This is a genomic window from Hymenobacter lapidiphilus (assembly GCF_003417065.2).
Lineage (GTDB): Bacteria > Bacteroidota > Bacteroidia > Cytophagales > Hymenobacteraceae > Hymenobacter.
In genome coordinates, this window is record NZ_QVLT01000015.1 from 57,534 (window position 1) to 106,316 (window position 48,783).

Sequence of the window (48,783 nt, forward strand, 5' to 3'; positions counted from 1 at the left end):
GTAATCGAGCCCGGCGGCAGATTTCTTTCTCCTAGTTGACATGAAGACTTACCCCACTATGCCTACTACCGCGCCACTTTCCGTCTCCGAAGACCAGCAGGTACTGCTGTTTCTGGACGATAACCCCGTGCCGTTTGCCCGCTACGCCCCGCCGGTTAAAATCGACCTCGACACGACCCGGCTCGTCGATGGGCCGCACTCGCTACGCGTGGTGGCCCGCTCGTCCAGCGGCGTAGAGGGTATTCAGAATATCGCCTTCATCGTGCGCAACGGCCCGGCCATCACGGTGCTGGGCCTGCAAAACGACGATATTGTTTCGGATGTGGTGCCGCTGACCGTGACGGCTTACGGCAGCGAGCGGACCGACTCGTTCGTGATAAAAGCGTCGGAAACACCGCAGATTATCCCGGCCTGGGTATGGGCGACTCTGCTGGCTTTTGTGGGCTGGGGGGCGTATTACCTCATCACCTCCCTGGTTATGCCGGTGCCCGCTACTTAAGACTTTCTCCCCCCCCCATCCAATTCCTCCCTATCATGAAAACTACCTCAATCGACGCCACTCCCCAACGGCCGGAAGGCCAGCGCCTGCTGGACGCCCCGATGGTCGTGCTGGACCTGCCCGCCCTGCTCACGCAAATCCGACAGGAGCCCATCTGGCAGGAAAGTGACCGAAACTCCATCACGGCCTACAAGACTGATGGCCTGCGCATTGTCCTCCTGGCGTTGCGCGCCGGCGCCGAGCTGAAAACGCACACTGCCCCGGGCATTATCAGCGTGCAGGTGCTGGAGGGCCACATCACCTTCACGGCCGGGCCGCAAGTGGCCGAGCTGGCTTCCGGGCAGCTGCTGACACTGCACGCGGGTATTCCGCACAGCGTCGTCGCGGTAACGGAAGCGGTGTTTTTGCTAACTCTGGCAGTCAGCAAACCATAGCGGGCGTTTGCCCATTGCTGGCTGATGGGCAAGCTGGCCGGGTATCGCCCCTGGTTGGGCGGCGGGCTATTCCGGCACTGGCGCGGCCAGCGTACGCCGCAACAGCGCGTAGCCTAGCCCGCTGGCGCAAACGGAGGCTATCAGCACCGCGAGCTTGGCCGTGTCGGTATCGGGCGAGTCGGGGCCCAGGGCCAGCATCGTTACGAAGATGGACATGGTAAACCCGATGCCGGCCAGAATGCCCACGCCCCATATCTGCTGCCAGCTTACGCCGGGCGGCAGTGTGGCCCAGCCCAGGCGTACCGCAACCCAGCTCAGAAGCCCCACGCCCAGAGGCTTGCCCACCACCAGCCCCGCCAAAATGCCCAGCCCCAGCGGCGAGAGCAGCCCTTGCACGGCCGCCGGGGCAATTACCAAGCTGCTGTTGGCGAAGGCGAATAGCGGAATAACCACGAAGACTACCAAGGTGTGCAGCCGGCCCTCCAGGCGTTGGGCCGGGGAGCTACCGCGGCGGCCCAGGGTCTCTATTTCGGTACTGATTTCGTGCGGGTCGGCGTCCTCCTGCTGCGTTTCGCTTTGCAGCCGGCCCAGCTGCTGGTTCAGCCAGCTCAGCATAGCGGGGCGGAGTTCGGCGGTCCGGAAAGGCACGGCCGCCGCCAGCAGCACGCCGGCCAGCGTGGCATGCACGCCCGATTCGAGCATGAAGTAGGTGAGCACCAGGCCCAGCGGTAGGTAGGCCCACAGGCTGCGCAGGCCCAGGTAGTTGAAGGCCAGCAGCAGGGCCCAGGTGCCGAGGGCCAGGCCCAGGTAGTTGAGGTACAGGGTTTTGGTGTAGAAGCCGGCAATGAGCGCGACTACCCCCAAATCATCGATAATAGCCAGGGCCGTGAGAAACACCTTGAGGCTGAGTGGTACGCGCGGCCCCAGCAATTGCAGCACGGCCAGCGCAAAGGCAATGTCGGTGGCCATTGGGATGCCCCAGCCGCCGGCCGTGGGCGTGCCGTAGTTGAAGAGTGTGAAGAGCAGGGCCGGCATCAGCATACCGCCCAGGGCCCCGGCAATGGGCAGCGCCGCCTGGCGCAACGAGGTCAGCTCGCCCCCCAGCACCTCGCGCTTGATTTCCAGGCCCACCATCAGAAAAAACAGGGTCATCAGCCCGTCATTTATCCAGTGGAGCAGCGAGAGCTCGATTACGAGATTATGGACGCTGATGCGCAGGTATTCGTCCCAGATGGCCGGGAAGTAGCGGGCCGGGCCCCAACTGCTATTGGCCAGCACCAGGGCCAGCACGGTACTGGCCAGCAGCAGCATGCCGCCCGCCGCCTCGTGGCGGAAGAGTTGCGCAAATGGCCGCCCCAGCGGGCGTAAGATTCGGGTTACAGGCATAGGGTCGCAAGGTAACAAACCATAGTGGGCCACCCGCTAGCATGGCCGCGGCACTTGACGCAGCAGCCGGACTCAGGCGGTGCGGCCTGCAATTCAGGAGGCACTTAAGGCCTGCACCGCCGGTTGTGCCTTCCCGGTCGCCAGCCCACGCCGCCGGATGATGAGCTTCCGGATTTCCACTGCCCAGAACACTACACTGGCCACGGCCGCGGCAACGCCCAGCTCGGCTACAGTAAGCGGCTGGGTACTGAACAGCTCGTTGCAGAAGGGGACGTAGATGATGGTCAGGTGCAGGCCCACGGTGAGCAGCACGGCCCCCAGCATGGGTTTGTTGGAGAGCAGGCCGAGGCTAAAAATGGATTCGCGGCCCGAGCGAATAGCCAGCGCCAGTCCTAGCTGACTGAAGCAGAGCACGGTAAAGGCCATCGTTTGCCAGTGCGGCAGGCCCCGCCCGATGGCCCAGGCCTGCACGCCAATGGTGAGGCCGCCCACCAGCAGCCCCACGGCCAGGATAAACCAGCCCAGCCCGTCGGCAAAAATGGTCTGGCGCGGGTCGATGGGCGGGCGCTGCATTGTGCTCTTCTCCGACGGCTCGTAGGCCAGCGCCAGGCCGGGCAGGCCGTCGGTTATCAGGTTGATCCAGAGAATATGGATGGCCAGCAACGGCACGGGCAGGCCAAAAAACGGGGCGCAAAACAGGGCCGTTATTTCCCCCACGCTGCCCGCCAGCAGGTAGCGGATAAACTTGAGGATGTTGTCGTAGATGCGCCGCCCATGCCGCACGGCCTCCACAATGGTAGCAAAGTTGTCGTCGAGCAGAATCATGGCCGCCGCTTCCTTGGCCACTTCGGTGCCATTGATGCCCATGGCAATACCGATATCGGCGTTTTTGAGGGCCGGCGCATCGTTCACGCCGTCGCCCGTCATGGCCACGAACTGGTGCCGGGCCTGCAGGGCACTGATGATGCGCAGCTTTTGGGCAGGGTCGACGCGGGCGTACACCCGCACTTTTTCCACTACCGCCGCGAAGGCCGCCTCGTCGAGCGCCGTCAGTTCGGGGCCGGTCAGCACCAGCTCTTCCTCGGAGGAAATGATACCCAGCTTTTCAGCAATGGCCTTGGCCGTGAGCTTGTGGTCGCCGGTAATCATGACGGGGATGATGCCGGCCGTTTTGCATTCGGCCACGGCCTGGCGGGCCTCTTCGCGGGGCGGGTCCATCAGGCTGGCGAAGCCCAGAAAGATAAGGTCGGTTTCGACGGTGGCCGGGGTGAGGTCGGCGGGCAGTTCGGGGAGCAATTTGGCCCCGTAGGCCAGCACCCGGTAGCCCTGCGCGGCCTGCGCATCCACGCGTCGGCGCAGGTCGGCAATGCCGGCCTGCTGGCTTGTGGCAAGCTGCTTATAGAGCGAGCCGGCGGCCCCTTTGGTGAGCACCAGCACGCCGTCCGGGGTTTGGTGCAGCGTGGTCATGCACTTGCGCTCCGAGTCGAAAGGCAGCTCGGCCAGGCGCGGAAACTGCGTTTCCAGCCCGGAGCGGGCATAGTCTTTGTCGGCCGCGTAGCGGGCCAGGGCCACTTCGGTCGAGTCGCCCAGCCAGTTGTTTTCGGGGTCGCGGGTGGCGTCGGTATTCAGGGCCAGGGCCGTGAGCAGGGCGTTGCAGCCCTCCAGGCCGGGCAGTGCCACGGCGGGCACTTCGTAGAGGTCCTCCACCGTCATCTGGTTGAGCGTGAGCGTGCCGGTTTTATCGGTGCAGATGTAGGTGACCGAGCCCAGCGTTTCCACGGCCGGCAGCTTGCGGATGAGGGCGTGGCTTTGCATGAGCCGCCCCGCCCCCAGCGCCAGCGACACGGTAACCAGCGCCGGCAGGGCCTCGGGAAGCGCCGCAATAGCCAGCGAAATAGCCACCAGCAGCAAGTCCTCCCAAGGCTCGCCCCGCAGCCAGCCCACCGCAAAAAACAGCGCCCCCACCACCAGCGCGGCCACCGACAGGCGCTTGCCCAACGTACCCAGCCGCTTTTGCAACGGCGTCACCACTTCGGCCGTCTGGATGAGGGCGGCAATCTTGCCCAACTCGGTGCGCATGCCCGTCGCTACCACGTAGGCGGTGGCCCGGCCATTGGTGACGGAGGTACCCTTGTAGCCCAGGTTGACCCGGTCGCCGAGGGAATAGTCGCCGGGTGGCAGCGCCTCCACGGTTTTCTCCACGTTATTGGACTCGCCAGTCAGCGACGACTCGTCCACCTTGAGGGTGAAGGTTTCCAGAAAGCGCACATCAGCCGGAATCACGTTGCCGGCTTCGAGCAGCACCACGTCGCCGGGCACCAGCCCGGCGGTGAGCACCTGTTGCGGCTGGCCGTCGCGGAGCACCTGCGCGTGGCTGGCGGCCATTTTTTGCAGGGCCTCTATCGCCTTGTCGGCCCGGTATTCCTGCACAAACCCGATGACCGCGTTTAGCCCCACAATAGCCAGAATAACGTAGGCCGACTTAGCCTCACCAATGAGAACCGACACGCCGGCGGCGGCCAGCAGCACCAGAATCATCACGTCGGCCAGCTGGTGCAGCAGCAACTGCCAGACGGTTTTCTGCTGGGAGCCGGACAGTTGGTTAGGGCCATGCTCGGCCAGGCGCTGCCCGGCCGTGGCCGCGTCGAGCCCGACCGGCGAGGTAGTCAGAGCGGCGGCCACATCGGCCACGGGGGGAAGGTGATAATCCATAGAATAAAGTAGTTGCGCGCTTTTGCTTGGAGTAGGCGGCCATCGGAAAAGTCATGCTGAGCATGTGGCGAATTGAGCCAGGGTCGTAACGTAGGCGAAGCATCTCTCCCGCTTCGTTGAAGAAGCATTGCAACGAAGCGGGAGAGATGCTTCGGCAAGCTCAGCATGACCGCCCTTATGCCTCTCCCCTACCTGCCCACTGCCAGTCCCGGATTTCGGGCATATCCTGGCCGTAACGGTAGATGTACTGCTTGTGGGCCACGAGTTTATCCTGGAGCAGCTGCTTGAGGTGGGCGCCGCGGTTGCCGAGTCGGGGCACCCGGTCGAGCACGTCCATCACCAGGTGGAAGCGGTCCAGCTCGTTGAGCACGGTCATGTCGAAGGCCGTCGTGATGGTGCCTTCCTCCTTGTAGCCGCGCACGTGCATGTGGGGGTTGTTGGCGCGGTTGTAGGTGAGGCGATGCACCAGCCAAGGGTAGCCGTGGAAAGCAAAAACCACCGGCTTGTTGCGCGTAAACAGCGCGTCGTAGTCGGCATCGCTCAGTCCGTGGGGGTGCTCAGTATTGCGCTGCAGGCGCAGCAAATCCACCACGTTCACCACCCGAATTTTCAGCTCCGGCAGGTGCTCGCGCAGGATGGAAACAGCGGCCAGCGTTTCGAGCGTGGGCACGTCGCCGCAGCAGGCCATCACGGCATCGGGCTCCTGGCCGGCGTCGGAGCTGGCCCAGGGCCAGATGCCGATGCCCTGGGTGCAGTGCCTGATGGCCGCGTCCATGCTCAGCCACTGCGGGGCGGGGTGCTTGGCGGCCACAATCACGTTCACGTAGTGGCGGCTGCGCAGGCAGTGGTCCATCACCGAGAGCAGGCAGTTGGCATCCGGCGGCAGATACACGCGCACAACGCTGGCTTTCTTGTTGACGACGTGGTCGATAAAGCCGGGGTCCTGGTGCGTGAAGCCGTTGTGGTCCTGCCGCCACACGGTGCTCGTGAGCAGGTAGTTGAGCGAGGCAATATTGCGCCGCCACGGAATTTCGAGCGTCGTTTTCAACCACTTGGCGTGCTGGTTGAACATCGAATCGACGATGTGAATGAACGCCTCGTAGCTATTGAAGAGCCCGTGCCGGCCGGTGAGCAGGTAGCCTTCCAGCCAGCCCTCGCACTGGTGTTCGCTCAGCATTTCCACCACGCTGCCCGAAGTTGCCAGAAATTCGTCGTGCGGGGCGGTGGCGGCGTCCCACTGCCGGTTGGTGGCCTCAAACACTGCCCCTAATTTGTTGGACAGCGTCTCGTCGGGCCCGAAAATCCGAAAGTTGCGGGGCTCCGAATTGCGCGCCACTACATCGCGCAAAAACTTCCCCACCGTGCCCGTGTCGCTGGCCTCCACGGTGCCGGGCGATGGTACGTCCACGGCGTAATCGGCAAAGTCGGGCAGCAGCAGGGGCCGCAACAGCAGGCCGCCATTGGCATGGGGGTTGGCGCCCATCCGCCGGTTGCCCCGCGGAGCTAACTCGGCCAGCTCGGGTAGTAGGCGGCCCGCGGCATCGAACAGCTCTTCGGGCCTATAGCTTCTGAGCCAATCTTCCAGCTGCGCCAAATGCGCGGCCGGGGCGTCGGCCGACACGGCCAGCGGCACCTGGTGGGCGCGGAACGTCCCTTCGTTGGCTAGGCCGTCCACTTCCTTCGGGCCGGTCCAGCCCTTGGGCGAGCGGAGCACCAGCAGCGGCCAGCGCGGCCGGGTGGGGTCGGTCTGGATTCGGGCGTTGTGCTGGATGGCCAGGATGTTTTCCACCGCCGCATCGAGGGCCGCCGCCATGGCCTGGTGCATCAGCGCGGGCTCGTGGCCTTCCACATAGTAGGGCGTCCAGCCGTAGCCGCGCAGCAGCTGGTCAAGCTCTTCGGGCGTGATGCGGGCCAGCACCGTGGGGTTGGAAATCTTGTAGCCGTTGAGGTGCAGAATGGGCAGCACCGCACCGTCGGTGGCGGGGTCGAGGAACTTGTTGGCGTGCCAGGCGGTAGCCAGCGGGCCGGTTTCGGCCTCCCCGTCGCCAATCACGCAGGCCACCAGCAGGTCGGGGTTATCGAACACGGCCCCGAACGCGTGGCTCAGCGAGTAGCCCAGCTCACCGCCCTCGTGGATGGAGCCCGGCGTCTGGGGGCCCGCGTGGCTGGAAATGCCGCCCGGAAACGAGAACTGCCGAAACAGCCGCCGTAGTCCCTCTTCATCCTGACTAATGGCAGGGTAAACTTCGCTGTAAGTGCCTTCCAGGTAAGTGCCGGCCACCACCGCCGGGCCGCCGTGGCCGGGGCCGCACACGTAGAACATGTCCAGGTCGTACTTGCCAATTACCCGGTTGAGGTGGGTGTAGATGAAGTTCTGGCCCGGCGTGGTGCCCCAATGCCCGAGCAGCAGCGGCTTGATGTGCGCCAGCGTCAACGGCTCGCGCAGCAACGGGTTGTCATACAAATACATCTGCCCCACCGCTATGTAGTTGGCCGCCCGCCAGTAGGCATCAATCAGGCGGAGGTCTTCCGGCGCAAGTAGAGTATCGAAGGCCGGGGCCGGGGTCGGCGCGAGGTCGGTGGTCGTTACCATGAGACAGTAGGCTTAGTAGAGAAAGGGCCCAGCGACCCGCCAGGCTGGGCTGGCTAAAGCAGCAGTATCCGGGCGTGGCAGGCATTGCACTCCGCCTTGGAGGGGTGCGTGGAATGGCGCGCCACAATGGCCCCTTCCATGGCCTGGTGCAATGCGGCCAGCAGCCGGCGCCGCTCGTCATCGGGCGTGTTTTCCAGCACCTGCTCGAAGGCCGTCCGGTACACGTGCGCCATAAAGCTGGAGCCGTACGTGACAAACAGCCGGTCGTGCCGGGCGGCAAACGCTGCTTTTTCCGTGGTCGAAATCGATAGCGACAGGGCCTGCCACTGCTTCGCGTTATCGTCCAGGCTTTGTTGCAGGTCGTCGTTCATCAAGTCAGAATAAATAGTGCGTTGCGGACTGCCGGGCCGCTTTAGGCAATAGTCGGGATCACCAGCACGGGCACCGTGCTGTGCAGCAGCACCTCGGCCGTTACGCTGTTATGGAACAGCTTGCCCCAGAAACTGCGGGGCCGCGCCAGCAGCACCACCAGGTCCGTATCGCGGGCCTGGGCCAGCTGCAGAATTCCGTCGGCGGGGCGGGCGGCCACCGTGCGGCGGAAGCGCAGGGGGGCCGGCAAGTCAATTTCCACCCCCGTGCGCCGCACCGAATTCAACACCTCCTCCTCCGAAACAGCGGCCGCAGAATCCGGCGCGACGTGGAGCACCGTCAGCTCCACGCCCAGCATGCGCACCAGCTGGCGAATGGCGCCGGCGTGCAGGCCCAGGGTGAAATCTTCCCCATCGACGGCCAGCAGCACACGCCGGGGCACCGCATTGCTGGCTACCGTGTGCGGTACAATCAGCATGGGGTAGGGAGCAGTACGCAGGATATCGAGCGCGGTGGTTTGCACCAACTGGTCGGGCGTGCCCGAGTAATCGGGGCGGCCCAGCACCACCAGCAGCGGGTGGTGCCGGCTCACGGCATCGGCCACGGCAAAGGCCACCCGGCCATGCCCGATTTCGACCACCACCGGCACGGCTAGGTCATCGGCCACCCGGCTCAAAGCCAGCGCCGTGGCTTCCTTGCTCAGGTTCGACAGCTCGCCGGTGAACATTTCGGGGTCGAGCAGTGAGTCGCGGCGCACGTGCAGCAGCACCAGCCGGGCCCCGAGGGGGCCGGCCAGGTTGGTGGCGTAGGCGAGGGCCTGGTCGGCGGCCCGGAAGAAATCGGTAAGAATCAGCAGGGAAGGCGTCATAAGGCAGGACTTAAAGCAGGGACAATAGCACGGACAAAGAAAGGGCTGACGAGCAGCAAATGGCATGAGCAATGTCAAGCGCGGCGCATGACTTTTATCAGCGAACCGGCAAGGCAGGCGGCGTACTCTTGTATCGTCCTTCGCTCGCTTTTGCCTGGAGCTCTTCCGGCGCTTTCCCGCTGCCTACCTTGCCAGCCCCGCCCGTTGCGCCCGGCAAAGCCCGGTGGGCACCCCACTTTCTCAACGACTTACCATGACCGTTACCGTATTCAGCGCTTATCCTTTTGAGCGCCCCTACCTCAATGCCGCGGCGCAGGACCGCTACACTTTCAATTTTGTGGATGCGGCCCTGACGCTGGATACCGCCGACCAGGCCGCGGGCAGCACTGCCGTGGCCCTTTTCGTGAACGACGACGCCTCGGCGCCGGTGCTCGAAAAACTGGGCGCGCTGGGCGTGCGCTACCTGCTGATGCGCGCCGCCGGCCATGACAACGTGGACCTGCCCGCCGCCCACCGGTTGGGCCTGCGCGTGGCCACCGTGCCGCACTACTCGCCCTTCGCCATTGCCGAGCACACGCTGGCCCTCATGCTGGCCCTCAACCGCCACCTGCGCCAGGCCGACGCCCAGGTGCGGCGCGGAGACTTCCGGCTCGATAATCTCGTGGGCTTCGACCTGCACGGCAGAACGGTGGGCATCATCGGCTGCGGTACCATCGGCGGCACGCTGGCGGGCCTGCTGCAAGGCTTCGGCTGCCGCCTGCTGGGCTACGACATTCAGCCCGATGCGGAGCTGACCCGCCGCTACGGCCTGGAGTACGTGCCATTGGACGAGCTGTGCGCGCAGGCCGACGTCATCTCGCTGCACGCCCCGCTTACGCCCGCCACCCGGCACATCCTCAACGCGGCGCAGCTGGCAAAAATGAAGCGTGGCGTGATGCTCATCAACACCGGCCGGGGCGCGCTTCTGGACACCGAAGCGGCCCTGGCGGCCCTCGAATCGGGTCAGCTGGGCTACCTGGGGCTCGACGTGTACGAGCACGAAAAGGGCCTGTTTTTCAACGACCATTCCCAGCAGCCGCTTCAGGATGAATTGCTGGTGCGGCTGCTGGCCCAACCCAACGTGCTGGTAACGGGCCACCAGGGCTTCCTGACCCACGACGCGCTGACCAACATTGCCTCCACGTGCTTCGAAACCCTGGGATGCTGGCTCGCCGGGCAGCCCACGCCCAACGAGTTGCTGCCAGCCCCGCACCCGGAGGTAGCCACCTGATACATTCCGGACTTTAGTTGCTGATCGGCAGCATGAAGCAGAACGTGCTGCCGGTGCCCAGCTCGCTTTCCACCCACAGCCGGCCGCCCTGGGTGGCAATGAACTCGCGGGCGATGCTCAGGCCCAGGCCCGAGCCGCCGCGGTAGCCGCTGGGGTCGGGCAGCTGGGCAAAGCGCTGGAAAATGCGCTCATGGTGCTCGGCGGCAATTCCCGGGCCGTGGTCCTGCACGCTCACCTGCACCTGCTGGCCTATGGCTTCGGCGCGCACCGTCATTGTTTCGCCCGTCGGCGAGTAGCGAATGGCATTGGCCAGCAGGTTGATGAGCACCCAGGTCGTCTTTTCCACATCGGCGCGAACAGGGTATAGATGAAAGGGCAGCTGCAAGTCAAGCCGGATTTGCTTGTCGGTGAGCTGGGCCTGCACGGTGGCCGTGGCGTAGCGGACCACGTCGGCCAGGTTGGTGGGCCGCAGGTCGAGATGAATGCCGGCTCCTGCGTCGAGGCGCGACACGTCGAGCAGCTCGCCCACCATGCGCTGCAGGCGCTGGGTTTCCTGCCGGATGCTGCCGTTATGCGTTGGCGCTCTTCCGCCGGCAGGCGCTCGTCCTGCAGCAGCCGCAGGTTGATGTTCATGCTGGAAAGCGGCGTTTTCAGCTCGTGCGACACGGTGGCCAGGAAGTTCGACTTCACCTGGTCGAGCCGCTTGAAGTCCGACACGTTGCGCAGCGTCAGTATCTGGCCCGCAAACTCTTTCTGGTTCAAGGCTTCATTGAAGGACAGCAAATCCTGCACGTCGAGTTGGAAGTAGGCTTCCTCGCCATGTTGGGTGATGTGCAGTAGTGGAATTTCGCCCCCAGTGCTGCCAGCCTGCTCCAAAGGCTGCAGCATGGTGCGCACCAGGTCGTTTTCACGGGCCACCTCGGCAGCGGGGCGGCCCAGCAACTGGTCGGCCTCCAGGCCCAGCAGCTCGCAGGCCACCGGGTTTGCCAGCAGAATCACGCGGTGCTGGTCGAGCAGCAACAGACCTTCATCGAGCCCATTCACGATGCTGGCGGCCCGGTTGCGCTCGGTTACCAGCTGGGCAATGGTCGAGTTGCGGTACTCGTTGAGCTGCCCCAACAGCCGGTTGAACGCCTGGGCAACCTGCCCAAACTCATCGTGGCTCTCCACTGGAATCGTGGCCGAAAAATCCTGATTCGTAGCGTGCCCAATGCTGACGGCCAGCCGCTGCAGCGGGGCCACGGCCGCCGCCGGCACCTGCACGACGAAGCTGAGCGCCGTCAGCACACTCAGCCCAATAACGGCCAGCAGGTAGTAACCGGCGCGGGTGGCCGTGGCGGTGGCCCGGTCGTTGTTGGCTTGCAGGGTGGTGATGTTCAGCTGCACCATGCGGTGGGTTTGCCCGCGCAGTTGCCGCACTACTGCCCCGCGTCCGCCCGCGCCCACCGCGTCGGTCAGCCGCTCATAACGGGCCAAATTCGCCGTAAGACTATCCACCATTTCCTGCTCGCCGGGCTCCGTGATGTTGCCGGCCTCGCGGGTGAGGCTTTCGCGGAAGCGGGCCAGCTCGTCGGCATCGTCGGGTCGCTGTTCCAGCCCGTCGAGGGCCCGCAGCATCTGCTGGCCCAACTGCACGCTATAGAAGTTGTCCTTCAGAATACTTTTGGCGCTTTGGTCGAGCTGGCGTACCGTGTAGAAGGCGTAGCCGCCCAGGGCCAGCAGCAGGGCCAGTAGCGCCAGAAACCCTAGGGTGATTTTGGTTTTGAAGGTCATAATTGTAAGGTTCGGGGGCGCGATTATATTTCACGCAGTGTCTCGCAGTGGACGACGCAGTGTTTCGGGGTGGTCGTTCACTGCGAGACACTGCGCCGCCCACTGCGAGACACTGCGTGACACTGCGTGAAATAACGTCCATTTATTCCGCGCAGGTCTCAGTACGTCACCAGAAACATATCTACGCCCAGGTCGTGCTCTAACTTAGCCACGGCGCGGATGAGGTCCTGGGTGATGCCGCGGCGGCTCAGGCGCTGCCAGGCGGTTTTGTCGCCGGTGATGCCGCACATGAGCAGGGTCGCTTCCTTCTCACGGACCATGCTGATGACGGAAGCCACCACATCGTCGCTCTTTACGCGCAGAATCTGGCCGCCCAGCTCGGTTACCAGCTGCAGGTTGCGCAGCAGGTGGCGCTGGGTGGCCAGGTTGATGCGGCCGGCGGTTTCGCGGCTGGTTTGCACGTAGAGCACGTACCAGGTGGCAATACCCAGCTGCTGAGCCAGCCGCGAGGCCTTGCGGATAATTTGCCGGGCGGCCGGGTCGTTGGTATTGATGCAGGCCAGCAGCCGGTCGGCGTTGCGGCGGGGGGCGGGCACGGGGGCGGCCCCGCCGGCTTCGGTTTCCACCTGCTGGCCCAGCAGCTGGGCAACTTCGCGCACCGCCAGCCGCCGCAGCTGCAGCAGGTTGTCGGCCCGGAAGAAGTTATTGAGCGCCACCGGCACCTTGGCCGGGTCGTAGATTTTGCCTTCTTCGAGCCGGCCGCGCAACTCACCCACGGTCAAGTCCACGTTCACCACCTCGTCGGCGTCGCGCAGCACCTGGTCGGGCACCCGCTCGGTTACGTCGGTGCCGGTTATTTTGAGCACCTGGTCGTGCAGGCTTTCCAGGTGCTGCACGTTCAGGGCCGTGAGCACCGAAATTCCCGCTTTCAGCAACTCCTCCACGTCCTGCCAGCGCTTCTCGTTTTTCGAGCCGGGCACGTTGGAGTGGGCCAGCTCATCGACCACCACCACGGCGGGCCGGCGCTGAATGATGGCGCCGAGGTCCATTTCCTCCAGCGCCCGGCCCTTATAGAACAGCGTTTTACGGGGCACTTCGGGCAGGTCGCGCATCTGGGCCACGGTTTCGAGGCGGCCGTGGGTTTCGACATAGCCCAGCACCACGTTCACGCCCTGGCGGCGCAGCTCGTGCGCTTCCTGCAGCAGCCGATAGGTTTTGCCCACCCCGGCCGCCAGCCCCAGATACACCTTCAGCCGCCCGCGCCGCCGCTGCTGCACCAGGCGCAGAAACCGCTCCGCCGATTCGTCGCGCTCATCCATGTTTTTGTTTTGAGCAGTTAGCGGTTAGCGGTTAGCGGTTAGCGAAAAAGAACGTCATGCTGGGCGAAGTCGAAGCATCTCTACCGCAATGCTAATCCTATCGATTGCAACGAAGCGGTAGAGATGCTTCGACTTCGCTCAGCATGACGTTCTTTTCTTTCGTTCAAATAGCTCAGAAAGACAGGGCGATGCTGCTCGTCAGGTTGCCGTAGGTGTCCGAAGTGCGGTTGTCGCGCTGCTCGAAAATGGGCCGTTTGGCGTCCATCACCCGACCTTCGACCCGGAACACCACGTTGGCGGTGGGGGCGTAATCGAGGTTGAGCGAGGCGGCTTTTATTTTGAAGTCAGTGTCGGCGGGCAGTGGGGAAATCGTGCGGATAATGACGCCACGCTCGGCGTTGTAGTACTCGGCGCGGGCCGTGGCCGACCACTTGGGGGCCAGCTGGTAGCGCACGAAAGCGGCACCCGTGTGCCAGGTGTCGGCCTTGTCGCCGCGCCGCTCGCTTTCCTGCTTGCCCACGTCGAACACCAGCGCCAGGCTCAGGCGGTCGGTGGCGGCGTAGCTCGCGTAGAAATTGTGGAAGTAGCGGCGGCGGCGCACCGAGTCCTGGGGCTGCTCGTTGCCGTAGAAGCCGCTGGAGTTGATGAGCAGCCTGGCGGTGGGCCGCCACTGAATCTGGGTACCGAGGGCCTTGCCCTGGTTGTTATCCTGCAGGTTCTGCCAGCCGTTGAGCGCCAGAGCGGTCAGCGTCAACTGCGGGGCCACCTCGTAGGTGAAGCGCGCGCCGGCCTCGTAGTAGGGCGAGTTTTCGGCCATCAGCGAGCGGGTCAGCGTCCAGTTATCCTTGCTCAGGGCCGACTCGAAGCCGATGTGCGAGGCGAAAACACCCACGTCGAGCCAGGCTTTCTCGAAGGGCCGGAAGCCGGCGTAACCCTCGTAGATGTGCTTGAATACCTGGTCTTCGGCCGCGTAGTTGGCCGACACGTAGGAGCCGGCGTGCAGGCCGATAGCCCCGCGCACCTGGCCGTTATCGTAGCGCAGCCCCACCACGCCCTGGTTGATGGTGAACTCGTTCTGGCGGTTGTGCGAGTAGAGAAAGCCGGGGCGGCTTTGGGTGTTGTTGTTTTTGAAATCGTAACCGTAATAGCCATCCACAAAGCCATAAAAGGTCAGCGGATTGGCAGTGGCTACCGAATCAGTAGCGGCAGTCTGGGCCGTAGCCCCGCCGGCGGCTAATAAGGCCAGGCTCAGCGTAAGAAGTTTTTTCATTGATGAAGTAAGTTGAGAGTTCAGCGGCCAACTGCAATAATGGCACGTTGTAAGGGCGGGGCTAAGCCCCGCCCTTACCGGTTTCGCACCAACAGCTATTTTCTGGAGAGAGAATCCAGCGCCAAATTGAGCTGGAGCACGTTTACTTTTGAAGGGCCGAGCATAACGAAGATAGGCTCCTGCACGTGGGCGGCTACCAGGGCCTTTACGCGGGCGGCGGGCAGACCGCGCAGCCGGGCCACGCGCTCCACCTGGGCATACGCGCCGGCTGGCGAGAGGTGCGGGTCGAGGCCCGAACCGCTGGCCGTTACCAGCTCCACCGGTACCTGGCCCGATTTCACGTTGGGGTTTTGCTGCAGGAAGGCGGCCACGCGAGTATTCACTTCGGCTAGGTACTGCGGGTTGGTTGGCCCTTTGTTGGAGCCGCCCGAGCCGTCGGCGCGGTAATCCACGGCCGAGGGCCGGGTATTAAAGTACTCGGGCCGGTCGAATTTCTGACCCACATTATCGAAGCCGACTACCCGACCCTGGTGCGACACCTGCACGCCCTGGCCCTGACCGGGAGCCAACTGAGCCGCGCCCCACACGATGGCCGGATACACGACGCAGCAGAGCACCAGCAGGGCCAGCGTCAAACGAAAAGCGGAAACAAGATTGTTTTTCATGGTTTTAGAAGTGCGCGGCGCAAGGCCGCAGAAAGCAGTTGGGCAGTATGTTGGTAGGCTATCTGCCAATTCCGGCCCGTTTGTCATTACAAGCACCACCCGTAGTTTACCAAGCTGATAATCAGCAGTAAAATAGTACTTAAGCCGTTCGCTTGATTGGCGCAGATTGCCGGAACCGGGTCAGAATGACCTGCTGAGTTGGTCAGAACGGCTTGGTAAGAAGCTACACGAACAGCCCCACTACCAGGTCAATCAGCTTGATGCCGATGAAGGGCGCGATGACGCCGCCGAGGCCGTAGATGAGCAGGTTGCGGCGCAGCAGGGCCGAGGCGCCAACGGGCTTGTAAGCCACGCCGCGCAACGCCAGCGGCACCAGGGCCGGAATCAGCAGCGCGTTGAAAATCACGGCTGAGAGAATAGCCGACTGGGGCGACTTCAGGCCCATGACGTTGAGCGCGCCGAGGGCCGGAATGGCCACCATGAACAGCGCCGGCACGATGGCGAAGTACTTGGCCACGTCGTTGGCGATGCTGAACGTGGTCAGCGTGCCGCGAGTCATGAGCAGCTGCTTGCCGATTTCCACTGTCTCGATGAGCTTGGTGGGGTCGTTGTCGAGGTCGACCATGTTGCCGGCTTCCTTGGCGGCCTGGGTGCCCGAGTTCATGGCTACCCCTACGTCGGCCTGGGCCAGGGCGGGCGCATCGTTGGTGCCGTCGCCCATCATGGCCACCAGCTTGCCCAGCTGCTGCTCGGCGCGGATGTACTGCATCTTGTCCTCGGGCTTAGCCTCGGCAATGAAGTCATCGACGCCGGCTTTTTCGGCAATAAACTTGGCCGTGAGCGGGTTGTCGCCGGTTACCATCACCGTTTTGATGCCCATGCGGCGCAGGCGCTCAAACCGCTCCTGGATGCCGGGCTTGATGATATCCTGGAGTTCAACTACGCCCAGTACCTCGTCGTTCTGGCTCAGTACCAGCGGGGTGCCGCCGTTGCTGGCCACTGCGGCCACGCGGGTGGCTACCTCAGCCGGATACGGCCGGCCAGCCGCTTCGCTCAGGCGGCGAATGGCGTCGGCCGCGCCCTTGCGCAGACTGGTGCCGTCGGCCAGCGTCACGCCGCTGCTCCGGGTTTCAGCCGTGAACTTGATGAGCTCAGCGCCATCCAAACGGCTTTTCAGCTGGGCGGGGTCAATCTTGTTGTCGCGGGCTAGTTCCACAATGCTCTTGCCTTCGGGCGTTTCATCCGTCAGCGAGCTTAGGGTAACCGATTCCACGAATTGCGTCATTGCCACGCCGGGCGCGGGCCAGAAGTGGGTGGCTTTGCGGTTACCGATGGTGATGGTGCCGGTTTTATCCAGCAGCAGCACGTCGATGTCGCCGGCCGTTTCCATGGCTTTGCCGCTCTTGGTGATGACGTTGGCCCGCAGCGCGCGGTCCATGCCGGCAATACCGATGGCCGACAGCAATCCGCCAATCGTGGTCGGAATCAGACACACGAACAGGGCAATAAACGAGGCCACCGCAATGGGCGTGTTGGCGTAGGCCGCGAAGGGCTGGAGCGTAATGCAGACGATGATGAACACCAGCGTAAAGCCGGCCAGCAGAATGGTGAGGGCAATTTCGTTGGGCGTTTTCTGCCGCGAAGCACCTTCTACCAGCGCAATCATCTTGTCGAGAAACGACTCGCCCGGCTCGGTGGTCACCACTACTTTGATGCGGTCGGACAGCACCTTGGTGCCACCCGTTACGCTCGACTTATCGCCGCCGGCTTCCCGGATTACCGGGGCCGATTCGCCCGTAATGGCCGACTCGTCGATGGTAGCCAAACCCTCCACGATTTCGCCATCGGTAGGAATGATTTCGCCAGCATCCACCAGAAAAAACTGGCCTTTGCGGAGCTGTGAAGATGACACCAGGCGCTCGGTGCCGCGCTCGTCCACCACGCGGGCGGGGGTTTCTTCGCGGGTTTTGCGCAGGCTTTCGGCCTGGGCCTTACCCCGCGCCTCGGCAATGGCCTCGGCGAAATTGGCGAACAGCAGCGTGAGCAGCAACACCAGAAACACGGTGAAGTTGTAGCCGAAGCTGCCCTGAGTAGGGTCGGGCTGCACGAGTAGCCCCAGCGTCACGAGCAGCATTACCACGGTGCCCAGTTCCACGGTAAACATCACCGGGTTACGCACCATCACCCGCGGGTCGAGTTTCACGAAAGCCTGCTTAATGGCCTCCGAAACCAGCGCGGATTGAAAGAGAGATTGATTTTTCATTTGTGCTTAGTGCTTAGATTTTGGTACTCGTTCGGTACGGCTTAGCCGTCAGGCTTAGGTTGCAGGTTGATGTGCTGGAAATTGCGCGCAGTATTCACCATTTTCCAGCACATCGACCTAAGCACTAACAACTAAGCACCAAGCTCTAATAGAGGCTGAAATGCTCGGCTAGCGGACCTAGGGCCAGGGCGGGGAAGAAGGCCAGGGCGGCAATAATCCAGATGACGAAGAAGACCATCAGGCCGAACGTGGCCGTATCGACGCGCAGGGTGCCGGCGCTTTCAGGAGTGTACTTTTTGCTGGCCAATATGCCGGCAATGGCCACCGGGCCGATGATGGGCAGGTAGCGGCTTAGCAACAGCACCACGCCGGTGCTGATGTTCCACCAGGGCGTGTTGTCGCCCAGGCCCTCGAAGCCCGAGCCATTGTTGGCGGCCGCCGAGGTGTACTCGTAGAGCATCTCCGAGAAGCCGTGGTAGCCGGGGTTGGCCAGCCAGCCGGCGTATTCGGTGGGGTTGCTGACGAGGAGGTGAGCCGCCATGGCCGTGCCGGCCAGAATCATCAGCGGATGCAACAGGGCCACGATAATGGCAATTTTCATCTCGCGGGCCTCAATCTTCTTGCCCAGGAATTCGGGGGTCCGGCCCACCATCAGCCCCGAGATAAACACGGCAATGATGACGAACACGAAGAAGTTGAGGAAGCCCACCCCCACACCGCCATAAAAGGCGTTGGTCATCATGCCCAGCATCTCACTCATGCCCGAAATCGGCATGTGCGAGTCGTGCATCGAGTTGACCGAGCCGCAGGAAATGATGGTATTGGTGATGCCCCAGTAGGCCGAAGCGGCCGTGCCCAGGCGAATCTCCTTGCCTTCCATCGCGCCCAAATTCATATCGGCGCCCATCTGGGCGATGGCCGGGTTGCCCTGCATCTCATAGTAGACGGTGGGAGCCAGCAGCATCAGGAAACCGGCCGTCATCACCCCGAACACCGTGTAGGAAAGCCGGCGGCGGCGCAGGTAGTGGCCGAGGGCAAACACCAGGGCAATTGGAATCAAAACCAGCGCAATGTTCTCGACCATGTTGGTGAGATAGGTCGGATTTTCGAGCGGGTGGGCCGAGTTGGCGCCGAAGAAACCGCCCCCGTTGGTGCCCAGCTCCTTGATGGCAATCATGGCGGCGGCCGGGCCGCGGCTCACGGCCGTCGTGTCGCCCTGCATTGTAATCAGCGCCTGCTTGCCGGCAAACGTCATCGGCGTGCCCTGGAAGACCAGAATCAAACCCACTATCAACGAAAGCGGCAGCAGCACCCGTGTGATGCTCCGCACGAAATACACGTAGAAGTTGCCCAGCTTGTCAGTAGTCCGGTTGCGCAGGGCGTTGAACACCACCACGCAAGCGACCATACCCGTAGCCGCCGTCACAAATTGCAGGAACATGATGCCCACCATTTGCGAGAGGTAGGTCAGGCCGCTTTCGCCCGAGTAGTGCTGCAGGTTGCAGTTCACCAGAAACGAAATGGCGGTGTTAAACGCCAGGTCGGGCGACATGGAAGGGTTGCCGTCGGGGTTGAGCGGCAGCACGCCTTGGGTACACAGGATGAGCATGGCAAAGAGGAACCACACTAAGTTGATGGTGAGCAGGGCCACCATATGCTGCTGCCAGGTCATGCCCCGGCCGGCATCGATGCCGCCGATGCGGAACAGCAGCCGCTCTAGAGGCGCCAGGAAGTCGGACCAGCTTTTGTCGCCGCGGTACACGGTGGCCAGGTAGCGGCCCAGCGGGATGGCCAGCAGCACTGTTACGCCAAAAATGACGGCAATGCCAATAAGTTCAGAGGACATAGTAGGTATGAGTTGTCAGTTACGAGTTGTCAGTTTTCGGTAGAAAGCGTGTTGCGCACTGGCAACTGAAAACTGGCCGCTGCATTAGAATTTCTCCGGCTTTAGCAGCACGTAGCAGAGGTAGCCAAAAGTGGCCAGCCCAAGGAGTAGTAAGGCAATCATCATGGCTTGGGAGCGGGATTAGATGTTGTCGAAAAAGTCGACCGATTTGTAGAAAAGCCAGAAGCCGGCAAGGCCAGTGGCCGTCAGCAGCGGAATAAGCAGGGCAGCGGACATAAGGGCTTTGGTTGATTGGTGTGCCGGCCCGCTTGCCAATCCCGGCCCGGTTTCGGGTGGATGGATTTTACTTGGCGCTATCCTACTGTCAGTCAGACCCAAATTTTATTGTTCCGCTCTACGAGTTGAGCTCAAACGCAAAAAACCGAGTTATTCTGACCCGGTGTGGTGGTCAGAATAACCCGGTTTGGGGTAGCGTGAAAGTCCCAGGAATGAAGCCTTGGGCTATTCACATGAAGTGCAAAAACGGCGTAGGGTGCGGGGCTTGTCCCCGCCCGCCGTTGAACAGAACCTGATATGGTCGTTCAAAGGCGGGCGGGGACAAGCCCCGCACCCTACGTTGCGACCAATGTAGTGGAGTAGGTTGGGCGCTACGTAGCCCACTGTTTTAACCCTGGGTTGCCTGGAACGCTGGCAGATTATAGGCCGTACTCCTGGATTTTCCGGTACAGCGTTTTCGTCCCAATTCCCAACTGCCGCGCGGCTTCCATCTTGTTGCCGCTGGTTTCGTTCAGCACCCGGGCAATCTGCTGCTTTTCCATCGTGCGCAGCGTGCGGTCGTCAGCTACGGTGGGGTCGGGCTGGAAGTGATGGAACTCGGTGGGCAGGTCGTCGGTGGTCAGCTGCTCGCCGTCGGCCAGGATAACGGCCCGTTCGAGCACGTTGCGCAGCTCGCGCACGTTGCCCCGCCAGTCGTGGCGGCGCAGCTGCTCCAGCACCTCGGGTTCCAGGCCCCGCAGCCGAGGATTCAGCTTGGCAGAAAAGAACTTGAGGAAGAACTCGGCCAGGATGGGCACGTCGGCGCGCCGCTCGTTGAGGCCCGGCACCGGCACCGTAAACACGGCCAGCCGGTAGTACAAATCGGGCCGGAAGTTGCCGGCAGCGGCTTCCTGCTGCAGGTTGCGGTTGGTGGCCGCCACTAGCCGCACGTCCACGGTAGTCGGCCGGGTGTCGCCGAGCTTGGTGAACTGCCGGGTCTCCAGCACCCGCAGGAACTTGGCCTGCACGCTCAGTTCCAGCTCCCCGATTTCGTCCAGAAACAGCGTGCCGCCATTGGCCGCTTCCAGCAGGCCCTTCTTATCGGCCAGCGCCCCGGTAAAGGCCCCTTTCTTGTAGCCAAACAGTTCCGATTCGAGCAAGTCGCGGGGGAAAGCCGAGCAGTTGAGGGCCACGAAAGGCTTACCGCGCCGGGCGCTGGCTTGGTGAATGGCCTGGGCAAATAGCTCCTTGCCGGCCCCGGTGGGACCTTCGAGCAGCACAGTGCTGTCGGTGGGCGCGGCGCGACGGGCCAGCCGCTGGGCCTCCAGCAGCGCCGCCGACGAGCCAATCATGCTCTCAAACGTGTACTGCGCGCCCACCTGCTGCTCCAGCTCGGCCACCCGCCGCCGCAGCCGCGCCTTCTCCACCGCCCGGTCCACCACCACCACCAGCTGGTCGTCAGAATCGCCCTTGGTCAGGTAGTCGAACGCGCCCTCCTTCATGGCCCGCACACTGTCGGGAATGGTGCCGTAGGCCGTTAGCAGGATGATTTCAGCCAATGGAGCCTTGGCCCGGTAGCGCGGCAGCAGGTCGAGGCCATAGCCGTCGGGCAGCTTCACATCACTCAGCACCACCAGCACCTCGTCGGCGTGCTGGGCCAGGTCTTCGAGGCCCCGGCGGGCGTCGGGAGCCTGCCGCACGGTGTAGCCTTCCAGCTCCAGCATCCGGGTAATAGCCTGGCGCAGGGGCGCTTCGTCGTCGATGATGAGCAGAGTTCCTTCGGGCATGAGGCAGGGTGCGGTTTGGCGTGGCCGGAGTAGGACCAGTCGGGGTTTGCGCGGGCCTACTCGTTGGCCTACGGAAACCATTTCAGGCCTCAGCCTCCATCACCACGGCCGGAAAGCTACTCAGTTTACCTGTCATTCAAGGGGCTGGCACTTCTTGCATTCTACCGGCCCGACCTGATGGCCTAGGCCATTTAGGGTCAGAAGCTGATGACATCAAAGCCGTTTGCAAACTCCTTAAAAGCCATCGAAACGCCCTTCTTCCCGCTTTGCAGGAGTTGCGCAACGAGGCGACAGAGATGCTTCGGCCAGCTCAGTATGAGCGCTAATTGACTTTCAATCAAGCTTCCGAAACTCAATCACCCACATCCAGGCATTGTGCTTCCAGGCCAGTGGGTAGAAGCTGGTGAGCAAATGGGCAAAAGCCGTAACGGGTTCATCGTACCAGCGGAAACCGCCGGCCGGGTCGGGCTCCACCCCACCCCAACGGGCGGCCCCGGCGGCCGACCCGGCTTCCGGATTGAGCAGGCGAATCCCCTCAGCCCGCGCGCCATCCGCCGTAATGGACCGCACCCGCTCTACTCTTATGGCCACTACCAGTAACCGCAAATCGGGCGCTTCTGCTACCCGCACCGGCTCCTCCCCTACACCGCCAAAAGGATATGCCTGAACCGGCAGGCGACGCCCCGTCGCTATTTCCTCGAAATGCGCTCCGGTAGCGTCGAGGCCGCAGAAGCGGTAACTGTCGGGCTGCTCAAGCAGCTCGCTTGTGCCTGCAAAGCGGCGGCGGGTAACGGTTTTGTGCCCGCTCAGGACGGCCTCCAGCAGAGGCGCACTAAAGGAAATAGTGGTGTCCATCGTCAGTACCCTCGGGCTTAGTTTGTACGAATAGCACGTATTGCAGCGGTCGGATGGCTACCCAAAAATCCGGCGCCCTACAGGCCGGCCAGTTGGCTCAGAAGGACGAGGACGCCCAGGGCCAGATAGATACCGAAGCGCTGGAGCTGCTGTTTGGGTTGATGATGTGCACACATGCCCGCCCAACACCAGCCCAGGGCCTTCTGGTTCGTGGCAGGCGGTAGCCAGAGCCTAAATGTTGGCTCAGAACTTCATGCGCTGAATGCGCACCGCGTTGAGAATGGCGAGCAGGGCCACGCCCACATCGGCAAACACCGCCTCCCACATGGTGGCCAGGCCACCCGCGCCCAGCGCCAGCACCACGCCCTTCACCAGGAAGGCCAGCCAGATATTCTGCCAGACAACGGTGTGGGTGGCGCGGGCAATGCGGCGGGCGGTGGCAATCTTGCTCGGGTGGTCGGTTTGGATAACCACGTCGGCCGTTTCGATGGTGGCATCCGAGCCCAGGCCGCCCATGGCAATGCCCACGTCGGCCAGGGCTACCACCGGGGCATCGTTCACGCCGTCGCCCACGAAGGCTAGCTTGCGGCCGGCATCCAGGTACTGCTGCACATAGCGGGCCTTGTCTTCGGGCAGCAGGCCGCCGTGGGCCTCCGTGATGCCCAACTCGGCGGCTACGCGCTGCACGATGCTGTCTTTGTCGCCCGAAAGCATGACGAGCTTGGTAATGCCGTCGGCGCGTAGCTCGCGCACGGCGCGGGCGGCGTCGGGCTTGGGGGCGTCGGCCACGGTGAGGTAGCCGGCGTACTGCCCGTCGAGGGCCACCACCACGATGCTGTCCACCACCGCGTCTACTTCGGCCGGGTAAGCGACGTCAAACTCACTGAGCAGGCGGGTGTTGCCGGCCAGCACCGTGCGGCCGGCCACGCGGCCACGCAGGCCGTGGCCGGCAATTTCTTCCACGCTTTCCACGGCGGCCGTGTCGGTGGCGGTTGGGGCCGCGTGCTGCACCACGGCTTTGGCAATGGGGTGGGTTGATTTGGTTTCGAGGGCGCCGACCAGCCGCAGCAGCTCGGCTGCGGTGGTGCCGGGGGCGGTTACCACTTCGCGCACGGCAAATACGCCCTCGGTGAGCGTGCCGGTTTTGTCCATCACCACAGTGTCAATCTCGCGCAGCACATCCAGAAAGTTGGAGCCCTTGAACAGGATACCGTTTTTGGAGGCCGCCCCGATGCCGCCGAAGTAGCCCAGCGGAATGCTGATAACCAGCGCGCAGGGGCAGGAAATCACCAGAAATACCAGCGCCCGGTACAGCCAGTCGCGGAACACGTAGTCATCGACCACAACTATTGGCACCAGCACCAGCAGCACGGCCAGCGCTACCACAATGGGCGTGTAGATACGGGCGAAGCGGGTGATGAACTGCTGGGTTTTGGCCTTGCGCTCCACCGCGTCCTGCACCATGGCCAGAATGCGGCTGAGCTTGGTGTCGGCAAAGGCGGCCGTCACGCGCACGCGGGCCAGCGTGTCGAGGTTGATCATGCCAGCCAGCACCATGTCGCCCGGCTGCTTGGTTTGGGGGGCCGATTCGCCGGTGAGGGCGGCCGTGTTGAAGGAGGCCGCAGTGCCTTCCAGCGTACCATCAAGGGCTACCTTTTCGCCGGGCCGCACTTCCATCAGGTCAGCCAACTGCACCTGCTTGGGGTCGATGACGAGGCTTTGGCCAGCGCGGACCACGGTTACTTCGGTGGCCTGGATTTCGAGCAGCGCCCGGATGCTGCGCTTGGCCCGGTTCACAGCCGCATCCTGAAACAGCTCACCCACGGTGTAAAACAGCATCACGGCCACGCCCTCCGGGTATTCTCCAATGGCAAAGGCGCCGAGGGTGGCCAGGCTCATGAGCAGAAACTCGTTGAACACGTTGCCCGTGGGCAAGCTGACGGCAGCCGCCCGCAGCACCTTCCAGCCCACCAGCAGAAACGCCACCCCGTACCACAGCGGCCGCACCAATCCCACAAAAAACGGCACATCGAAGTAATCCAGCGCAAGGCCAGCCAGCAGCAGCGCCAGGCTCACGGCCGGCCACAGGTAGGGCCGCTCACTGGCCGGGCCGTGGTCGTGGCCGTCGAGGTCGTCGTGCGAGTGGCCCGCGTGCTCGTCGGCCGATTCGTTGTGGTGGTCGACCGTGTCGGTGGGCGGGTGATCCTGGCCGCGGGGGGCGGTGGCGGCTTTGGGCGTGAGCTGCTGTCGGTTGAGGGCCCCGACGTTGGCCAGGTCTACCTGCTTGGCGGTATTGAGCTCTTCGTCGGTGTTATCGGAGTACGGATCGGGCATCAGGAATGGGAAACTGAGACGGCAGCGGATCCGGCCGGCAGTAGCCGCACCTGCTGCCATCCAAAACGGCAAACCACGGGTGGGGTTGCCAGGTGGCAACAGCAGCCAGGCTCTCAGGCGGTGGGCGTTCCGGCAAGCGGCCACCAGATTTCCTCTTTTGGATTTATTGGCGGATCGACTTCTAATTAGGATAATACCGACAGGAAACTTACCTTTCCTCATGCTCCGTTCTCTGCTGTGGACTTTTCTACTAACAAGCCTGCTGCTATTGCCGGTAGCCGGACAAGCCCAGAGTCCGCAGACCCTCCCGCTGCAGCTGGCCCTGGCCCGCGCAACCACCGATACGGCCCGGGTGCTGCTGCTGGCCGATTTAGCCGCCACCTTCCGCTACTCGTACTTCGACTCGGTGAGCTTCTACGCCCAACAGGGTTTGCGCCTGGCCCGCCGGCTGGGCTATGCCAAGGGCGAAGGCCGCTGCCTGTCGCGGCTGGCCATTCTGCCCGGCGAGCGGGGAAACCTGCCGCAGGCGCTGCGCCTAAACCTGGCCGCCCTGCGTCTCAACGAGGAAAGCCGCGACCTGGAAGGCACTGCCCGCACGCTTAACCAGACCGGGCTGCTCTATTTCGCCCTCGACGACTACCGCCCGTCGCTGCGGTACTCATTCCGGGCGCTGGACAGCTACCAGCGGGCCGGCACCACCGATACGTCGCAGCTCATCAGCGTAATTGCCAACCTGGGCGCCAGCTACGAAGGGCTACGCCGCTACGATTCGGCCGCTTTTTACCTAAACAAGGCCTGGCAGCTGACGGCCCGGCACCGCCCCCGGACCTGGAGCTGCTGGGGCAACCCCGCCCCCTACGTACTGCGCGAGCTGGGCCTGCTGCAACTGGCCCTGGGCTACCCGCAGGCCGCCCTGGCCTACTACCAGCGCAGCGCCCGGGCTGCCGAGCCCGAAAACGACCTGCGCAGTGTCAGTCGGGCGTTCCAGTACATGGCCGAGCTACATAAGCAGCAGGGCCGGCCCGATTCCAGCATCTGGTATGCCCGGCGGGCCCTGGCGCTGGCCGCCAACCTGCCTTACGTAGTAGGCGTGGTGCGCAACAGCGCCCTGCTGATGGCGGCCTACGAAGCCCGCCAGCAGCCCGACAGCGCCCTGTACTACACCCACGTACTCCTCGCCGCCCAGGACAGCCTCTTCAACCCGCGGCGCATCAAGCAGCTCGATGCCATTGCCTTTAATGAGCACACCCGGCTGCTGGAGCTGGAGGCCGAACGCGGCAAGCTGCTGGCCCGCATACGCACTGGCGCCCTGCTGGCCGGGGCCGGGCTGCTGCTATTGGCGCTGCTGCTTCTCTGGCACCGCCATCGTCGGCAGCGGGATGCCACCCGCCGCCTCGAAGTGCTGCACAGCCAGCTTGGCCAGCAGGCCCGCGAGCTGACCACCCAACGCGACGACTTGGTGAGGACGCTGAAAGAGCTTAAGATAACCCAGGGCCAGCTGGTACTACGCGAGAAAATGGCGTCGTTGGGCGAGCTGATGGCTGGTATTGCCCACGAAATACAGCGCCCCGTTAGCCTGCTCCGACGCTACGCAGCAGCCAGCACCGAGCTCTGCGACGAGATGCGCCAGTACCTCACCCAGCTGTGGCTGCCGCCCAGCCAGCAGGCACTGGCCGATAAGCTGCTCGACGCGCTGCACCAGAACCAGACCCATATTGTGCAGTATGGCCAGCGGGCCGAGTCGGTGGTGCGCGGTATGCTGGAGTACTCGCAGGGCGGTGGCGGGGCCCGCCAGCTCACCGACCTCAACGCCCTGGCCGAAGAGTACCTGCGGCTGGTGTACCACGACATGCGGGCCAAGAACCGCCACTTCAGTACCGCCCTGCTACTCCACCCCGACCCCACGCTGGAGCGCATAATGGTGGTGCGCCAGGACCTGGGCCGGGCGCTGGTGGGCGTGTACAGTGCCGCCCTGCAGGCCGTGGCCCAACGCCAGCGCCAGCCCGACGAAGACTACGTGCCCCAGATAGAGCTGACCACCCGCCGCACGGCGGCCAGCGTCGAAATAAGGGTGCGCGACAACGGCGAGGGACTGTCTCCCGAAACGCTGGTCACGGTGTTCCAGCGCTTCCCGGCCGGGGCCGAAACCGGCCTGAGCCTGGCCCTGAGCCACGACCTGATTACCCGCGGCCACGGCGGCACGCTCAGCGTCAGCAGCCAGCCCGGCCGCGGCACCGAGTACTGCATTGTGCTGCCCCTGCCCCAGAACGCCCAGAACGGGTAGGGTGCGGGGCTTGTCCCCGCCCGCCGTTGAACGATTCAAACTGCGCCGTTCAACGGCGGGCGGGGACAAGCCCCGCACCCTACCCGTTCTGGGGCAACCCGGTTGCGCTTACCCGACTGCTCCGGCCTACCGAATCCTACAGGCAGAATCCCCGGCCCCCCTGCTTAGCTTTGGGCACAGCCGGCCCCGCCTACCTTTTCTGGTCCGTGCTCTTCTCATGCCCGATTCTGCCGCCCCATCCTACGCCGAAGTCCTTGAAAACCAGGAACTCGCTGCTCCTATTGACATAGATGCCCCGCCCGTCGAAAACCAAGTGAGCCCCCGCCAGCTGCGCCTGGCCCAGAATCAGGAAAACGCCGCCGAGAAGTTCCCGATGGTGGGGCTGGGCGGCTCGGCCGGCTCTTTGCAGGCCTTCGAAGCCATTTCCCGGGCCCTGCCGCCTACCCCCGGCATGGCCTTCGTGGTGGTGATGCACCTGGCGCCCGACCAGCCCAGCGAGCTGCCGGCCGTGCTGCAGCGCTTCACGCCCATGCCCGTGCACGAAGCCACCGATGGCCTGAAAGTGCGGCTCAACCACGTGTATGTTATCCCGCCCGACCGCGACATGAGCATGCTGCACGGCACGCTGCTGCTGTTTCAGCCCATCCAGGCCCGCGGCCGCCGCCTGCCCATCGACTTCTTCTTCCAGAGCCTGGCCAAGGATGCGCGCGAGCGGGCCATCTGCATCATCTGCTCGGGCATGGGTTCCGATGGCACCGTGGGGCTGAAGATGGTGATGGAAAACTTCGGCATGGTGATGGTGCAGAGCCCCGAAACGGCCGAATACGACTCGATGCCCCGCTCGGCCATTGCCACCGAGTTCGTCGATTACGTGCTGCCCGCCGACCAGCTGCCGGCCAAGCTGCTCGAATACATACACAAGCCCCTGTTTGCCCGCCCCCGCCGCGAGCAGGCCGAATCGGACTCGCAGCCGGCCCACGCCCTGCAGAAAATCTTTATCCTGATCCGGGCCCAGACCGGCCACGATTTCAGCTTCTACAAGCGCAACACCGTGTTTCGGCGCATCGAGCGGCGCATGAACGCCCACCAGATGCACGGGTTCACGCAGTACGTGCGCTACCTGCAGGAAAACCCGACCGAGGTGGAAGCCCTGTTTCGGGAGCTGCTGATTGGCGTTACGAAGTTTTTCCGCGACCCCGACGCCTATAAGGCCCTGCAGCGGCACTTGCTGCCGCTGCTGCGTGGCAAACCCACCGACAGCACGGTGCGGGTGTGGGCCCCCGGCTGCTCGACCGGCGAGGAAACTTACTCGCTGGCCATGCTGCTGCTCGAAAGCCTCGATGCCATCGACCCGGCCCGCTACCTCAAACTCCAGCTATTCGCCACCGACATCAACCCGGCGGCCATCGACTTTGCCCGCGCCGGCCTCTACCCGCCCAACATTACGGCCGACGTGAGCCCGGAGCGGCTGCAACGCTTTTTTGTGCGCCAGCCCGACGGTAGCTACCAGATAACCAAGGAGGTGCGCGACGTGGTGATTTTTGCGGTGCACAGCCTGACCAAGGATACGCCCTTCACTAAGCTCGATTTGCTGTGCTGCCGCAACCTGCTGATTTACCTGTCGGCCGAGCTGCAGAAAAACCTGCTGCCCATTTTCCATTACGCGCTCAACCCCAGCTCGCTGCTGTTTCTGGGGCCCAGCGAAAACCTGACCGGCTACCAGGAGCTGTTTATTCCGCTTGATATGAAGTGGAAGATTTCGCGGCGCAACGACGCCTCGCCGTCCATTCCCCGGCTCGTCAACTTCCCCTTCTCCCTCTCCCAGCACTCGGCCACAGCGGCGGGCAATGCTACTACTATGAGTACTTCTTCGCCCCGCAAAAGCGGGCCCTTCGCGCAGCTGCTGGCCGAAACCACCCGCCAGCAGCAGCTGGTGCTTTCGGCCATCCTCACCACCCAGGAAGAGGAGCGCCGCCGCATTGCCGAAGCCCTGCACAACGGCGTGGGCCAGCTGCTCTACGCCACCCGCCTACACCTCACCCAGCTCCCCGATTCGGAGGCCCTGCGCGCCGGCCAGCAGCTGCTACAGGAATCCATCCGGGCCACCCGCACTATCTCGTTCGAGCTCACGCCGCGCATTCTGGAAGATTTCGGCCTGCCCACCGCCCTGCGCGAGCTGGCCGACCGCGTGCCCGTGAGTCTGCTGCGCCTCCGCCTCTCGCTCGACGGCCTCGACGATTCGGCGCAACCCCTGCCCCCGCCGGTGCAGATGGCCGTTTACCGCATTGTGCAGGAGCTGCTCAGCAACGTGATGAAGCACGCCCAGGCCCGCGAGGTAACGCTACTCGTGGCCCGCCAGCCCGGGCAGCTGCGCATCCGCATCGCCGACGACGGCGTGGGTTTTGTGGCCGCGCCGGTACCCGCCAGCGGTGACATCGGGCTGGCCGGCATCCGCAACCGCGTCGAGCTGCTGGGCGGGGCGTTGGGTATTACCTCGGCCCCGCATCAGGGCACTACCATCGCAATCGAGCTGCCACTAGCCGTAAAATAGGGAGGTGGTGAAATGAGGAGCTTGAGGTTTCGAGAAACCTGATTGCGCCACTTGCGCCGCCAGAACTCCAAAACGTCAAACGCGCCATTTCACCACCTCCCTATTTTACCCTATTCGCCCCGGGCCAACAGCACCACGCCGCCCACAATGGCCAGCAGCCCCAGTGCCTGGGGCCACGCCAGCGTTTCGCGGGCCACCAGTACGCCCAGCAGAGCCGTGAGCAGCACCGAGCCGCCCACAATAATGGGCGTACCAACTGAGGCGGGCACGCCCCGCTCGAACACCACGAAGGTCAGGATTTCGGCCAGCCCCACGCCCAAGCCCGCCAGCGCGGCCAGCCCCAGGCCTTTATTTGTAACGCCCAGCGGGGCGCCTTTCAGGTGCAGGCTCAGCAGCCAGATGCCGCCCAGTGCGGCGGCTACCAGCTGCAGCACCACGGCTCCGGCCGCTGCCGCAATGTGGCCCGCCGCCAGCTTAATGAAGAAGTTGTAGCCGGCCAGGCACAGCGCCGCCAGCAGCGCCAGCCCCAGCCAGCCGCCCGCCACGCTAGGCGCCGGGCTTATCGAGACGCTTGAGCAGCTGCCGCTGCAAACCCTCCCAGTTCTCAAACTCGTCGCTGTCTTCCCAAAACTCCCGCAACTCCGACTCGGGCCCGAGAATAGTGCGCACGGCCTCCTGGGCGGGCTTGCGCAGAGGCTCCACGTGGCTCAAGTTGAGGCCCGGAACAACGCCCAGCAGATCGTTGGGGAAATTGCGGGCGGGCTTGCCCAGAATGGCGGCCACGATTTCGGCCGCCGCCAGCCCCTCGCTGGCCACATCGGCGTCGAGGTACTCGCCATCGGCCTCCTGCACGGCGGCCAGGGCCTGCTCGAGTACGCCGGCCGAGGGTTCGGCCTTGAAATCTTCGGCAAAGTCGGCGGCCGTGTCGTTGTCGAAGTTATAGTAGCCCCAGGCTCCCATGGTGTAGTGGTCTTTGTGGTTTGGTAATGAAGCTGTCTAGAAAGTCACCAGAACGTCATGCCTCATCTGGCGTCTGCCTGTCGAAGCATGACGTTCGCATAACTATCAACGCGACTTTCTAAACAGCTTCGATAGCGGAATGCCGCGCAAAAAAGGAAATTATTGGCACATACGGCCCGGCCGGAACGGCCGGACTCCTAAACGCCGGCCGCTCTTCGCAGCGCCCTGCTACTTCAGCTTTTCCTTGAGCAGCTCAATCTCAATGGCCGGCGCAATCTTCTCGTAGAGAATGTTGTAGGCCGCCGTGGTGATGGGCATGGAAACCTGGAGCTTGCGGTTGATTTCGTAGATGCTTTTGACGGCGTAGTAGCCCTCGGCAATCATGTTCATTTCCAGCTGGGCCGATTTCACCGAGTAGCCCCGGCCCACCATGTGGCCGAAGGTGCGGTTGCGCGAGAACTGCGAGTAGGCCGTCACCAGCAAATCGCCCAGGTAGGCCGAGCCCGACAGGTCGCGGGGCTCGGGGTTGAGGGCGTGGGCGAAGCGGCGCATTTCCTGCACCGCGTTGCTCACCAGCACGGCCAGGAAGTTGTCGCCGTAGCCCAGGCCGTGGGCAATGCCGCCAGTAAGGGCAATGATGTTCTTCATCACGGCGCAGTACTCGATGCCGTCGAGGTCGGTGGCGGGGTTGGCCTTCACGTAGCGGTTGCGCAGCAAGCGGCAGAAGTCCTCGGCCAGCTCGGCATCGGGCGAGCCGATGGTTAGGTAGCTCTGCTTTTCGAGGGCCACTTCTTCGGCGTGGCAGGGACCGGCCACTACGCCCAGCCGGGTGTGGGGCAGCCGGAACCGCTCGGCCACGTAATCGGTCACGAGCACGTTTTTGCCCGGAATCATGCCCTTGATAGCCGAAATCACCCGCTTACCCTTCAGCGCGTCGCGGTCGAGCTTGTCGAGGGCGCTCTGCACAAAGGCGGCGGGCACGGCCAGCACCAGCCAGTCGGCGGCCTCCACGGCCTCCTTCAGATCGGTGGTGGGCAGCACGCGGTCCAGGTCGAGGGCCACCGACGAGAGGTAGCGCGGGTTGTGGCGGGTGCGCAGCAGGTGCTGCACGTCGTCTTTACCGCGCATCCACCAATGCACGTGGCTGCCGTTTTCCGACAGGATTTTGGTGAGTGCAGTGGCCCAGGAGCCGCCGCCAAGCATGGCTATTTTTTCCAATGCGAGAATCGGTGAGTGAGTGAATGAGTGACTCGGCAACTAGGCGAGTTGATAATCCGGTGAACAAAGAACGTCATTCAGAGCGAAGCGAAGAATCGCGCGTGAAGTCGTTAGGTTACCCTAACGACTTCACGCGCGATTCTTCGCTTCGCTCTGAATGACGTTCTTCGCAGCTCGTTCACCAGGTCAACTATTCTGGCATCCGCTTACTCCGCTGGTGCCTCCTCCTTCAGGGCTTCCTTATTGAGGGTTTTAGCGTCCTTGATAACGACAACATCCCCCTCTTTCAGGGTTTTGGACACGGCCCGGAACGGCCCGCTCACTACCTGGTCGCCGGCCTGAATGCCGCTCAGAATTTCAATGTTCTGGAAGTCGCTGATACCGGTTTTTACGGGCGTCATTACGGCTTTACCGTTGCGAATCAGGAACACCACTTCCTGGGGAGCGGCCTGAAGGCCGGTGGAAACTGCGGCGGTTTTCGCCCCCGCGCTGGCGGCACCGTCTTTGGCAGCGGGAGCCCCGGCCGTCTGGGTGCTGTCGGTGCGGGTGGTTACGGCGGCCAGCGGCACGCTCAGCACGTTGCTTTTGCGGTTGGTGATGATGTCGACCGAGGCCGTCATGCCGGGGCGGAAGGGCACTACCCGGCGGCCGGGCTTGGCCTGCAGCAGGTTCTCATAAGAGGCCGGCAGCAACCGGATTTTCACCTCGAACTCGGTTACGGCCTCGGCCGTCAGCGCGTCTTTGGCCGTGTTGGCAATGCTGGTCACCACGCCCCTGAACCGCTGGTCCTGGCTGGCGTAGCTGTCCACTTCCACATCGGCCGAGTCGCCGAGCGTCACGTTGATGATGTCGTTTTCGTTGACGCTCACCCGCACCTCCATTTCGCGCAGGTTGGCGATGCGCATGATTTCGGTACCGGCCATCTGGCTGGTGCCTACCACCCGCTCGCCCTTCTTCACGTTGAGCTTGCTGACGGTGCCGTTTACGGGCGAGTAGATAGTCGTTTTGTCGAGGTTGCGGCGGGCTTCCTCCAGGCCAGCCTGCGCCGAGCGCACGCTGCTCTGGGCCCCACGGATGCCCTGGCGGGCCGAGTTAATTTCCTCCTGCGAGGCGTCGTAGGCGGCCTTGCTGGCCTCGTAGTCGGCCTGCGAAATCACCTTCTGCTTGTAAAGCGAGGCGTTGCGGCGGTAAGTCAGCTCGGTCTGGCGGGCGCTGGCAATGAGCTGCTGCAGACGGGCGCGGGTCTGGGCCACGTTGGCCTGCTGGGTGCCCACTACGGCGTTCTGCTGGCTCACCATGGCCTGGTAGTTATCGGGCCGGATGCGCAGCAGCAGCTGGCCTTTCTTCACCGAGTCGCCTTCCTCCACATACAGCTCCGTGATTTCACCCGACACGTCGGGCGAAATTTTCACTTCCGTTTCGGGCTGCACCTTGCCCGAGGCACTCACCTTCTCCACAATGGTGGTGGGCGCGGCCGAGGCCGCCAGCACCTCGGTGCCCGCCGGCTGGCCAATCCAGCCCTGCTTTTTGGCCACGAAGTAGCCGGCAAACGCCACCACCAGCAAGGCCAACAGGATATACAGGGTACGGTTGTTTTTCATCAGGTAGGTCTTAGGAAGTAGGTGCTTAGGGCTTAGAACTAGGGATAGGGGCTCAGGAACTTAGGGTCTGGAACTAGTTCCGATAATAAGAGCACGTTAACAATACGTCATCTTAAAACCTCAGACCTAATCCCTCAGACCTACTAAGCCCTACAACGAAATCGGCCGGCCCTGGTAGAAATCGAGGACTTTACGGCGGAACACGAAGCTGTACTTGGCCTGAATCATGCTCGACTCGGCGGCCGTGAGGTTGTTTTTGGCAATGTTGAACTCAGTGCCGTTGAGCAGGCCGTTGTTGAAGCGGATTTCGGCGTTGCGGTACGAGAGCGTGAGGGCTTCCACCTGCCGGCGCGAGGCCAGGTACTGGCGCTGGGCAGCCAGCGCATCGGCGTACGACTGCTCGATGGTTTGGCGCAGGGCCAGCCGGGCCTGCTCGGAGCGCACCTCGGCCAGCTGCTGGTTAACCTTGGCCCGCTGCACGTTGGTGCGGGCGTTCAGGCCATTAAGAATCGGAATCTGCAGGTTGAATTGCAGCGACTTACCTAAGTTATTATCCAGCTGGGTACCAAACGACACGTTTTCCGAGGTGCGGCGAAATATCGGCTGGAAAGGTGTGAGGGCCACAAACGGGGCCGGCGTGCTAGAAGGCTGGCCGGTTACGGGGTCAATCGGGAAAATCGGGAAAATGGCCCGCGCCGAATCGAGCTGGGTGGTGGGCAGCGTATAGAGCGAGGAGTAGCCGGTGAAGATGCTGGCTCCGAACGTCAGGCGCGGGTAGTAGGCCCCGCGGGCAAGCTCTACGTTGCGCAGGCTGCTTTGCACGCGCAGGTCGGCGGCCTTTATCTCGGGCTGGCGAGCCTGGGCCGTCGCAAACACCTCACCCGGCGTCACATCGGCCAACGCCTGCTCGGTGGGGTCGGCCAGCTCGGGCGTTTCAATGGTGAGCGAGTTACTGGCGGCCTCGCTGAGGTTGAGCAGCTGGGCCAGCTGGATTTTGGCAATGGCCAGCTGGTTCTGGGCCGTGATGACGTTGAACTGGTCGGTCGCGAACTGGGCCTGGCTGTCGAGCAGGTTGCTTTCGGCCACCGCTCCGGCCTTCAGCAGCTTGCGGCTTTGATCGACCTGCAGCTGGGTGCTGGCCTCGCGCACCTCGTTGGTGCGCACCAGCTCCTGGGCCAGCAGCATCTGCAGATACGCCGAAGCCACGTTGAGCGACAAGTCGTTGCGGGCCTTTTCCACGTCGCTCAGCGCCGCCTCGTAGTCTAGGATGTTGCGCCGAACCGTGTTGCGCAGCTGGAAGCCCGAAAAGAGCGTGACCTGCGAGGCGGCCGAAAAGTTGTTGGTGCGCGTGGTCTGGTTCTGGAACACGTTGGTCAGCGGGTTGATGCTGGTGCCGTAGTTCCAGTTCTGGCTGCCGTTGAGGTTGACCGAGGGCAGCAGCGCGGCGCGGCTTTGCAGCAGGGCCACGTCGATGTTCTGCGCCTGCAGCTGGCTCTGGCGCACATTCAGGTTGTTGGCAAGGGCATACTCCACGGCGGCCGGCAGGCTCCAGGGCCCGGTGGGCGAGGCGGCTTGCAGCGCACCGGCCGGAGGCTGCACCGGCGTAGTCTGGGCCTGGGCCGCCAGCGGGGCCACAGCGGCGGCACTCAGCAGCAACCAGTAGTAACGCTTCATAAGTACAAACAATAATAGAAGGAAGAAGGCAAAAGGCGCGGCCCGAAGCCGTTGGGTCAAAGATATTGATTGCCCGCTATACTAGCCAAACAATCAACCAACACCCCGTAGCGGGCGGCCAATACCCTATTGTTAGCTAAGAACAGAAGCTATCAGCTTACCCCCTAATCGAGGGCCTGAATGTCGATAACGCGGTGTACCCAGCGCAGCTGGCGCAGGTAGTCGAGGGTGCTGGGGCGCAGGTCGGAATCCATTTCGATGAACTGGCGGGCCGTTTCGTGCTTGCCCCGCCGCGAGACGGACATGGTGGCAATGTTGCAGTCGTCGCGCGAGATGACGGAAGCAATGAAGGCAATGGAGCCCACTTCGTCGTCGGCATCGATGATGAGCGTATGCAGCGAGGCCGAGAAGTCGGCCGGGAAGCCGTCGACCTCCACAATGCGGATGACGCCGCCGCCCCGGCTCTGGCCCACTACCTCCACGGCCCCGCCCGTGCGCTCGTCGCGCAGCTGCAGCCGGATGGTGTTGGGGTGCATGGTCGAGGCGTTGCCCACGCCCTGGAACGTGTAGCTCAGCCCGGCTTCCTTGGCATGGTCGAAGGCCTCACGGATGCGCACGTCGTCGGTGTTCATGCCCAGCAGCCCGGCCACGATGGCGCGGTCGGAGCCGTGGCCCTCGTAGGTGCGGGCAAACGAGTTATAGAACGTGATGACGGCGTGCGTGGGGCTGCTGCCCAGAATGCGGATGGCGGCCCGCGCAATGCGCACTACGCCCGCCGTATGCGAAGAGCTGGGCCCGATCATCACCGGCCCAATCATATCAAAAATGCTCGATTTCTCTGCCATGGGGTAAAAGTAGCTAGAAGCTAGGAGTTAGAAGCTAGGAGCCAGAGGTTGGTTGAAGGGCCTACTAGCTCCTAACTTCTAGCTTCTCCCAAAGACCTACCTTTGTGCCTGCCTATGGAAACTCCTGCCCCCGCCCCTACCGACTTCCCGCCCGCCGTGCTGGAGCAACTGCAACGCCTGCAGCAGCGCTACGCCGCCGACGACCAGGACCTGGCCGCCTACCTCGAAGGCTACTACCACACCCGCTACCTCGGCTACTGGGACTACATTCAGCTCGAAACCCTGCTGAGCCTGCAGCGCCCGCGCACGGCCATTCCCGACGAGCAGATTTTCATCATCTACCACCAGATTACGGAGCTGTATTTCAAGCTCTGCCTCTGCGAGTACGAGCAGCTCGGCAACCTGCAGGTGCCCACCGTTGAGGAGGTGGTTTTGCGCGTGGGCCGCATCAACCGCTACTTCGAGAACCTGATCGACTCGTTCGACGTGATGGTCGATGGCATGGATAAGCAGCAGTTTCTGGAGTTCCGGCTGGCGCTGATGCCGGCCTCGGGCTTCCAGAGCGCACAGTACCGCATGATTGAGCTGGCCAGCACCGCCTTAAGCAACCTCGTGCCCGAGGAGCGCCGCCGCCTATTGGGCGAGGCCGCCGCCCACGACGAGCTGCTGGGCTGCATCTACTGGAAATCGGGCGCTACGGTGGTCGAAACCGGTGCCAAGGCGCTTACCCTCACCGAGTTTGAGAAGAAGTACACCGCCCAGCTCAGCGACTTTGCCCGCCAGTACGCCCAGCGCAACCTCTGGGCCGTGGTGCAGCGCCTGCCCGAAGGCCCGGAGGGCCGCCAGCACCCGCGCCTGTTGCGCCAATTGCGCCAGCTCGATGTGAACGTGAACGTGAACTGGCCCCTGATGCACTACAAATCGGCCGTACGCTACCTCGAACGCAACCCCGACGCTATTGCGGCCACCGGCGGCACCAACTGGCAGCAGTACCTGCCTCCCAAGTTCCAGCGCCGCATCTTCTACCCCCAACTCTGGACCGAAACGGAACTGGCTGACTGGGGCAAAGCCTGGGTCGAAAGCGTGCTGGGCGGCGAGTAGTGAGGATACGGCAGGGATGCAGTGGCGACTCCGTTATACTGCTATCTTTCGCAGGACTTATTCCACGCATTTCCTAGCTCTATGTGGACTTTCAACTCACTGCGTATTCAGCTGCTTTTGGTATTGCTGACCCTGCTGACTGCCGGAGCCGTACAGGGCCAGTCACCGGTTCCAGACATACTTGACTTTGGCTCTATCAATGAACTGCCTATGTATGAGGGGCAACCTAAGACGTTGAAACAGCTGGCCGCCGACCAAGCCTTTGTGGCCGATGTGGAGCAACGTAGTCCGACTGTTACCGCAGCCGCACAGTCATATGTAAACTTTGGCTGGCACTATCTGCAAATGGGCCACGAGCCTTCGGCCATCAAGCGCTTCAACCAAGCTTGGCTGCTAGATTCTACCCTGGCCGAGGTGTATTACGGTTTCAGTGCCTGGGCGCAGCAAAAAGGTCAGCCGGCGCAGTCCGAGCGGTTTCGGCTACTAGGCCAGCGCTACGATGCGCCCGGCACGCCCGGTTTAGTGAGCTACTACCTCAGCCTGGCTTACAATCAGCGCCGCCGTGGTAACTACCCGGCTGCCATGGCCACCGCCGAGCAGGCCCTGACCGTGGCTCCTGACAATCCGATGGTAAATAGCCGCCTAGGCTTCTGGCTGATGGAGCAGGACACCGCCCGCGCCGCCCGTTACCTCGCCCGCGCCGTGCAGCTTAATCCCCAAGATTCAGTTTCCTGGCTCAATCGGGGCTGGCTGCGCTATAAGCAGCAGCGCTACGCCGCCGCCGTAGCGGATTATTCGGCCGCCATCAGCGTCAATCCCCATTACATCGGGGCCTACGCCAACCGGGCAGTAGCCAATGCCGATGCCGGGAATTACACGGCCGCCATAGCCGATACGGAGCAGTGCCTGCAACTGGCTCCCGCCCGCGACCGGGGGCAGTTCTACCGGTCTATTGGGCTGCTTAAGCTCCGTTTAAACGACAAGACCGGGGCCTGCGCCGCTTTCAGCCAAGCCCTGCAGTGGGGCCTGGCGCCCACCGACGAAAAGGAACTCAAAAAGCAGCAAAAGGAAAATTGCCGCTAACCAAGCTGGAGCCCAGAAGCTACTCTACTTTAAACGTGGCTTGGGTGTTTTCCCAGCCCAGGCTCACCTCGCCTGAGTTTTTGGCCGTGATGGTGAACTGCTCCAGGCGCTGGCTCAGTGCCGAAGCCGGGGCGGGCACGCGCAGCGTGTCGCGCGTGGCTTCGTACTCGTAGGCCCCCCACTGGTTGGGCTGGCTGTTGAAGATAACAGTCCACTCCTTCTCCTGCGGAATGGTGAACAGGGCGTACTTGCCGGCCGGCAGCGGACGGCCCTGCACCCGCACGGCCTTATCGACGGTGAAGGTGGTGGCCTCGTTGGCACCCGTGCGCCATACCTGGCCGTAGGGCACCAGCCCACCCATTACTTTGCGCTCATGGGCCGAGGGGCGGCTGTAGCGGATAGTGAACGTGGCCCCACTGGGCACGGTGGCCGACACGGTGGCGGCGGGGCTGGGCCGGTCAGTTTTTTCGGCAGTAGCCGGCGAGTCCGGCTCCGAGCAGGAGGTCAGGTTAAAAGCGAGTCCCAGCAGCGGGAGCAGCAAAGGAGCCAGAAAAATCCGCCCGGAAGGCGTACAGATGGCGGGCATAAGAGAGCGGTCGGGTGAAGCACGAAATTGCCGGCACCAGCGGCCGGCAATATTCTTTGCAGCAATAAGTATACCCTAAGTTTATTGATTGGTTGCTCGGGGCAACTACCGGCCGGTATTGGCCAGCAGATTTCAGCCTACCTTCGCCCCCTTCTTTGTCTGTTTATCAGCTCAGATAAGTGGCTGGTGGCCGCGCTTTCGGGCGGGGCCTTAAAAGGGAACCGGGTGCAACTCCCGGACAGACGCGCTACTGTGAGGGCCGGCCGCTTCGGCGCCGCCACCGCCTCCCCCACGTTGCCCATTGCTCGTTTCGGCGGGCGAGAAGGGCGGGGAGGCAGGCCCGAGTCAGGAGACCTGCCCGCCGCTTATGATGATGAGGCGACTCCGCGACCTGGGTGCCTTGTTGAAAACTGCGGCGGGCCAACGGCTCGTTCATAACCGGCGGCCGTTCCGCCGGCTCCGGCATGGCCGGCCACGCAGTATTCAGCAGGGAAACCGGGTAGCAGGCGCGCACCGAAAAACGGGCCGGGAAGGACTTTTTGCACCACCCTTTCTTCCCCCTCCTGCTTATGCTGACGCTAGCCGAAAAAATCAGCCGCGCCGAAACCCGCATCTTTAAAGCGGTTTTCCCCAACACCACCAACCACTACGACACCCTGTTCGGGGGCACCACGCTGCACATGATGGACGAGGTAGCCTTCATCACGGCCACGCGGTTTTCGCGCCTGAAAATGGTGACGGTTTCCTCCGACAAAGTCGATTTCACCCACCCCATTCCCGGCGGCACGCTGGTCGAGCTGATTGGCCGGGTCGAGCACGTGGGCCGCACCAGCCTGAAGGTGCGGGTGGAATTATTTGTGGAGCAGATGTACTCCGAAGACCGTCACCGGGCCGTGTCGGGCCTTTTTACCTTCGTGGCCATTGATGAGGACAAGCGCCCGGTAGTTATTCTGCCGCCTGAATTGCAGCCCGAGCCGGTAGCGTAGGCCGGCCGCGGGCGCGTATCTTTGCGGGCGTAAAAGGATAACTCCCTTTCCCCTGCCTTATGCCCTCTACCCTTCCTTCCGCCGCTCAGGAAATTGAGCTGCTGCTGCCGCCCGAACAGGCCTACGACGAGCTGGCCCGCTACGAGGCCCTGCTGGCTGCCGCCGGCCTGCGCCCCGGCCAGGCCGATTTCGTGCACCTACGCAAACGCTCGGTCGATGCCCGGGGCCGCCAGCCACTGGTGCGCCTGCGGGCCGACATCTACCGCCAGCGTCCGCCCGCCGAGTTGTTCGGTCCCTGGTTCAGCTACCCCAACGTGAGCCAGGCGCAACGCACGGTGCTGATTGTGGGCGCCGGGCCGGCGGGGCTGTTCGCGGCGCTGCGGGCCATTGAGCTGGGCATCCGGCCGATTGTGGTGGAGCGCGGCAAGGACGTGCGCACCCGCCGCCGCGACCTGGCCGCCATCAACAAGGAGCACCTCGTCAACCCCGACAGCAACTATTGCTTCGGCGAGGGCGGGGCCGGTACCTATTCGGATGGCAAGCTCTACACCCGGGCCACCAAGCGCGGCGACGTGCAGCGCATTCTGCGGCTGCTGGTGCAGCACGGTGCTACGCCCGATATTCTGATCGATGCCCACCCCCATATCGGTACCAACAAGCTGCCCGCCGTGGTGGCCGCCCTGCGCGACTCGGTGCGGGAAGCGGGCGGGCAGGTGCTGTTTGAAACGCGGGTCGATGACCTCATCATCACCGATAACCGCCTGCGCGGCGTGGTAACGGCCACTGGCGAAGAACTCACGGCTGACGCTGTTATTCTGGCCACCGGCCACTCGGCCCGCGACATTTACGAGCTACTGCACCGCCGGGGCGTGCTCATTGAGGCCAAGCCCTTCGCGCTGGGCGTGCGCGTCGAGCACCCTCAGCAGCTCATCGACCAGGCCCAATACCGCCGCCCCGACCGTGGCCCGCTGCCGGCCGCTTCGTACGCGCTGGTGCACCAGACCCAGGTTGATAACGAGCAGCGGGGCGTGTTTTCGTTCTGCATGTGTCCGGGCGGCTTTATTGTGCCCGCCGCCACGGCCCCCGGCGAGGTGGTGGTGAACGGCATGAGCCCCAGCCGCCGCGACTCGCGCTTCGCCAACTCCGGCATCGTGGCCGCCGTCGAGCTGCGCGATATGGATGTGCGCCAGTACGGCCCATTGGCCGGCCTGCACCTGCAGCAGCAGTTAGAGCAGCGCGCCTGCCAGCTGGCCGGCAACTCCCAGCGCGCCCCGGCCCAGCTGCTGGGTGACTTTCTGAAGAAGAAAGTCTCGGCCCAGCTGCTGGAAACCAGCTATCAGCCCGGCCTCGTGTCGGTGCCGATGGATGAGGTGCTGGGCGCGAACCTGGCTGACCGGTTGCGACAGGGCTTCGCCAACTTCGGGCGCAAAATCCCGGGCTACGCCACCAACATGGCCCAGATTGTAGGCGTGGAAAGCCGCACCTCCTCGCCCGTCCGCATCCCCCGCGACCGGGATACGCTGGAGCACCCGGTGGTGCGCGGCCTGTTTCCGTGCGGCGAAGGCGCGGGCTACGCCGGCGGCATCGTATCGGCCGCCATGGACGGCGAACGGTGCGCGGAGGCGGTACGGGCCGTTGTGGGGGCCTAGCATCCTCCCAACTCGCTGGCATGCCGCTGACCAGCCTTTCTATCCTCGATACAATCCCTGTAACGCGCTTTTCTGATGCTTCGCCTGCTCCGTACTGATTCCGACAACCCTGATTTCCTGCGGCTGGTCGGGCTGCTCGATGCGGACCTAGCCGTACGCGACGGTGCCGAACACGCTTTCTACGCCCAGCTCAACCACGCCGCCATGGCCCACCTGCGCCACGCCGTGGTGGCCTACCAGCAAAACGAGCCGGTGGCGTGCGGGGCATTCAAGGAATTTGCGCCCGATTTAGTGGAAATCAAGCGCGTGTTTGTGCAGCCGGCGTTTCGCGGCTTGGGCGCGGCGCGGGCGGTACTGATGGAGCTGGAGCAGTGGGCGGGCGAGCTGGCGTACGCGGGCTACGTGCTCGAAACCGGCCAAAACCAGCCCGAGGCCATCCGGCTCTACGAAAGCAGCGGCTACCGGCGCACCCCCAATTTCGGGCCGTACGCGGGGGTAGCCAACAGCGTGTGCATGCGCAAAAGCGCGGGCGAATCGGTGTAGCCTGGCTACGCTAGTGTAATCAGTTTAAAAACGACCGTTTTCCTAAACGGACCTTCTAATTTTGTGAGCACCCGTTACACTCACCCCTTGCCATGAGCGGCCCCTTTACCATTCGGCGCGATGACGAAGCGTTGGACAAGCTTATTCACTCGGACCAGCTGCAACCGCTGCTCAGCAACGCGAAGTGGGTGAAGCTCTTGGGCCTCTTGGTGCAGATTTGGCCGTCTGTCCACGCCTGCCGTGTCAAGCTCATCTGGGAAGCGGCCAACGTTGACAGAACGTTGCTGTTCGACGAGGATACGAGTTACGCGTTCGACTACTACGCCAACGCCATGGAAAGCATGGTTAGCGGCCGGCCCCGGTTGGGGGGCTGGGTGGCGTACAAAGAAATCGAATGGGTGGATTTTCCTCGTTTTCCAGCGGGCGGGGAGCCGCAGGACCTTGGGCAATTGCAGCAGCAACTCGCGCAGCTTGGTCAGTTTAGGGTGGAGGAATCAGCGGATAACTTACGCCTCTATGCTTATCTGCGGCCCTAGTGCCCTTTGGACCAATTATTCGCTCCTTTGGGTAAACTCCTCGCAACTGCCCGTCACCAAGAGCTGATAGCCCATTGCAGAGCCGGTCGAGTTTACGAAACCCGTCTAAGAATCAACGTTTACGAAACGCGCCAAGGGGATGAGTTTCGTAAACTCGCAACCAAGTGCTTTCCGGGCCTGGGCAAACAGAATTTTGGGGACAATGGGGAAATACCAATATACCCGCCCTCTTCTGGGAATTATCGCTTAACGTAATACAATTTCTCAGACCCATCCTGGAATCGGGGTATTTTTCGGTCCGGCCAGACGTTGTACCCAGCGTGGTACTTTCCTTGATAAGTGTCCCTTAGCTACCTTTCGCGCTATTTATAAGTATCAGTGGCACCAGCTCACCGCCCACGCCCTGGTAGCTACCCTTGCTTCTCATGTGGACTTCTTCCCGCACGCGCTTACGCCGCCTGGAGGCGAGTTGGCAACAGCCGGCTTCGCGCTCTTCCCACTTTCCCTGGGTGGCCCGCTACTACGACCATGTGCAGCACGAGCCCGCGTACTACCGCCTGCCTGACCAAACCTGGGAGGATCTGAACGGCGACCTGCTCTTTGAACTGCTCGATGCCACGGTGAGCCGGGTGGGCCAGCAGTGCCTGTACCACCGCCTGCGCAGCCCGCTCGCCGACGAGTCCGCCTTGCACGCGTTTGATGCTGCCGCAACTCTGCTGGCGCAGCAACCCGTGGCCCGCGGCCTGCGGACCCAGCAGCAGCGCTCCTTCGTACCCCGCACTATCGATTACGACTTGGCTGTGCGCGCCGCCCCCAACCGCCTGCTCGGTCAGCCGGCCCCCACTGCCCCTCACCGGGTGTGGGTGGGCGACATTACCTACCTGCCTCGTCAAGGGGGCGGCTGGCTCTACTTGGCGGTGTGGCTGAACCGCTGCTCGCGCAAAATCGTCGGCTGGGACGTGCGCGAGGCAATGCCCGAGGATTTGGTCAGCGAGGCCCTGCGCCAGGCCTTGGTCGTGCGCCAGTCCCCAGTCGGGCTCGTCATTCATTCTGAGGTGGTCTAGTCTCGGCGCACAGAAACAGGACGTATATTTCCTGAGTCATGAGCGTAAAAAGCAGCAAGTCCACGCCGGATAAACGGCGCAAATACGATGAGTCCTTCAAGGCGGAGGCCCTGCGTCTAGCCTCCGAGAGCCGCAGCACGCAGGCGGCCGCCCAGCAGTTGGGCATCAGTCCCAAGCTGCTCTACCGCTGGCCACAAGCCCGCCTTGTGGCCGAGGTAGGCAGCGTCGAGGTCGCCCGCGACCCGGAAGTGCGCCAGCTGCGCGCCCAGCTCAAGCGGGCCGAGCATGAGCTCGAGATTTAAAAAAAAGCCTTGGTCATCTTTGGCCAGCCGACCCGGTGAGTACCTATCGCCACATTGCCCAGCGCCGGTCGCATGTACCCGTGCGCCAACTTTGTCAGGTGCTACGCGTGTCGGCTAGCGCGTACTACGCGTGGCAGCGAGCCCAGGTGCCGGCCCCTGAGCCCGCCTGGCAAGTAGCGGTGCGCAAGGAGTTTAGGTGGCATTCGGCGCGCTACGGCACCCGTCGCCTGCGGGCCGAGTTGCACGCGCAAGGCTACCTGGTGGGCTGCTGGCGCATCCGCCGGGCGTTGGCCGCTGCCGGCCTGCGGGCCCAACAGCCGCGCTCCTTCGTGCCGCGCACCACCGACTCCGACCCGAACGTGCGCGCCGCGCCGAATCGCTTGCTGGCCCAACCCGCGCCCACGGCGCCCAACCAAGTGTGGGTAGGCGATATCACGTACCTGCCCAAACAGGGCGGCGGCTGGCTCTACCTAGCCACGTGGCTGGACCGCTACTCACGCAAAATCGTGGGCTGGGACGTGCGCGAGTCCATGCCCGAAGACTTGGTCAGCGAAGCGTTGCGCCGCGCCCTGGCCGTGCGCCAGCCAGTAGCTGGGCTCGTAGTACATTCCGACCAAGGCAGCCAGTACTCCGCGACCAATTTTAAGCTCTTACTGACGCGTCACCAGGCCCTGCAGAACATGAGTCGGCGCGGTAACTGCTACGATAACGCCCATGCTGAATCGTTTTGGAGCCGATTAAAAACCGAGTTGCTCAATGGCGGCAGCTTTCACAATTTGAGTGAAGCACGCCTGGAAATCAGTCATTACATCGCCTATTACAACGCCGAGCGGCGACATTCTGCCCTCGGCTACCTCGCCCCCAACCACTTCGAAACCCAATTCCAAGCCACGTCCCAACTCTGTGCGGCTTAGCTAGACCACCTCACCAGCAGGTGGTCTAAATTAATGAGCATCGTGACCAACATAATCAGGTAGGCGGTTTGCCACATCAAGGGGAAAAACACCAGCGCCAATACGGCCGGAAACGCAAAGTGCAGGCTATAATGCACCAGCTTTTGGGCGCTTAATAATTTGGGAGCGGAAGGCTGGTGTACCTCACGCGGAGGCATCAGCTGGGCCGAGCTGTTCGCGGTATCGGTAGTCGCTGCTTTAGGCTACCTTCTATCCAATTGAGTCGCCTGCTCCTTTTTCACCAAGGGCTTGTAATTCAGCGTGTCTACGGTCCGGAGCCGCACCTGCGCCTTTGCCCGCCTCCGCGAGGTGGTGGGCAATTCGTGGGCAGTGCGGGCCGTCGCCGTGTCGAAGTGCTGTACCGGCCGCGCAGGGCAGGAATAGGTAGCAGCTGCAAACCGGGGGACTATAGCGGAGGAACGGCAACCGGCCAGTAGCAGCACGAGGCTGGCAGCGATACAGCTGATGAGGCGGAAAACAGGCAAAGGAAGCATAGGGGCTCATGACAACGGGCCGCAAAATTGCGCTTAGCCCGGGCGGCCCACCCAGTGGTTCGCCCAGTAAAGCAAAAAGGCAGCTCCACAAGAGCTGCCTTCTTCTTACGCATCGGCGCTTCCGCTTAGCGGTTGCGCGTGAGCCAGTTCTGCAGCGCGGCAATTTTCTGGCGCTGGTCGGTGATGATGCTTTGGGCCAGGGCGCGGGTGGTGGCGTTACGGCCGCACTGCAGCAGGGCTTCCGAGTTGTCGATGGCCGCTTGGTGGTGGTCGCTTGGTGGTGGTCGCTTGGTGGTGGTCGACCATGAGCTGGGCAAAGTCATAGTCGGCCCGGGCGGTCAGGGCGCTTGCGTCGCTGGCAGCCATCATCTTATCCATGTTGGTTTTTTGCACGGTATTGAACTGCAGCACCAGGGGCTGCATGGGCTGGTGGCCGCTGGTGAAGCCGTTGAATTGCCCGATTTCGGCCCGCTGCTTGGTGATGATGTCCTGCGCCGTGGTTTTCATTTCCTGGTTGCTGCCGGTGCGCAGCTCCTCCTCGGCCATCTTGATGGCGGCCTCGTGGTGCAGCACCATTTGGGTGGCGTAGTCGTGGTCCGGGTCCTGGGTCTTGGCCTGCGCGTCCATCTGGGTCATCATGTCGTTCATGATTTTCATGTATGGGCTGTCGTGCTTCATGCCGTCCATGTCGTGGTCCATCTTACAGGCCGACAACAGGGAAACGAGCACGAGCAGGGACAAAAAGGGCAAACAAAAGAGGCGATTCATATTCACAGCCGGTACGGTTTAATGGGGAACCGTACACACGCGTTGCCCAGGTCCCCGGTTCTTACCTAGCCATTCTTTTTTCATGGTTTCGGCGGCTATGGCCACTCTGTGCCTATCCAAACAGGCTAAAAAGGAGCAGCATACCTATTCAGAAACCGCTCTAAATAGCATACGCATCCATTTCCGGTACGTGGCGCAACTGCACCAGCTCCTCCAACGACTTCAGCAGCGGCTGCACCTGCCCGCCCCGCACCTTGCCCGCGAAGCAGCCTGCCACGCCCGGCCATTAGTACCCCGCCCGCGCTGCCTTCCACCACCTCACGCACGGCCCGCATCTGCTGCGCCCGTTCCGCCGCCCGCTCCCACCGTCGAACCCATTGCCGCCACCCAGGACCCAAGCAGTCGCGCAGAAATAACCGTCATGCAGAGCGCAGCGAAGTATCTCGCTCGCGTTATTGCACAATTGATTTACTGCCCCAAGCGAGATGCTTCGCCGCGCTCTGCATGCCGGTTTTTTACTCGGGCACTTTTGCACAACTACACTAAACGAGAACGACTTGGTTGACCGCAACCTGCTGGCATCCTTACCGAGCCCTTCGCCTTGTCCGTTGTAGGCCACCCGCGATTCAAAGTTCCCGCCTTCGAGGAATGCAAGTTAACGGTTGGAGGGGGCAACTACCACGGTGGCCATCTCCCTGAAATAAGCGAACTGGCGGGTTGTTGCCACACTCACGAAAGCATACAATGAAAAATAGCTCGGCGATGAAGTCGGGGCGTTAAAGTGGGCAGTAAAATGAGGTCATGTGGAGAATACGTGAGCGATATACTGGCCCCGGCTTATATGCCGCGCTCCACCAAAATGGTAAATGCCACCCCAGCGGCACTCCTACAAGCACGGACGTTTACCGTCTCCGTCAAGTCGGCATCTGCTCGGCGACGCCCGCCGCTTTTTTCGAACTCAGCAGCCAAGTGCCGGCCAGCAGCGCCAGCGCCACCAGTCCGCCCCACAGGAACGAACTGGTCAGGTAGTGGGTGCCCAGGAAACCGGCCAGTGGGTAGGCAAAGGCCCACCACAGGTGGCTCCAGGCAAAGTGCGCCCCGTAGACCCGGACCTGGAATTCCAGCGGAGTCTGCCCGGCAATAATGGTTTGGGTGATCAGATTTACCCAGTTCTGTCCTGCCCCGGCCAATAGTCACAGGAATAGCAGGTCCCCCAGGCCCGCTTGGTTGGCCGGCAGTACGGCCACGGTTGTGACCAGCGCCCCCACAAGCACAAAGGTGGTCTGGGCGATTCGTTTGGCCACCCCCCCGGCTAGCAGGGCCGCGGCCGTGGCCCCAATGCCGAAGGCCGACATCACCCAGCCGTACTCGGCGTTGCCCAGCCCCAGTTGCCCCTTCACCCGACCCACGGTATTGACCAGAATCAGCGCCCCGCTCACGGCCGCCACCAACTTCGGCAGCAGGGCGTAGCGCATGGGGCCACGGCCCCAGAGCCGGCGGGTGCCCACCAGCAGGTTGGGTACCGTGATGCGCGTGTCGGCCCCCGCTTCCGCTTCGCCGCGTAGCCGGGCGGGCAGGGTCAGAATCAATATCCCCGACACCAGAAAAGTAGCCGCGTCGAGAAAAAAGATGTTGCGCGTGCCCAGCACCACGGCCACCGCGCCCGCCAGCCCCGGCCCAAGCACGCCCAGCAGCTCGTAGGTGGCCCCCGAGAGGCTGATGGCCTGCGGGAATTCCTCGTCGGTGGTAACGGCCGGAATGATGGCTTGGAACGTGGGGGTGAAAAAAGCCGTGAAGGCATTCACCACGAACATGAGCGTGTACACCTGCCACACTTCCGTCACGAAGGGCAGCAGGGCAATGACACCCATGCGCACCACATTAGCCACCACGAGGATGGTTTTGCGGTTGAGGCGGTCGGCCAGCACCCCGGCCAGGGGCGAAAGCAGCACGAAGGCCGTCACGCGCAGCGTCAGGGCGAAGGCCAGGATTTGGGCCAAGTCGTTGCCGCCCAGCTCGAAGGCCAGCAGGGCCAGGCCCACCTAAGTGAGGGCATCGCCCAGCAGGGAGGTGGTCTGGGCCGCGTAGAGGCGGGCAAAGACAGGGTTGCGCAGGCTGGTAAAGGGCGCAAAAACGGTGTTCAGGCTCATGGAGTTAGGCAGTTAGACTCGCTGGAAATTCGATTGCTCACGGCCGCTAGGCCATCATGCCAAATGAGAGCATGATTTCAACGAGATTATCGGACGCCCCACGCAACACGAAAAGACCGACGACAGCTGCCACTACCAGCATCAGCGCGAGGCCTCCCATAATGGCAACCGTTTTGGTCCGGCTCTGGCCACCACGGCGCAGCTCAACGGCTGTGGTCAGGCTCAGGGTTAGCATTTCCATTGCAATGGCTAACGTCAGCAAGGCTCCGGCCCGGGCCCCGACCGTAAAGCCAACACCCACTAGCAGCCCGTCAATTATCACACCAATGGCTACCGCACCCAGCAGGCCCCAGGGCAGCACTGCGGCGGGCATGGGGCCAGCAGATTCGTCACCAGGGGCTTTTTTTCCATCCATTCGCCGAAATAACGCAGCCCAAACATGACGGCTACGCCCAGGGAAGAGCCCACGCCGACTTCGATGGGCGCGTGGCGCTTCATGATGTCGGGCAGCAAGTCCACGGCCACGACCGCAAAAACGACCCCGGCAGCAAAATGCAGCAGGGTGCTACGCAGCTTCGGCCCCGGAGTACGCCAGGCCGCCAGCAAGGCCCCCGCCACCATCATGCCGGCGGGCAACAGGGCAAAATTCAAGGCCGTGGTCTACTATGGGACTACGGCAGGCAGAACAATCAGAAGCATAAAAATCGGGAAATCAGCGAGGGTGTAAGTGAAATTCAAAAAGACCATCGCTGGCGGCCACCTTAGTGCTGCAGAGGGCACAGCAACGGCAGAAACAAATCGTTGGCTAGCTGTATAGTCCCAGGGAGAGATGGTGTATTTTCCGGGCTGGAATTTCGCACGCACTTATGGGACAAATACTCCACGGCAGCGCCCGCACAACTTCGGCAATACGGGCCGCTATCCAACGTAGTCAGGA

At 63.0% G+C, this 48,783-nt stretch carries 45 protein-coding genes, 1 pseudogene and 1 riboswitch (1 of these 47 cut by a window edge); of the genes and pseudogenes, 16 read left to right on the forward strand and 30 right to left on the reverse strand.

What is annotated here, in order from left to right; genetic code table 11:
• The 3 genes in view from D0N36_RS10705 to D0N36_RS10715 are tightly spaced (at most 35 nt apart) and all read left to right on the forward strand, a layout consistent with a single transcriptional unit that may run on beyond the window.
• Window positions 1-35 carry the final stretch of a hypothetical protein gene (locus D0N36_RS10705; protein WP_116941384.1) on the forward strand. It extends 223 nt beyond the left edge of the window, so only the last 35 of its 258 coding nucleotides appear in the window; its start codon lies off the left edge, out of view; the stop codon is at window positions 33-35.
• 5 nt (window positions 36-40) lie between these two features.
• The gene (locus D0N36_RS10710) at window positions 41-499 is read left to right on the forward strand and encodes a cytochrome C (RefSeq protein ID WP_242478875.1); all 459 of its coding nucleotides are present in this window, start codon (window positions 41-43) and stop codon (window positions 497-499) included.
• 35 nt (window positions 500-534) lie between these two features.
• Complete coding sequence (locus D0N36_RS10715) at window positions 535-933, forward strand: cupin domain-containing protein (protein WP_116941385.1); 399 nt, start codon at window positions 535-537, stop codon at window positions 931-933.
• A gap of 66 nt (window positions 934-999) precedes the next feature.
• Here D0N36_RS10715 and nhaA read toward each other — a convergent pair whose 3' ends face one another.
• The 5 genes from nhaA to D0N36_RS10740 all read right to left on the reverse strand — a co-directional run bounded on the left by nhaA (window position 1,000) and on the right by D0N36_RS10740 (window position 8,861).
• Complete coding sequence (gene nhaA, locus D0N36_RS10720) at window positions 1,000-2,319, reverse strand: Na+/H+ antiporter NhaA (RefSeq protein ID WP_116941386.1); 1,320 nt, start codon at window positions 2,317-2,319, stop codon at window positions 1,000-1,002.
• Window positions 2,320-2,412: 93 nt separating this feature from the next.
• The gene (locus D0N36_RS10725; RefSeq protein WP_116941387.1) at window positions 2,413-5,031 is read right to left on the reverse strand and encodes a cation-translocating P-type ATPase; all 2,619 of its coding nucleotides are present in this window, start codon (window positions 5,029-5,031) and stop codon (window positions 2,413-2,415) included.
• A 175-nt stretch (window positions 5,032-5,206) separates the two neighbouring features.
• Window positions 5,207-7,624: a phosphoketolase family protein gene (locus tag D0N36_RS10730; RefSeq protein WP_116941388.1), complete on the reverse strand. Its 2,418-nt coding sequence runs from the start codon at window positions 7,622-7,624 to the stop codon at window positions 5,207-5,209.
• A gap of 53 nt (window positions 7,625-7,677) precedes the next feature.
• Window positions 7,678-7,998 carry a hypothetical protein gene (locus D0N36_RS10735; protein WP_147320835.1) on the reverse strand — a complete coding sequence of 107 codons (321 nt, stop codon included), beginning with the start codon at window positions 7,996-7,998 and terminating at the stop codon, window positions 7,678-7,680.
• 38 nt (window positions 7,999-8,036) lie between these two features.
• Window positions 8,037-8,861, reverse strand: a complete 825-nt coding sequence (locus D0N36_RS10740) for a universal stress protein (RefSeq protein WP_190242624.1) — start codon at window positions 8,859-8,861, stop codon at window positions 8,037-8,039.
• Between the two features lie 253 nt (window positions 8,862-9,114).
• Between D0N36_RS10740 and D0N36_RS10745 the strand changes: the two genes are divergently transcribed.
• Window positions 9,115-10,131 (forward strand): 2-hydroxyacid dehydrogenase, encoded by a 1,017-nt coding sequence (locus tag D0N36_RS10745; protein WP_116941391.1) that lies wholly within the window; start codon window positions 9,115-9,117, stop codon window positions 10,129-10,131.
• Between the two features lie 13 nt (window positions 10,132-10,144).
• Here D0N36_RS10745 and D0N36_RS10750 read toward each other — a convergent pair whose 3' ends face one another.
• The 10 genes from D0N36_RS10750 to D0N36_RS10795 all read right to left on the reverse strand — a co-directional run bounded on the left by D0N36_RS10750 (window position 10,145) and on the right by D0N36_RS10795 (window position 22,164).
• On the reverse strand, window positions 10,145-10,477 hold the full coding sequence (locus tag D0N36_RS10750) for a sensor histidine kinase (protein ID WP_190242625.1): 333 nt from the start codon (window positions 10,475-10,477) through the stop codon (window positions 10,145-10,147).
• A complete protein-coding gene (locus D0N36_RS10755) occupies window positions 10,402-11,904 on the reverse strand; it encodes a HAMP domain-containing protein (RefSeq protein ID WP_116941393.1) in 1,503 nt (500 codons plus the stop codon). Before D0N36_RS10755 ends, D0N36_RS10750 begins: the two co-directional genes overlap by 76 nt.
• 158 nt (window positions 11,905-12,062) lie before the next feature.
• Window positions 12,063-13,223 (reverse strand): sensor protein KdpD, encoded by a 1,161-nt coding sequence (locus D0N36_RS10760; protein ID WP_116941394.1) that lies wholly within the window; start codon window positions 13,221-13,223, stop codon window positions 12,063-12,065.
• A gap of 172 nt (window positions 13,224-13,395) precedes the next feature.
• Complete coding sequence (locus D0N36_RS10765; RefSeq protein WP_116941395.1) at window positions 13,396-14,493, reverse strand: porin; 1,098 nt, start codon at window positions 14,491-14,493, stop codon at window positions 13,396-13,398.
• Between the two features lie 95 nt (window positions 14,494-14,588).
• On the reverse strand, window positions 14,589-15,158 hold the full coding sequence (gene kdpC / locus D0N36_RS10770; RefSeq protein ID WP_116941396.1) for a potassium-transporting ATPase subunit KdpC: 570 nt from the start codon (window positions 15,156-15,158) through the stop codon (window positions 14,589-14,591).
• 223 nt (window positions 15,159-15,381) lie between these two features.
• On the reverse strand, window positions 15,382-17,421 hold the full coding sequence (gene kdpB, locus D0N36_RS10775; protein ID WP_116941397.1) for a potassium-transporting ATPase subunit KdpB: 2,040 nt from the start codon (window positions 17,419-17,421) through the stop codon (window positions 15,382-15,384).
• A 145-nt stretch (window positions 17,422-17,566) separates the two neighbouring features.
• Window positions 17,567-19,267 (reverse strand): potassium-transporting ATPase subunit KdpA, encoded by a 1,701-nt coding sequence (kdpA, locus tag D0N36_RS10780; RefSeq protein WP_116941398.1) that lies wholly within the window; start codon window positions 19,265-19,267, stop codon window positions 17,567-17,569.
• A gap of 84 nt (window positions 19,268-19,351) precedes the next feature.
• Entirely contained in the window at window positions 19,352-19,432 is an 81-nt protein-coding gene (gene kdpF, locus D0N36_RS20265) for a K(+)-transporting ATPase subunit F (protein ID WP_116941399.1), read from the reverse strand.
• A gap of 530 nt (window positions 19,433-19,962) precedes the next feature.
• Window positions 19,963-21,309 carry a sigma-54-dependent transcriptional regulator gene (locus D0N36_RS10790; protein ID WP_116941400.1) on the reverse strand — a complete coding sequence of 449 codons (1,347 nt, stop codon included), beginning with the start codon at window positions 21,307-21,309 and terminating at the stop codon, window positions 19,963-19,965.
• A 333-nt stretch (window positions 21,310-21,642) separates the two neighbouring features.
• Window positions 21,643-22,164, reverse strand: a complete 522-nt coding sequence (locus D0N36_RS10795) for a hypothetical protein (protein WP_116941401.1) — start codon at window positions 22,162-22,164, stop codon at window positions 21,643-21,645.
• A 53-nt stretch (window positions 22,165-22,217) separates the two neighbouring features.
• Here D0N36_RS10795 and D0N36_RS10800 point away from each other — a divergent pair, with 53 nt between their 5' ends.
• Window positions 22,218-22,388, forward strand: a complete 171-nt coding sequence (locus tag D0N36_RS10800) for a hypothetical protein (RefSeq protein WP_190242626.1) — start codon at window positions 22,218-22,220, stop codon at window positions 22,386-22,388.
• 19 nt (window positions 22,389-22,407) lie between these two features.
• Here the strand turns inward: D0N36_RS10800 and D0N36_RS10805 are convergent, their stop codons facing one another.
• Entirely contained in the window at window positions 22,408-24,498 is a 2,091-nt protein-coding gene (locus D0N36_RS10805) for a heavy metal translocating P-type ATPase (protein ID WP_116941402.1), read from the reverse strand.
• 220 nt (window positions 24,499-24,718) lie between these two features.
• Between D0N36_RS10805 and D0N36_RS10810 the strand changes: the two genes are divergently transcribed.
• Entirely contained in the window at window positions 24,719-26,782 is a 2,064-nt protein-coding gene (locus D0N36_RS10810) for an ATP-binding protein (RefSeq protein WP_116941403.1), read from the forward strand.
• A gap of 217 nt (window positions 26,783-26,999) precedes the next feature.
• The gene (locus D0N36_RS10815; RefSeq protein WP_116941404.1) at window positions 27,000-29,333 is read left to right on the forward strand and encodes a chemotaxis protein CheB; all 2,334 of its coding nucleotides are present in this window, start codon (window positions 27,000-27,002) and stop codon (window positions 29,331-29,333) included.
• Between the two features lie 110 nt (window positions 29,334-29,443).
• Here D0N36_RS10815 and D0N36_RS10820 read toward each other — a convergent pair whose 3' ends face one another.
• The 6 genes from D0N36_RS10820 to sdaAB all read right to left on the reverse strand — a co-directional run bounded on the left by D0N36_RS10820 (window position 29,444) and on the right by sdaAB (window position 35,631).
• Entirely contained in the window at window positions 29,444-29,878 is a 435-nt protein-coding gene (locus D0N36_RS10820) for an EamA family transporter (RefSeq protein WP_116941405.1), read from the reverse strand.
• A 1-nt stretch (window position 29,879) separates the two neighbouring features.
• A complete protein-coding gene (locus D0N36_RS10825; RefSeq protein ID WP_116941406.1) occupies window positions 29,880-30,293 on the reverse strand; it encodes a DUF4259 domain-containing protein in 414 nt (137 codons plus the stop codon).
• A 228-nt stretch (window positions 30,294-30,521) separates the two neighbouring features.
• Entirely contained in the window at window positions 30,522-31,511 is a 990-nt protein-coding gene (locus tag D0N36_RS10830) for an NAD(P)H-dependent glycerol-3-phosphate dehydrogenase (protein ID WP_242478876.1), read from the reverse strand.
• 206 nt (window positions 31,512-31,717) lie between these two features.
• Window positions 31,718-33,112 carry an efflux RND transporter periplasmic adaptor subunit gene (locus D0N36_RS10835; protein ID WP_116941407.1) on the reverse strand — a complete coding sequence of 465 codons (1,395 nt, stop codon included), beginning with the start codon at window positions 33,110-33,112 and terminating at the stop codon, window positions 31,718-31,720.
• 150 nt (window positions 33,113-33,262) lie between these two features.
• Complete coding sequence (locus D0N36_RS10840) at window positions 33,263-34,786, reverse strand: TolC family protein (protein WP_116941408.1); 1,524 nt, start codon at window positions 34,784-34,786, stop codon at window positions 33,263-33,265.
• 164 nt (window positions 34,787-34,950) lie between these two features.
• The gene (gene sdaAB / locus D0N36_RS10845) at window positions 34,951-35,631 is read right to left on the reverse strand and encodes an L-serine ammonia-lyase, iron-sulfur-dependent subunit beta (protein ID WP_116941409.1); all 681 of its coding nucleotides are present in this window, start codon (window positions 35,629-35,631) and stop codon (window positions 34,951-34,953) included.
• 114 nt (window positions 35,632-35,745) lie between these two features.
• On the opposite strand from sdaAB, the gene D0N36_RS10850 reads away from it, so the two are divergent.
• Both D0N36_RS10850 and D0N36_RS10855 read left to right on the forward strand, forming a co-directional pair.
• A complete protein-coding gene (locus tag D0N36_RS10850; protein ID WP_116941410.1) occupies window positions 35,746-36,732 on the forward strand; it encodes a tryptophan 2,3-dioxygenase family protein in 987 nt (328 codons plus the stop codon).
• A gap of 234 nt (window positions 36,733-36,966) precedes the next feature.
• Window positions 36,967-37,815 carry a tetratricopeptide repeat protein gene (locus D0N36_RS10855; protein WP_190242627.1) on the forward strand — a complete coding sequence of 283 codons (849 nt, stop codon included), beginning with the start codon at window positions 36,967-36,969 and terminating at the stop codon, window positions 37,813-37,815.
• Between the two features lie 19 nt (window positions 37,816-37,834).
• On the opposite strand, the gene D0N36_RS10860 is transcribed toward D0N36_RS10855, so the two are convergent.
• Window positions 37,835-38,401 carry a DUF2911 domain-containing protein gene (locus tag D0N36_RS10860; RefSeq protein ID WP_116941412.1) on the reverse strand — a complete coding sequence of 189 codons (567 nt, stop codon included), beginning with the start codon at window positions 38,399-38,401 and terminating at the stop codon, window positions 37,835-37,837.
• Between the two features lie 167 nt (window positions 38,402-38,568).
• Window positions 38,569-38,777: riboswitch (cobalamin riboswitch) on the forward strand.
• A gap of 193 nt (window positions 38,778-38,970) precedes the next feature.
• Between D0N36_RS10860 and D0N36_RS10865 the strand changes: the two genes are divergently transcribed.
• The 7 genes and pseudogenes from D0N36_RS10865 to D0N36_RS10895 form a co-directional block, all read left to right on the forward strand.
• Window positions 38,971-39,387: an acyl-CoA thioesterase gene (locus D0N36_RS10865; RefSeq protein WP_116941413.1), complete on the forward strand. Its 417-nt coding sequence runs from the start codon at window positions 38,971-38,973 to the stop codon at window positions 39,385-39,387.
• A gap of 59 nt (window positions 39,388-39,446) precedes the next feature.
• Entirely contained in the window at window positions 39,447-41,036 is a 1,590-nt protein-coding gene (locus D0N36_RS10870; RefSeq protein ID WP_116941414.1) for an NAD(P)/FAD-dependent oxidoreductase, read from the forward strand.
• 75 nt (window positions 41,037-41,111) lie between these two features.
• The gene (locus tag D0N36_RS10875; protein WP_116941415.1) at window positions 41,112-41,579 is read left to right on the forward strand and encodes a GNAT family N-acetyltransferase; all 468 of its coding nucleotides are present in this window, start codon (window positions 41,112-41,114) and stop codon (window positions 41,577-41,579) included.
• Between the two features lie 92 nt (window positions 41,580-41,671).
• Window positions 41,672-42,115 (forward strand): hypothetical protein, encoded by a 444-nt coding sequence (locus D0N36_RS10880; RefSeq protein ID WP_116941416.1) that lies wholly within the window; start codon window positions 41,672-41,674, stop codon window positions 42,113-42,115.
• A gap of 425 nt (window positions 42,116-42,540) precedes the next feature.
• Window positions 42,541-43,179, forward strand: a complete 639-nt coding sequence (locus tag D0N36_RS10885) for a DDE-type integrase/transposase/recombinase (RefSeq protein ID WP_116941417.1) — start codon at window positions 42,541-42,543, stop codon at window positions 43,177-43,179.
• Between the two features lie 38 nt (window positions 43,180-43,217).
• On the forward strand, window positions 43,218-43,481 hold the full coding sequence (locus tag D0N36_RS10890; protein ID WP_116941418.1) for a transposase: 264 nt from the start codon (window positions 43,218-43,220) through the stop codon (window positions 43,479-43,481).
• An 11-nt stretch (window positions 43,482-43,492) separates the two neighbouring features.
• Window positions 43,493-44,395 (forward strand): annotated as a pseudogene (locus D0N36_RS10895) (IS3 family transposase); the annotation flags it as partial.
• On the opposite strand, the gene D0N36_RS20270 reads toward D0N36_RS10895, so the two are convergent.
• The 7 genes from D0N36_RS20270 to D0N36_RS10915 form a co-directional block, all read right to left on the reverse strand.
• Complete coding sequence (locus D0N36_RS20270) at window positions 44,392-44,592, reverse strand: DUF6122 family protein (protein WP_116941420.1); 201 nt, start codon at window positions 44,590-44,592, stop codon at window positions 44,392-44,394. The pseudogene D0N36_RS10895 and the gene D0N36_RS20270 overlap by 4 nt on opposite strands.
• A 461-nt stretch (window positions 44,593-45,053) precedes the next feature.
• Window positions 45,054-45,182: a DUF305 domain-containing protein gene (locus D0N36_RS19615; RefSeq protein WP_242478880.1), complete on the reverse strand. Its 129-nt coding sequence runs from the start codon at window positions 45,180-45,182 to the stop codon at window positions 45,054-45,056.
• Window positions 45,145-45,657 carry a DUF305 domain-containing protein gene (locus tag D0N36_RS10900; protein ID WP_207190723.1) on the reverse strand — a complete coding sequence of 171 codons (513 nt, stop codon included), beginning with the start codon at window positions 45,655-45,657 and terminating at the stop codon, window positions 45,145-45,147. The genes D0N36_RS19615 and D0N36_RS10900 overlap by 38 nt, the downstream gene beginning before the upstream one ends.
• Before the next feature lie 953 nt (window positions 45,658-46,610).
• Entirely contained in the window at window positions 46,611-46,886 is a 276-nt protein-coding gene (locus D0N36_RS19620) for a hypothetical protein (RefSeq protein WP_242478877.1), read from the reverse strand.
• A gap of 3 nt (window positions 46,887-46,889) precedes the next feature.
• Window positions 46,890-47,738 carry an MFS transporter gene (locus tag D0N36_RS10905; RefSeq protein WP_242478878.1) on the reverse strand — a complete coding sequence of 283 codons (849 nt, stop codon included), beginning with the start codon at window positions 47,736-47,738 and terminating at the stop codon, window positions 46,890-46,892.
• A 154-nt stretch (window positions 47,739-47,892) separates the two neighbouring features.
• Window positions 47,893-48,219, reverse strand: coding sequence for a ZIP family metal transporter (locus D0N36_RS10910; protein ID WP_116941424.1), 327 nt, complete (start codon window positions 48,217-48,219; stop codon window positions 47,893-47,895).
• The gene (locus D0N36_RS10915) at window positions 48,177-48,497 is read right to left on the reverse strand and encodes a hypothetical protein (protein WP_116941425.1); all 321 of its coding nucleotides are present in this window, start codon (window positions 48,495-48,497) and stop codon (window positions 48,177-48,179) included. The genes D0N36_RS10910 and D0N36_RS10915 overlap by 43 nt, the downstream gene beginning before the upstream one ends.
• Window positions 48,498-48,783: the final 286 nt, after the last annotated feature.

Coding starts and splice junctions, on each gene's coding strand:
- D0N36_RS10710 (WP_242478875.1), top strand. CDS start 41: ATGAAGACTTACCCCACTATGCCTACTACCGCGCCACTTTCCGTCTCC.
- D0N36_RS10715 (WP_116941385.1), top strand. CDS start 535: ATGAAAACTACCTCAATCGACGCCACTCCCCAACGGCCGGAAGGCCAG.
- nhaA (WP_116941386.1), bottom strand. CDS start 2,319: ATGCCTGTAACCCGAATCTTACGCCCGCTGGGGCGGCCATTTGCGCAA.
- D0N36_RS10725 (WP_116941387.1), bottom strand. CDS start 5,031: ATGGATTATCACCTTCCCCCCGTGGCCGATGTGGCCGCCGCTCTGACT.
- D0N36_RS10730 (WP_116941388.1), bottom strand. CDS start 7,624: ATGGTAACGACCACCGACCTCGCGCCGACCCCGGCCCCGGCCTTCGAT.
- D0N36_RS10740 (WP_190242624.1), bottom strand. CDS start 8,861: ATGACGCCTTCCCTGCTGATTCTTACCGATTTCTTCCGGGCCGCCGAC.
- D0N36_RS10745 (WP_116941391.1), top strand. CDS start 9,115: ATGACCGTTACCGTATTCAGCGCTTATCCTTTTGAGCGCCCCTACCTC.
- D0N36_RS10755 (WP_116941393.1), bottom strand. CDS start 11,904: ATGACCTTCAAAACCAAAATCACCCTAGGGTTTCTGGCGCTACTGGCC.
- D0N36_RS10760 (WP_116941394.1), bottom strand. CDS start 13,223: ATGGATGAGCGCGACGAATCGGCGGAGCGGTTTCTGCGCCTGGTGCAG.
- D0N36_RS10765 (WP_116941395.1), bottom strand. CDS start 14,493: ATGAAAAAACTTCTTACGCTGAGCCTGGCCTTATTAGCCGCCGGCGGG.
- kdpC (WP_116941396.1), bottom strand. CDS start 15,158: ATGAAAAACAATCTTGTTTCCGCTTTTCGTTTGACGCTGGCCCTGCTG.
- kdpB (WP_116941397.1), bottom strand. CDS start 17,421: ATGAAAAATCAATCTCTCTTTCAATCCGCGCTGGTTTCGGAGGCCATT.
- kdpA (WP_116941398.1), bottom strand. CDS start 19,267: ATGTCCTCTGAACTTATTGGCATTGCCGTCATTTTTGGCGTAACAGTG.
- kdpF (WP_116941399.1), bottom strand. CDS start 19,432: ATGATGATTGCCTTACTACTCCTTGGGCTGGCCACTTTTGGCTACCTC.
- D0N36_RS10790 (WP_116941400.1), bottom strand. CDS start 21,309: ATGCCCGAAGGAACTCTGCTCATCATCGACGACGAAGCGCCCCTGCGC.
- D0N36_RS10795 (WP_116941401.1), bottom strand. CDS start 22,164: ATGGACACCACTATTTCCTTTAGTGCGCCTCTGCTGGAGGCCGTCCTG.
- D0N36_RS10800 (WP_190242626.1), top strand. CDS start 22,218: ATGGCTACCCAAAAATCCGGCGCCCTACAGGCCGGCCAGTTGGCTCAG.
- D0N36_RS10805 (WP_116941402.1), bottom strand. CDS start 24,498: ATGCCCGATCCGTACTCCGATAACACCGACGAAGAGCTCAATACCGCC.
- D0N36_RS10810 (WP_116941403.1), top strand. CDS start 24,719: ATGCTCCGTTCTCTGCTGTGGACTTTTCTACTAACAAGCCTGCTGCTA.
- D0N36_RS10815 (WP_116941404.1), top strand. CDS start 27,000: ATGCCCGATTCTGCCGCCCCATCCTACGCCGAAGTCCTTGAAAACCAG.
- D0N36_RS10825 (WP_116941406.1), bottom strand. CDS start 30,293: ATGGGAGCCTGGGGCTACTATAACTTCGACAACGACACGGCCGCCGAC.
- D0N36_RS10835 (WP_116941407.1), bottom strand. CDS start 33,112: ATGAAAAACAACCGTACCCTGTATATCCTGTTGGCCTTGCTGGTGGTG.
- D0N36_RS10840 (WP_116941408.1), bottom strand. CDS start 34,786: ATGAAGCGTTACTACTGGTTGCTGCTGAGTGCCGCCGCTGTGGCCCCG.
- sdaAB (WP_116941409.1), bottom strand. CDS start 35,631: ATGGCAGAGAAATCGAGCATTTTTGATATGATTGGGCCGGTGATGATC.
- D0N36_RS10850 (WP_116941410.1), top strand. CDS start 35,746: ATGGAAACTCCTGCCCCCGCCCCTACCGACTTCCCGCCCGCCGTGCTG.
- D0N36_RS10860 (WP_116941412.1), bottom strand. CDS start 38,401: ATGCCCGCCATCTGTACGCCTTCCGGGCGGATTTTTCTGGCTCCTTTG.
- D0N36_RS10865 (WP_116941413.1), top strand. CDS start 38,971: ATGCTGACGCTAGCCGAAAAAATCAGCCGCGCCGAAACCCGCATCTTT.
- D0N36_RS10870 (WP_116941414.1), top strand. CDS start 39,447: ATGCCCTCTACCCTTCCTTCCGCCGCTCAGGAAATTGAGCTGCTGCTG.
- D0N36_RS10875 (WP_116941415.1), top strand. CDS start 41,112: ATGCTTCGCCTGCTCCGTACTGATTCCGACAACCCTGATTTCCTGCGG.
- D0N36_RS10880 (WP_116941416.1), top strand. CDS start 41,672: ATGAGCGGCCCCTTTACCATTCGGCGCGATGACGAAGCGTTGGACAAG.
- D0N36_RS10885 (WP_116941417.1), top strand. CDS start 42,541: ATGTGGACTTCTTCCCGCACGCGCTTACGCCGCCTGGAGGCGAGTTGG.
- D0N36_RS10890 (WP_116941418.1), top strand. CDS start 43,218: ATGAGCGTAAAAAGCAGCAAGTCCACGCCGGATAAACGGCGCAAATAC.
- D0N36_RS20270 (WP_116941420.1), bottom strand. CDS start 44,592: ATGCCTCCGCGTGAGGTACACCAGCCTTCCGCTCCCAAATTATTAAGC.
- D0N36_RS10910 (WP_116941424.1), bottom strand. CDS start 48,219: ATGCCCGCCGCAGTGCTGCCCTGGGGCCTGCTGGGTGCGGTAGCCATT.